The sequence below is a fragment of the Mycobacterium sp. 852002-50816_SCH5313054-b genome (assembly GCF_001667185.1).
Taxonomy (GTDB): domain Bacteria; phylum Actinomycetota; class Actinomycetes; order Mycobacteriales; family Mycobacteriaceae; genus Mycobacterium.
In genome coordinates, this window is sequence record NZ_LZIC01000015.1 from 1 (window position 1) to 45,593 (window position 45,593).

The following is a 45,593-nucleotide window of genomic DNA, read 5'->3' on the forward strand; positions in this document are numbered from 1 at the left end:
ATGAGGACACCTCGCGATCACTGGGCTGTCCTCTATGTCGGGAGACATCCGTCCTCTATGTCAATGAATCACAGACCTCCGCCCGCACGGTCCTTGACGGGCGCCTCCCAGCCGATGTTTTGTCGCGCATTCCGTGGGTAGTCGCGTTGCACCGCATTCGAAGGAAGACGCCTTGGCCACCGCACACGAGCCACCCGAACCACCCGTCACCGCACAAGCTGTGGAATTCGCCGAACGCAGGGCCGCACAGGCGCGCGAACGTGCCGCGCACGCCGGGCTCTCGGCCGCCCAGAGCATGGCGGCATCCGCGCAGTCCCACCAACGATTCGCAGAGGTGCAAGACGTTTCCGTCGCCCAAGGGGTTTCGGACACAGACGCCCACCGCGAGTCCGCGATCCGGCATCGCGAAGCTGCCGCCGAGGACCGCAGGCTGGCCGAGCAGAAGCGGAAAGAGTCCGAAGCCGACCTGTCTCTGGGCAAAGAGCGGTAAACACCGTTGGCTGCGCCATGAAAGCCCTTGCGTCAACGGATTTGGGGACGACACTAGCCGCTCGAGCTGGCCGGTGCGGTTCGGTATACACAACTTGTCTCGTGTCGAATGCCGGGCGAACCCGTCGGCAGGGGCGAACGCACTGGCAGTGCCCGCCACGATGCCGCCGACAACGACGACTCAGAGAACACGTGTTTATCGAACGCGGCAGTTGGGAAGCCGAGGGGGAAGCGTGAGCCGACCGGCTCACGGAAATCTCGATCAGACCTCTGGGATGACTTATGGTTTCTCCGCTTCGCAGCCTCACCCGATGGAGCACCGCGCCCGCGAAGGGCGTGCAGACCGCCAAGTCCTGGGTCAACGTGCCGCGTGGGCTGGCCGCCCGCGCGACCACCCCGCTCCTGCCCGACGACTATCTCAAATTGCTCAACCCGTTGTGGTCGGCGCGGGAGTTGCGCGGCCTCATCGTCGATGTCCGCCCCGAAACCGCCGATTCGGCGACCGTCACGATCAAGCCCGGCTGGGGTTTTTCGGGTAGGTACCAGCCGGGCCAGTACGTCGGGATCGGATTGCGGATCGACGGCCGATGGCACTGGCGCTCCTATTCGTTGACGTCGATCCCGCGCCGCGACAACAAGAACATCACCATCACCGTCAAGGCCACCCCGGAGGGCTTTCTGTCGACCCACCTGGTCAAGGGCGTCAAACCCGGCACCATCGTGCGGCTTGCGTCCCCCAAGGGCGACTTCGCGCTGCCCGACCCGCCGCCGGCCAAGCTCCTCTTCATCACCGCGGGCAGCGGGATCACCCCGGTCATGGCGATGCTGCGCACACTCAAATCCCGCGGGCAACAAGCGGACATCGTGCACATCCACTCGGCGCCCAGCGACGACGACGTGATCTTCCACGGCGAATTGCGCGAACTCGAGAATGCCCAGCCGGGGTATCGACTTCACCTGCAGCTCACCAAAACCCAGGGTCACCTCGAATTCGATCAGCTCGCCGACATCGTGCCCGACTGGCAGGAGCGCCCGGCGTGGGTCTGCGGCCCGAACTCCCTGCTGGACGCCGCCGAAGAAGCATGGAAAGCCGCGGACTGCGACGATCAGCTGCACATGGAGCGCTTCACGATCGCGGCCACTGACAAGGGCGGCGAGGGCGGAACCGTCACCTTCGCCATCTCCGACAAGACGATCGAAATCGACGGCGCGACATCGATTATGGAAGCCGGCGAAAGCGTGGGAATCCAGATGCCGTTCGGGTGCCGGATGGGCATCTGCCAGACCTGCGTGCTCCCGCTGGAGGAAGGGCACGTGCGTGACGTCAGGTCGGGGACCGAACACGGCGCGGGCGACCGCATTCAAACCTGCATCTCCACTGCATCCGGAAACTGCACCATCAAGATCTGAGGGAAACTTATGGCAATCACTGATATCAAGGAATACGCACACCTGACGACTGAGGACATCGAGCAGCTCGCCCAGGAGCTGGACGCGATCCGCGCCGACATCGAGGAGTCCCGCGGCGAGCGGGACGCCCGCTACATCCGGCGAGCCATCCAGCTGCAGCGCGGCCTGGCCGCCGGTGGTCGAATCGCGTTGTTCGCCAGCCACAAGAAGCTGGCGTGGCTCACCGGCACCGCGATGCTCGCCAGCGCGAAAATCATCGAGAACATGGAGATCGGCCACAACATCATCCACGGCCAGTGGGACTGGATGAACGACCCCGAGATCCACTCGACGGAGTGGGAGTGGGACACCACCTGCCCGAGCGTGCAGTGGAAGCATTCCCACAACTTCGTGCACCACAAGTACACGAACATCGTGGGCCTCGACGCCGACGTGGGCTACGGCATCATGCGCGTCACTCGCGACGAGCCGTGGGAGCCGTGGATGCTCGGCAACCCGATCTACAACATGCTGCTGGGCACCTTCTTCCAGTACGGCGTCGCGCTGCACCACATCGAGTCGGCCAAGCTGCGCAAGAAGGAGAAGAGCTATGCCGAGGCGGCCAAGGACCTGAAGGTGATCGGCAAGAAGGTCGTCAAGCAGGAGGGCAAGGACTACCTGATCTTCCCGGCGCTGACGGGGCGCAACTGGAAGCGCACCATCAAGGCCAACATGACCGCCAACCTGATCCGCAACATCTGGGCCTACATGGTGATCTTCTGCGGCCACTTCCCCGACGGCGCGGAGAAGTTCACCGTCGAGGAGTTCGAGAACGAGACGCAGGGGGAGTGGTACCTGCGCCAGATGCTCGGATCGGCGAACTTCAACGCCGGCCCGCTGATGGCGTTCATGAGCGGCAACCTCTGCTACCAGATCGAGCACCACCTCTTCCCGGACCTGCCCAGCAATCGCTACGCGGAGATCGCGGTGCGGGTGCGCGAGCTGTGCGACAAGTACGACCTGCCCTACACCACGGGATCCCTTGGCCGCCAATACCTGCAGACGTTCTGGACGATTCTCAAACTCGCCCTGCCCGACAAGCTTCTGCAGGCGACGCCCGACGACGCCCGCGAGACGCGCTCGGAGCTGAAGTTCCGCGTCCGCGAGGGGCTGCGGGAAAGCTTCGTCGATCCCGCCACGGGCAAGCGGCGCGGCCTGCGCACCGCCCTGCGGGAGTTGCGGGGGTCCGGGCAGGCGGCGTAGCCGGCACCGTCGCGGTACGAGTACTCGCCCACATCGACACCGGCGCGAAAACGTTCGAGTAGAGCTCACGGTGGTGTCGATTTCGGCGTGGTCGGCGGCCAGGAGCGCCCGGGTTTGACCTTTGGTAAGGCAACCCTTAGTTTGTGGGTAACTTACCTACTCGGAGGGTGCTGAATGCAGTCGGTTGCGTCTCGTCGGGGCGGCCGCGCCGAACCCTGCACCGGGCAGGACCGCTGATGGCGCGCGGCCTTCAGGGGGTGATGCTGCGCAGTTTCGGCGCGCGCGACCACATCGCGACCGTGATCGAAACGGTCCGCATCGCACCGCATTTCGTGCGGATTCGGATGGAGTCGGCCACCCTGTTCGAGGACGCGGAGGCCGAACCCGCGGCGTGGCTGCGGTTCTGGTTTCCCGACCCCGACGGGTCGGCCACCGAGTTCCAGCGCGCGTACACGATCTCGGAGGCGGACGTCGCCGCGGGCCGCTTTGCGGTCGACGTCGTGCTGCACGAGCCGGCGGGACCCGCGTCGTTATGGGCGCGCACCGTGGGGCCGGGCGAGGCGATCGCGGTGATGTCCCTGATGGGCTCGTCGCGTTTCGACGCGCCCGGCGAGCAGCCGGCCGGCTATCTGCTGATCGGCGACTCGGCGTCGATTCCCGGGATCAACGGCATCGTGGGCACCGTCCCCGACGACGTCCCGATCGAGATGTACCTCGAGCAGCACGACGGCAACGACACGCTGATCCCGCTCGCGGAACACCCCCGGCTGCGGGTGCACTGGGTGGCGCGCCGCGACGAGAGGTCGCTGGCCGCGGCGATCGAGAGCCGGGACTGGTCGAACTGGTATGCGTGGGCCACGCCGGAGGCCACGACGCTCAAGCATGTCCGGACCCGGCTGCGCGACGAGTTCGGGTTCCCCAAGTCCGAGATCCACGCCCAGGCCTACTGGAGCGCGGGACGGGCGATGGGCACCAGCCGCGGTGACGAGCCGGAAAGCGTTGCGCCACAAGACGAACCATCGCCACCGGTGCCCGCGGCGCCGGCGAAGGGCAACTGGCGCGCCCAGGCCGCGGGCCGGCTGCTGGCGCCGCTGCGGTCGGCGTTGATTCTCTCGGGCGTGCTGCAGGCCGTGATCACGCTGCTGCAGCTCGCGCCGTTCGTGCTCCTGGTCGAGCTGGCCCGGCTCTTGGCGTCGGGCGCCGGGGCGCCCCGGCTGTGGACGGTGGGCATCGCGGCCGTCACGCTGCTGGGCGCCGGTACGGTTCTCGGCGCCGCCCTGACGCTGTGGCTGCACGTCGTCGATGCGCGTTTCGCAAACGACTTGCGCACAAGGCTTTTGACCAAGCTCTCCCGGTTGCCGCTGGGCTGGTTCACCGCCCGCGGATCGGGGTCGATCAAGCAGCTGCTGGCCGACGACACGCTGTCCCTGCACTATCTGGTCACCCACGCGATACCGGACGCGGTCGCCGCGGTCGTCGCCCCGGTGGCGGTGCTGCTCTATCTGTTCGCCGTCGACTGGCGGGTGGCGCTGGTCCTGTTCGTGCCCGTCCTGGTCTATCTGGTGCTGACGTCGTCGATCACCATCCAGTCGGGCCCGCGCATCCCGCAATCGCAGCGCTGGGCGGAGCGGATGAGCGGGGAGGCCGGCGCGTATCTCGAGGGACAGCCGGTGATCCGGGTCTTCGGCGGCGCCGCGGCGTCCAGCTTCCGCCGCCGCCTCGACGAGTACGTCGGTTTCCTGGTGGCCTGGCAGCGTCCCCTCGCCGGGAAGAAAACGCTGATGGATCTGGTCACCCGCCCCGCGACGTTCCTGTGGCTCATCGCGTTGACGGGCACCCTGCTGGTGGTTGCCGGGCGGATGGATCCGGTCGACCTCCTGTCGTTCCTGTTGCTGGGCACCACCTTCGGCGCGCGCCTGCTGGGCATCGCCTATGGGCTCGGTGGCATCCGCGCCGGGACGCTGGCGGCCCGACGGCTGCAGAACACCCTCGACGAGCCCGAGCTCGAAGTGCGACGGCCCGATGCGCCGAAAGCCGACCCCGGGGCGACGGTGGTGTTCGATCGGGTCAGCTTCGGTTATCGCCCGGGTGTCCCGGTGATCGAGGACGTGTCGCTGACGCTGCGGCCCGGCACCGTCACCGCGCTCGTCGGCCCGTCGGGCTCCGGGAAGTCGACCCTGGCCGCGCTGCTCGCCCGGTTCCACGACGTCGAACAGGGCGCGATACGCGTTGGCGGGCAAGATATTCGATCGCTGACCGCCGACGAACTCTACACGCGCGTCGGTTTCGTCCTGCAGGAGACGCAACTCGTGCACGGCACCGTCGCGCAGAACATCGCGCTGGCGGTGCCGGACGCCACCGCCGAACGAATCGAGGCCGCGGCGCGCGAGGCCCAGATCCACGACCGCATCATGCGGCTGCCGCAGGGCTACGACACCGTGCTGGGCGCCGGCGCCGGGCTGTCGGGCGGCGAACGCCAGCGGCTCACCATCGCCCGCGCCATCCTCGCCGATACCCCGGTGCTCATCCTCGACGAGGCGACGGCGTTCGCCGATCCGGAATCGGAATACCTTGTGCAGCAAGCGCTCAACCGGCTCACCCGGGAGCGCACCGTGCTGGTCATCGCCCATCGGCTGCATACCGTCACCCGAGCCGACCAGATCGTCGTGCTCGATCACGGCGGGATCGCCGAACGCGGCACCCACGACGAGTTGCTCGCCGCGGACGGACGCTACCGGCGGCTGTGGGACACCGGCCTGCTTCCGGCGGCCGCGGCCCGGGAGGGGGCGCGATGATCAGGACCTGGATCGGGCTCGTCCCCCCAGACCGCCGCGGCAAGCTGATCGCCTACACCGCGCTCGCCCTGATCTCGGTGGCGGTGCGGGCGGTCGCCACGGTGCTGCTGGTTCCGCTGGTGGGCGCGCTGTTCGACGCACCCCACCGCGCGCCGGTGTGGCTGGGCTGGCTCACCGTCGCGACCGTGGCGGGGTGGGTGATCGACACCGCGACCGCGCGCATCGGCTTCGACCTGGGCTTCGCCGTGCTCGATCACAGCCAGCACGACGTGGCGGACCGGCTTCCGGACGTCCGGCTCGACTGGTTCACCGCCGACAACACCGCGACCGCACGGCAAGCGATCGCCGCAACGGGACCCGAACTCGTCGGCCTGGCGGTCAACCTGCTGACGCCGCTGGCCACCGCGATCCTGCTGCCGGCGGCCATCGCGCTGGCCCTACTGCCGGTGTCCTGGCAGCTCGGTGCGGCCGCCCTGGGCGGCGTGCCGCTGCTGCTGGGCGCGCTGTGGGCCTCCGCGCGGCTCGCGCGCCGCGCCGACGGCGCCGCCGCCGAGGCCAACACCGCGCTCACCGAGCGCATCATCGAGTTCGCCCGGACCCAGCAGGCGTTGCGCGCCGCGCGCCGCGCCGAGCCGGCCCGCAGCCTGGTCGGCGACGCGCTCGCCGCCCAGCGCGGTGCGACGATGCGGTTGCTGTCCATGCAGGTGCCCGGCCAGCTGCTGTTCAGCCTCGCCAGCCAGCTGGCCCTCATCCTGCTGGCGGGGGCGACGACGGCGCTGACGATCGGCGGCACGCTCACCGTGCCGGAGGCCATCGCGTTGATCGTCGTGATCGCCCGCTACCTCGAGCCGTTCACCACCATCAGCGAGCTTGCCCCGGCGCTGGAGAGCACCCGCGCGACGCTGGACCGCATCCGTTGCGTGCTCACCGCGCCGGTCCTGAAGGCCGGCGCCGCAGCGCTGCCCGACGGCGCGGCGGCCCCGCGCATCGATTTCGACAACGTCACCTTCGGCTACGGGGATTCCACGCGGCCGGTGCTGGACGGCGTGAGCTTCTCGTTGCGGCCCGGGAGCGCCACGGCGATCGTCGGCCCCTCCGGCTCCGGCAAGAGCACCGTCCTGGCGCTCATCGCCGGCCTGCACGAGCCCTCCCGGGGCCGCGTGCTGATCGACGGCGTGGACGCGGCGACGCTCGATGCCGAGGCGCGGCGCGCGGCCGCCAGTGTCGTGTTCCAGCACCCGTACCTGTTTCACGGCACTATCCGCGAAAACGTCTTCGCGGGAAACCCGTCCGCCGGCGATGCGCAGTTCGAGCGGGCGGTGGCGCTGGCGCGGGTCGACGAACTCACCGGCCGGTTGCCCGACGGCGCCCACACGATCGTCGGCGAGGCGGGGTCGACGCTGTCCGGCGGTGAACGGCAACGGGTCAGCATCGCGCGCGCTTTGCTCAAGGCCGCGCCGATCCTGCTGGTCGACGAGGCGACCAGCGCCCTGGACACCGAGAACGAGGCGGCGGTGGTCGACGCGCTCACTGCCGACCCGCAGGCGCGCACCCGGGTGATCGTCGCTCACCGCCTGGCCAGCATCCGGCACGCCGACAGAGTTTTGTTCCTGGACAACGGCCGAGTGGTCGAGGACGGCACGGTCGACGAACTGCTCGCCGCGGGCGGGCGTTTCGACGAATTCTGGCGACAGCAGCACGATGCCGCGGATTGGCGGATCGTCGCCGAGTAAGTCGGCATAGCCGGCTGCGGCGCTTGCCGTATGCCTTACAGTTAGGCGGTCGGTCGAGGGTCGGGAGTGCTGGAGGCGTGCATATGAGTGCTGTGGTGTCCATTCCGCGGTATCCCGGCGACGTGACCCCCGAATGGCTTTCGGCAGCTCTTACCGGCCGCGGCACACCCGTCGAGGTCTCCGACGTCGAGGTGGCTGCCATCGGCACCGGCCAGACCGGCGCGACCTACCGCGTGACGGCCAGGTATGCGACGGATCCGGGCGACCTGCCCCAGACCTTCGTGATCAAGCTGCCGGCCCAGGACGACGCCGTGCGCGACCGCGTCGTCATCGGATATCGCAGCGAATGCGCGTTCTATTCGTCGGTGGCCGATCGGGTGCGGGTGCCGACGCCGGAATGCTTCTACTGCGAGATCAGCGAGGACGCAATGGATTTCGCCCTGCTGCTCGCCGATCAAGCGCCGGCGGTGCAGGGCGATCAGCTCGCCGGCTGCGGCGAAGCCGAAGCGCACCTCGCGGTGACGGCGCTGGCCGGCCTGCACGCGCCCAGCTGGTGCGATCCGGTCTGGCTGGATTTCGAAGGTATCGGCTTTGGCCGGCCCGACGAAGCCGGGGCCAGCGGCATGGGCGAGGTGGCGAAGATGAGCGCCGACATCACGCTCGAGAAGCTGGGCGATCGAATGACCCCGGAGGACCATGAGACCTTCAGTGCGGCAATGGGTTTGGTGGCGCCGTGGCTGCTGGCCGAGTACGACCGCTTTGCCTTGCTGCACGGCGACTATCGGCTGGACAACATGCTGTTCGATCCGGACCGAACGCGGGTCAGCGTGGTCGACTGGCAGACCCTCGGCGTGGGCCTGCCGGCCAGGGATCTCGCCTACTTCACCGCGACCAGCCTGAATCCGCAGCTGCGGGCGCGCATCGAAGAAGACCTCGTCGCCGCCTACCACCGAGCGCTATTGCGTTCCGGGGTCAGCGGCTACGACCGAGAAAGCTGCTGGCGTGATTACCGGCTCGGGGTGTTGCAGGCGCCCCTGATCTCGGCGCTGGGATTCGCGTTCGCCGCAGCCACCGAGCGCGGCGACGACATGGTGCTGGCCATGCTCAGCCGCGGCTGCCGGGCGATCCGCGAACTGGGCACGCTGGAGTTGATCGGTTAGAGGTCGCCGGTGAAATCGGCGGACAACCACTTGTCGGGCCGGATGGTGAAGAGCACCTCCTCGACGCCCTCCATGCTGCTCACGAACGCCCGGCCGCCTTCCTCGCCGAGGTAACGGATGGCGATGGCTTCCTGCACGTCCGACGGGGCCGAAGTGGTGGTGTCGACGACGCTGCCTTCGACCACCACGTACTGATACGGCGGCTCCTCGCGCTGGACCACCAGCGTCACCGCGCCGGCCCGCTCGATGAGCCCGGCCTTGCGACTGGAGGACCCGGTCATGATCCGGATGTTCCCGCCGGGCGTGTAGTCGTACCAGATCGGGACGCTGGCCGGCGGCCGCCCGTCGGCGGCGACGGACAGCACCGCGACGTGCTTGTCGGCGAGAAACTCCTGACGTTCGGCTTCGCTGAAACTCCTCATGGGCACTACGAACGCCGGACCGCGAGAGCTATTCCCTTCTGGTCCCGGCGCGCCTCGATCAGTACTGCGTCGAACCCTGGTCCACCGGGATCTGGGCCGCGGTGATGTTGCGCGATTCGTCACTGGCCAGCCAGCACACGGCGTCGGCCACCTCTTCCGGCTCGGCGGCCCACTTGGGCAGGAACGGCGTGAGCATGTTGGACAGCTGCGGGTTGGTCTCCATCGCTCTGCCCATCGCCGCGACCATGTCACCGGATCCCATCGGGGTGTTCACCGGCCCCGGATGCACGCTGTTGACCCGGATCGAGTGTTTGCCCAACTCGGCGGCGAACGCGCGCGCCATCCCGGCGACGGCATGCTTGCTGGTGGTGTAGTGCACCATGAACGGCTGCAGCTTCATGCCCGCCGCGGAACTGATCAGGATGATGGAACCGCCGCGGCCGCCCTCGATGATCCTGTCGGCGCCGGCCATCACCGTGTTCCAGGTGCCGGTCACGTTGATCTCCATGACGTCGCCGAACGTTTCGGGCGTGATCTCGTCCCAGGGCTGCGGAGCCGAGATGCCGGCGTTGGCGACGATGATGTCGAGGCGGCCGAAGGCGGCGACACCGTCGTCAACGACCCGGCGAAGTTCGTCGAAGTCACGAACATCGGTCGCCGTGGCCAAGATTCGACGACCGGTCGCCTCGACCAGGCGGACGGTTTCGGCGAGGTCGTCGGGCGTGGCCGAGTCGTAGGGGACGCACGACGGGAGCTTGCCGGCGATGTCAACGGCGATGATGTCGGCGCCCTCCCGGGCCATCCGAACGGCGTGCGCCCGGCCCTGGCCGCGCGCCGCGCCCGTGATGAACGCGACTCTTCCCTCGAGCCGGCGGCTCATCGTTGCGCCGCCTTGACCAGGTTCGACCCGATGATCAGGCGCTGGATCTCGCTGGTGCCCTCATACAGCCGCAGCAGGCGCACGTCGCGGTAGATGCGCTCGACGGGGACGCCGTGCATGTAGCCGCTGCCGCCATGGATCTGCACCGCGAGATCGGCGACCGTGCCGGCCATTTCGGTGCAAAACAGCTTGGCCGCCGACGGCGCGACCCGGCGGTCGGAATTGGTGACCCACAGCCGTGCAGCGTCGCGGACCAGCGCGCGACCGGCCAGCACCCCGGTCTGCTGGTCGGCGATCATCGCCTGCACCAACTGAAAGCCGCCGATCGGCGTCCCGCCCTGGGTCGCGGTGGCGGCGTACGCCACGGACTCGTCGAGCGCGCGCTGGGCGGCGCCCACCGCGAGGGCGGCGATGTGGACCCGGCCGCGCGCCAGGGAGGTCATCGCGGCCCGGTAGCCGATGTCCTCGCTGCCGCCGATCAGCGCGTCGTTCCCGACGCGGACGTCGTTGAAGGCGACGTCGGCGGTCCACGCGCCCTCCTGGCCCATCTTCGCGTCCTTGGCGCCCACCTGAACGCCCGCGGCGTCCGCCGGCACCAAAAACACGGCGATCCCCGGGCCCTGGTCGTCGGCCGGCCTGGTGCGCGCGAATACCACGAACAGGTTGGCGACCGGCGCGTTGGTGATGAAACGCTTCTCGCCGGAGATCACCCACTGATCGCCGTCGAGGGCGGCCTTGGTCCGCAGGCCGGCCGGGTTCGATCCGGCGCCGGGTTCGGTCAGCGCGAACGAGGCGACGACCTCGCCGGAAGCCATCGACTCCAGCCAGCGGCGCTTTTGCCCGTCGGTGCCGAAGCCGACGAGGACCTGCCCGGCGATGCCGTTGTTGGTGCCGAACATCGACCGCACCGCCAGCGAGGTGTAGCCCAATTCCATTGCCAGTTCGACGTCTTGGACCAGGTTCAGGCCCAGGCCGCCCCAACGCTGCGGGATCGCGTAGCCGAAGAGGCCCATCTTCTTGGCCTGGTCGCGCAGATCGTCCGGCACCCGGTCGTCGGTCAGGATCTCCTGCTCGCGCGGGACGACGGCGGTGCGGACGAAGTGGCGGGTCTGGGCAAGGATGTCCCGGAAGTCGTCGTCGGGCACTTCCTGGACTTCGGCGGTGGTCATGGCGGACGCTCCTCTGTGGCACTCATCGCTCGGGTTCACCCACCCGGCGCCGGAAGCGATCCTATATGAAATATGATATTCGACCGTCGGGTACCCCGCGACGGAAGCGAACCCAAGGGAGGCGTGATTCAGGTGTCGTTGCTGAACGGTCAGACGGCGGTCGTCACAGGAGGTGCACAAGGGCTGGGCTTCGCCATCGCGCAGCGATTCGTCGCCGAGGGCGCGCGGGTGGTGCTCGGTGACCTGAACCTGGAGGCAACCGAAGTCGCGGCCAAGGAGCTGGGTGGCAGCGATGTCGCCTTGGCGGTGCGCTGCGACGTGACGCAGGCGGCCGACGTCGAAGCGCTGATCCAGACCGCGGTCGAACGCTTCGGCGGCCTCGACATCATGGTCAACAACGCCGGAATCACCCGCGACGCGACGATGCGCAAGATGACCGAGGAGCAGTTCGATCAGGTCATCAACGTGCACCTGAAGGGAACGTGGAACGGCACCCGGCTGGCGGCCGCGGTCATGCGCGAAAACAAGCGCGGCGCCATCGTGAACATGTCGTCGGTATCGGGCAAGGTCGGCATGATCGGCCAGACCAACTATTCGGCGGCCAAGGCAGGCATCGTCGGGATGACCAAGGCCGCGGCCAAAGAGCTTGCTTACCTGGGCGTCCGGGTCAACGCGATCGCCCCCGGCCTGATTCGCTCAGCGATGACGGAGGCCATGCCGCAACGCATTTGGGACGAAAAGGTGGCCGAGATCCCGATGGGTCGCGCCGGCGAGCCCAGCGAAGTCGCCGGCGTCGCCCTGTTCCTGGCCTCCGATCTGTCCTCCTACATGACCGGCACCGTGATGGAAGTCACCGGCGGCCGGCACATCTGAGCGGCTGCGAACGGAGGAGGGGCAATGCGCGAAACCGTCATCTGCGAGCCCGTACGCACGCCGATCGGCCGCTACGGCGGAATGTTCAAGTCGCTGACCGCCGTCGACCTCGGGGTGGCCGCCCTCAAGGGGCTGCTCGAGCGGACGGGACTTTCACCCGAGGCGGTCGAGGACGTCATCCTCGGGCACTGCTACCCCAGCAGCGAGGCGCCCGCGATCGGTCGCGTCGTCGCGCTGGATTCCGGCCTGCCGGTGACGGTTCCGGGGATGCAGATCGACCGGCGCTGCGGGTCGGGCCTGCAGGCGGTGATCCAGGCGTGCCTGCAAGTCGGCAACGGCGACAACGACCTCGTCATCGCCGGTGGCTGCGAAAGCATGAGCAACGTCGCGTTCTACTCCACCGACATGCGGTGGGGTGGCGCCCGCGGCGGAATCCGGGTGCACGACGGGCTCGCGCGGGGGCGCACCACGGCCGGCGGCCGGCACTACCCGGTGCCGGGCGGCATGCTGGAGACCGCCGAGAATCTGCGCCGCCAGTATGGCATTTCGCGTTTGGAGCAGGACGAGCTGGCGGTGCGCTCGCACCAGCGCGCGGTGGCCGCGCAGAAGGACGGCCTGATGGCCGAGGAGATCATCCCGGTTGCGGTGCGCACGCGCCAGGGCGAGGAGCTGATCGACACCGACGAGCATCCGCGCGCCGACACCTCGGTGGAGTCGTTGGGAAAGCTCAAACCCGTTCTGCTGGGCGAGGATCCGGCGGCGACGGTCACGGCCGGCAACGCCAGCGGGCAGAACGACGCCGCGTCGATGTGCGTGGTGACCACGCTCGAGAAGGCGGCCCAATGCGGGCTGACGCCGTTGGTCCGCCTGGTGTCCTGGGGGTCGGCGGGCGTGGCGCCCAACATCATGGGCATCGGTCCGGTGCCCGCCACCGAGGTCGCGCTCGCCAAGGCGGGCCTGCGGCTTTCCGAGATCGACCTCATCGAGCTCAACGAAGCCTTTGCCGCACAGGCGCTTGCGGTGATGCGGGAGTGGAAGTTCGGCGCCGCCGACCACGACCGCACCAACGTGCACGGGTCCGGCATCTCGCTGGGTCATCCGGTCGGGGCGACCGGCGGCAGGATGCTGGCCACCCTGGCGCGCGAACTTGGCCGCCGCCAGGCGCGCTACGGGCTGGAGACCATGTGCATCGGCGGCGGCCAGGGGCTCGCCGCGGTCTTCGAGCGGGTCGCCTCGGCATGACCGGCCCGTTGAGCGGCCTCACCGTCGTCGAGGTGTCCAGCTTCGTCGCCGCACCGCTGTGCGGCATGACGCTGGGTCAGCTTGGCGCGCAGGTGATCCGCATCGACCCGATCGGCGGGGCCTCCGACGTCCAGCGATGGCCGCTGGCCGCGGGCGGCGCGTCGATCTACTGGACCGGACTGAACAAAGGCAAGCGTTCGGCCACCATCGATCTGCGTTCGGCCGAGGGCCAGGAACTGGTCCAGCGCCTCATCGTCGAGGGCGACGGCATCGTCGTCACCAACGCCGCCGGACTGTCCTGGCTGAGCCATGATGTGCTGGCCGCCAAGCGTTCCGACGTCATCCACGTCCAGTTGCTGGGGCGCGGCGACGGATCCACCGCGGTGGATTACACCGTCAACGCCGGGGTCGGGTACCCGCTCGTCACCGGTCCGGCCGGGCATGCCGGTCCGATCAACCATGTGCTGCCGGCCTGGGATGTGTGCTGCGGCCTGTACGCGGCGCTCGCCGTCGTCACGGCGGTCCGCCAGCGCGACCGGGCCGGTGTCGGCGCGCGCGTCAGCCTGGCGCTGGAGGACGTGGCGCTGGCGACGGCGGGAAACCTCGGGGTGCTGACCGAGCCCCAGGTCAACGGGACGCAACGGCAACGGCTGGGCAACGCCATCTACGGTCAGTATGGCCAGGACTTCGCCAGCCGCGACGGCGTCGCGTTCATGGTTGTCACCTTGACGCGCAGGCACTTTCGCGACCTCGTCGACGTGACCGGCACGGCCGCCGCGGTGTCGGCGCTCGAGGGGGCGCTGGGCGTGGACTTCGGGTCGGAGGGCGATCGCTATCGCTACCGCGACGCGCTGTCGGGGCTGTTCGCCACCTGGTTCGCCGACCACACGGCCGACGAGATCACCGCCGCGCTGGCCGGCACGACCGTGTTGTTCGAGCGCTACAGCACCTTCGCCGACGTCGCGGCGGGCCCGAAGGTGACCGCCAACCCGCTCTTTTCCCGGCTGCACCAGCCTGGCGTCGGGGAGTACTTCGCCCCGGGCATGCCGGTCGCGTTCGACGGCGCCCATCCCGCCGGTGCGCCGGCGCCCGCGTTGGGACAGGACACCGCCGGCGTGCTCGCCGAATGCCTGGGGTTGACGAGCGCTGACATCGAGCGTTTGTCGAGCGAAAAGACGATAGGAGAGCACACCGCATGACTAAACTCGCCCAGACCCTCGGCCTCACCGAGTTGCAGACCGAGATCATCGCCGCCGTGCGGCAATTCGTCGACAAGGAAGTCATCCCCAACGCGCCGGAACTCGAACGCGGCGACACCTACCCCCAGCACATGGTCGACCAGATGCGCGAAATGGGCTTGTTCGGGCTGATGATCCCTCAGGAGTACGGCGGGCTCGGGGAGTCGCTGCTGACCTATGCGCTGTGCGTCGAGGAGCTGGCGCGCGGGTGGATGAGCGTATCCGGGGTGCTCAACACGCATTTCATCGTGGCGTATATGTTGCGCCAGCACGGCACCGACGCGCAGAAGCAGCGGTTCCTACCGCGGATGGCGACGGGTGAGTCCCGCGGCGCGTTTTCCATGTCCGAGCCGGAGCTGGGCTCCGACGTCGCCGCGATCCGAACCCGGGCGGCGCGCAATCCGGACGGCAACTACACCATCAACGGCCAGAAGATGTGGCTGACCAACGGCGGCAGTTCGACGCTGATCGCCGTATTGGTGCGCACCGACGAGGGCGCCGACAAGCCACACCGCAACCTCACCGCGTTCCTCGTCGAAAAGCCAACCGGCTTCGGCGAAGTCGTACCCGGTCTGGTGATACCCGGCAAGATCGACAAGCTGGGGTACAAGGGCATCGACACCACCGAGCTCATCTTCGACGGCTACCAGGCCAGCGCCGACGATGTCCTCGGCGGCGCACCGGGGCAGGGCTTCTTCCAGATGATGGACGGCATCGAAGTCGGCCGGGTCAATGTCTCGGCCCGGGCGTGCGGTATCGGCGTCCGCGCCTTCGAGCTTGCCGTGCGGTACGCCCAGCAGCGGCACACCTTCGGCAAGCCGATCGCCGAGCACCAGGCCATCGCGTTCCAGTTGGCCGAGATGGCAACAAAAGTGGAAGCGGCGCATCTCATGATGGTGAATGCGGCGCGATTGAAGGATTCCGGTGAGCGCAACGATGTCGCCGCCGGCATGGCCAAATACCTTGCCAGCGAATATTGTTCGGAGGTTACGCAGCAGAGCTTCCGGATCCACGGCGGTTACGGCTACTCCAAGGAATACGAGATCGAACGGCTGATGCGCGACGCCCCCTTCCTGCTCATCGGCGAGGGGACCAGCGAAATCCAGAAGTCGATCATCAGTAAGCGACTGCTCGCCGAGTATCAGGTGTGACGCCATGACCGTTCCGGATTTCGCCGCGCGGCCGCAACTTTCCGACGACGTCGCGCGCCTGATCCGCATGAGGATCTTCGATGGCATCTACGCCGCGGGATCCTACGTCCGGCTGGATCAACTGGCCGCGGAGCTGGGGATCAGCGTCACGCCGGTGCGCGAGGCGCTGTTCGCGCTGCGCGCCGAAGGGTTGATCGCCCAGCAGCCGCACCGCGGCTTTGTGGTGTTGCCGGTGACCGGGCGCGACGTCGCCGACGTCGCGAACGTGCAGGGCTACGTCGGCGGGGAGCTCGCCGCGCGGGCCGCGGTCAACATCACCGACGACCAGCTCCGCGAACTCAAACAGATCCAAGCGGAACTCGAAGAAGCGTATGCCGGTGCCGACAACGAGCGGACCGTTCGCCTCAATCACGAGTTTCACAGGGCGATCAATGTGGCCGCGGATTCGCCCAAGCTCGCCCAACTCATGTCGCAGATCACCCGTTACGCACCCGAATCGGTTTTTCCCGCCATCGAAGGCTGGCCGGAGCAGTCGATGAAGGATCATCGGCGAATCCTGTCCGCGCTCAAAAAGCACGACGACGAGCTCGCGCGAGCCGCGATGTCGCAGCACCTCGCCGCCGGCGCGGTTCCGCTGATCGAGCACCTCACCGCGCAAGGCGTGGTGGTCGAGGACCCGCGCGGTGCCCAAGCTGCTCCGCGAGATGGACGTTAGTCGTCACGAAACGTGTGCCGGTAGCTCTGCGGCGACACTCCGGCGACTCTGCGAAAGTGCTCACGGAAATTCGCCGGTGAGGCAAAACCCACATGGCGCGAGATGCTTTCGACGCTTTCGGCGGTTCTCTCCAACAGCTGTTGCGCGTGCTTGATACGAACGCTGTTGACCCATTGCATCGGCGTATGACCCGTCTCGCGCTTGAAGCGGCGATTGATCGTCCGCTCGCTGCTGGACGCTTTGCGCGCGATGTCACGGAGGGTCAGCGGCAGGTGCGCGTTGTTCTCGATCCAAACCAATAGGCCATCGAGTTCGGTGTTGGACATGCGGCGGTTGCGGATGATGAATTGTGCTTGGCCGCCGCCGCGGTGCAGCGGGGTGACCGCGAGGCGGGCGGCGTCGGCGGCTGCGGCGGCGCCGTAGTCGCGGGCGACCATGTGGAGGCAGAGGTCCAGGCCTGCGGACGCTCCGGCCGAGGTCAGAACCTGGCCTTCGTCGATGTAGAGCGCGTCGGCATCGAGTGTGACGTCAGGGTAGGCCGCCGAAAACATCTCGGCCGCCAGCCAGTGCGTGGTCGCCCGCTTGCCGTCGAGAATTCCCGCCGCTGCCACGGTGAACGCGCCGCTGCAGATGGAAGCGATCCGGATTCCGTTGTGGTAAGCGGACTTCAACGCCGAGATGACATCGTCCCGAACCGCCGCCGCGGCGTCATTGCGGCCCGGTACGACGACGGTGTCGGCGTTGGCGAGTTCATCCAGGCCGTATTCCGTTGCGATCCCGATGGGTCCCGCCGCGACGAGAGGCTCACAGCCACACACTCGAACCCGGTAGCCCGGTGCCCCGCTCTCGAGCCAAACGCGGCCGAACACCTCGATCGCAATGGCGAGGTCGAACGCAATGGCATCGGGCTCGGCCAGGATCGCGACGGAATGCATGGCTTGGCAATATACCGGCGCAACGTGGCAATCCTGCCACTGGTCTCATGGGGCGCAACCGGCGAGCATAGCCGGGTGCATGCGCAAATCGTGTTGTACGACGGGTTCGACCCGCTCGACGTCATTGCCCCGTTCGAAGTTCTTGCCGCGGGCAGCGAGCTGGTCGAAGGCGATCTCGCGGTGACATTGGTAGCGGCGGAAGGCCCGCGCAGCGTGACCGGCGGGACTCGCGGTCTCGCGCTGACCGCCGCCGCCGCGCTCGATCCGTCCGAGCCGGGGTGCGTTATCGTGCCCGGAGCCAGCGGGCCGATCGTGGGTGACCCTGACGAGGGTGTCGAGACCATCCCGGTGTTGTTGGCGCGCGCGGCCCAGACCGAACTAAATCCACTGCTGCACAAAGCGTTTGCCAATCCCGATGTGACCGTGGCGGCCGTGTGCGGCGGCTCGGTGGTCATGGCGATGTCGGGGCTGATCGAGGGGCGCCACGCGGTGACGCATCATTTGGGTCTGGAATTGCTCGAGGCGGGGGGTGCGCATCCGGTGGCGGCCCGGGTTGTTGACGACGGCGACCTGGTCACCGCCGGCGGGGTGACCTCGGGGCTCGATCTGGGCCTGCACCTTCTCGAGCGCTTCTACGGCCCTCGAATCGCCCACGCCGTCGAAGAGCTCTTCGAATACGAGCGGAGGGGCACCGTGTGGCGGCCCGTAGGACGAGAACCTGCGGAGGTATAGATGGACATCGAAGGCGACTGGGACGTGAGCATCAAAACCCCGATCGGCACACTGGCGGTCCGCTCCGCATTCAAGCAACTGGGCGACGGGCCCGGTGGGCTTTCCGGCACGGCGACTTACCAGGATGAAACGGTTGCGTTGCAGGACTTTACGCGCGAGACGGTCGGGAGCGGAACTCGGCTCACCTGGCGGCAATCGGTGAGAAAGCCAATACGGCTGAAGCTGGATTTCGACGTGGTGGTGAGTGGTGACGTCATGAGCGGACACTCCCGCGCGGGCCGCTTGCCGCGCTCGCCGGTATCCGGCACTCGCCGGTAGCCGTCGCAGCGTGGGTTGCCATCTCTTGTTGCTGGAAGCCATCTGGGCATAGGCTGCCATCTCAGGGGGCGACAACATGGAGCGAGGAAAAGTGCCCCGAACGATTTGCGCATCGGCGGTGTTCGTTGCATCCGTGGTGGCGATCGCCCTCGCGCCGCCGGCGCTCGCCGACCTACTCGATCCGATCCCCGGCAATGGTGTCTTCGTCGTCGGGCCCGACATCGCGCCCGGCCTCTATCACACCGGCGGTTCGGGTTCGGCCTTCGGGGTTTGGATCAACAACGTGCCGACCCAGGATTCGATGTGCTCGTGGTTCACCTACAGCACACCCGATGCGAACAAGGACCACGTACTGCAGACGAACACCTCTATCGGGCCGATGTTCGCGAACATCAACTCTTCGGTCAAGGCCTTCGAGTCGCAGAACTGTCAACCCTGGACGCGGGTGCCCTAAGGCACGTCCGCCCCGATCAGCATCTCGCGCAACCGCTGGGTGTCGACCTTGCCGGTGGCGCCGCGCGGAACGTCGTCGTCGGACTCCAGGAACTGCCAGACCGTCGGCACCTTGAAGGCGCTCAGTAGCTTTCGCGCCGACTCGCGTAGCTGATCGGCGGCCAGCGCGCTGTTGCACACCACCGCGGCGCCCACCCGATCGCCTTGATCGCCGGGCACGTTGGTGACGTAGGCGCTTTGGACGCCATCGATTTCGCGCAGCGCACGCGCCACCTCGCTGGGATAGACGGTGGCCCCGCTGACCTTGAACATGTCGTCGGACCGGCCGTGGTAGAACAGAAACCCGTCGTCGTCGAGGTGGGCGAGGTCGCCGGTGGGGTAGAAGCCGTCGGGGGTGAAGAGCTCCTCGCGGCTGCGACGGCAGATGCCGCGCAGCGTGTGTGGACCGCGGATCTGGATCTCCCCAACGGATCCGGGCGGCACCGCTTGGTGGTCGGTGTCGACGATGCGGACTTCCATGCCGGGGAACGGTTTTCCGCAGCTGCCCCACGCCGACGGCGGCATGTCGGTGTCGGCGGCGTACCCGCAATACGGCCCGAAGGCCTCCGTCATGCCGAACAGCGAGGCCCGGGCGCCGGGTCGGGCCCGCCGGTCAGGGGGCAGCAGGCCCTCCAGGCTGCCCGGCCGCAGCGCCGACAGGTCGGCGCCGACGGTGTCGGCGTGCCGCGCGAGCGTCTCGGCCTGATCGGGCCAGCCGCGAAACAGCGTGACACGCTCGGCTTGCAGCAGCCGCAGGGTCGTCTCGGGTTGCGGTATCTCCTCGGTCACCAGGGTGGCGCCGGCCAGCAGCGCGGACAGGATCCCGCTGCCGTAGCCGCCCACCCAGAAGAACGGCATCGGGAGGTACAGGCGGGTGTCGGACGTGATGCAGCGCGCCGCAAGCCCCGACTGCACCGCGCCCAACGCGTTGGCGTGGGAGTGGATGACCCCCTTGGGAGTTCCGCTGCTGCCCGAGGTGAACATGACGACCAACGGGTCGGCGGGGGTGACCGTTTCGGCCATGGCGTCGACGATCCGGCGGGCCGGGTCGCCGGCGGTGGCTCGTGCCAGCCGGTCGGCCGGCCAAACGTGGCGCAGGGCGGGAAGGTCGAGTGGTGGCACGGATTGCAGCTCATCCAGGTAGCGATGACCGCGGAACTCCTCGACGCTCACCAGGAACTGGACCGAGGCGGTGCGCAGCTGCGCCACGAGTTCGCCGGCTCGTAGCAGGGTGCTCAACGGAACCAGCACCGCGCCAATGCGGGCCAGGGCGATTGCCACCTGCACCCAGCGGGCGCTGTTGGGCATGACCAGCCCGACGCGGGTGCCCTTGCCGACGCCCGCCTCGACAAATACGGCCGCCAGATCTCTTGTGGTGGTGTCGAGTTCGCGATAGCTGATTCGGGCCGCCGGGTCGATCACCATCGGCTTGGCGTCATGCTGTGCGGCCCGGGAACGAACCAGTTGGTCGATGGTGCGCTCAGGCATCGAAGAGCTTCCTCAGTCGCTGCAGGTCGACTTTTCCGCTGGACAGCAGCGGTATTTCGGCGGGAGGCACGGCGAGGAACCGCTTGGGGATCTTGTAGGAAGACAGCTCGCCCTTGAGCCGCTCGCGCAGCGCGGCTTCGTCGAAATCCGACTGGACGACGACGACCGCCGCGACCAGGTCCCCGCGCCGGGCGTCCGGAATGCCGACGACGTGGGCGACCGCGCCGCTCGCCCTGGCGATGGCCTGCTCGACCTCGGCCGCCGAGACGTTGGCGCCGGCCGTCTTGATCATCCCGCTGAGCCTGCCGGTGAAATAGAAGAACCCGTCGGGGTCGGTGTGCACCAAATCGCCGGTGTGAAACCATCCGTCGGCATCGAAGCATTCCTCGCGGCTGCGCTTGTAATACCCCTGCATCACATACGGCCCACGGATGCACAGCTCGCCGACTCCCGAGGCATCCGGGTCCAGAATCATGGTGTCGAATCCCGGCGCCGGCTTGCCGAAGGATCCGCGGCGGCTCTCGGGTTGGTCGGATTCGTCGCCGCTGATCAACACGACGCTGCCGGCCTCGGTCAGCCCCAGCATGTTGTGCCGCAGCTCCGGGTCGGCCGGCCGCGCGCCCGGCGCCATGACCGGGTACAGGTTGCCCCGGCCCGCCGACGACAGGTCGCGCCCGGGAAAGCTGGGGTGATCCGCCAGGTGAGCGATCCCGGCGGCGAAACCGTTGGTGATGGTTGGCCTTTCGCTTTCCAGCAGGTCGAGCGTCTGACCCGCTCCGCTGGTGTCAGAGGTGGCGTTGGAGCACACCAGTGTCGATCCGGCGACCAACGTGGCGAGCAGGCCGAACGCGAAACCGCCGATCCAGAAGAACGGTGAATTGCAGAACAGCCTGTCGGCCGCCGTCAGGCCGCGGATCTCGTTGAGGTTGCGCTGATGGGCCAGCAGGCCGGCGTGCGTGTGCACCACCCCCTTCGGGCTGCTGGTGGAGCCCGACGTGTACACGATGGCCAGCGGATCGCAGCCGTCGACGTCGTCCTCCATCGCCGCCAGCAGGGCGGGGGCGACGTCCGGCGCGGGCCGGCACGCCCGTTGAGAATCGGCGATGACGTGGCGCAATTGCGGGGCGGCGGTGACGAACAGCCGGTCCTCGCTGTCCAGCTCGGCATGCGACAGCACCTCGGTCAGTCGCTGCACGTAGTCGTGGGAGCGGAACGACGGCGTGGCCAACAGGATTTCGGTGTCGCTGTCGACCAGCTGCTCGAGCATTTCGCGGGCGGTGGCGAACGTGGAGAACGGGATCACCACGGCGCCGATCCGCGCGGCCGCGAGCATCCCGACGACGAATTCGGTGCCGTTGGGGTAGAGGAGCCCCACATGGGTGCCCTTGCCGGCACCGCGCGCGATCAGTCCGCGGGCCAGCTCCCCCGAGCGGCGGTCCGCCTCGACGTAGCCGATGCGGTCGTCGTCGCAGACCAGCAGCGGGTGGTCGCCGCGCGAGTGGGCTTGGTGCCGCAGGGTTTCCGCGACCGTGCGCGGGTCACCGGGCATGGTCGCGCTGGGCGGTGGAGCCGCCGAAAAAGAGCCCGACCGCCGCGAGATCGGGCTTGCCGGACGGAGTCCGCGGGATGGCGTCGACGATCGCGATCTCGGTGGGGATTTCGTACCGGGCCAGTCGGGTCCGCAGGTAATCCGCCAGGGCGTCGGCATCGGCGGACGCGGCCTCGCGCAGCTGCACCATCGCGACCGGCGTCTCGCCGAGGCGTTCATCGGGCCGCCCGACCACGGCCGCGCCCGCCACTGCTGGGTGACCCTCCAGCGCGATGCGCACCTCGTCCGGCATCACCTTGAAGCCGCCGCGGATGATCGCCTGGTCGGCCCGCCCGACGATCCAGACGAAGCCGTCGGCGTCGATGCGCGCCAGATCCGTCGTCCGCATCCAGCCCGCCGCCGGGCCCAGTTGGCCCGGCTTGACCTCCAGCAGGCCGACCCGGTCGGGCCCGAGTACCGCGCCCTCGTCGTCGACCACCCTCAGCTGTGCGCCCGGGTTGGCCCGGCCGACGCTGCCACGTTTGGCTTGCCAGTACTCCTGGTGGTCGGCGAGGGTCCAGCCGGCGACGCCGCCTCCGAATTCCGTTGCGGCATAGGAGGTCAGCACCGGAATACCGTACTTGTCGGTGAACGCGTCGGCGTCGTCGGCAGAAAGCGGAGCCGTGCCGCAGGTGACGGCGCGGATGCTGTCCAGGTCGGTGCGCGTGAGATCGGAGTGCAGCACCGTGCGCAGCGCGGCCGGCACCAGCGACACCGCGCGGGGCCGGTGCCTGCGCACCGCCTCGGCCCACGTCTTGAGCTCGAAGCGTTCCAGCAGCACAAAGGGTCTGGCCTCGGCGACGCACTGCAGGACTCGGAAGACACCGCCGATATGCACCAACGGCGAGTTGACGATCGCGACGCCGCGTCGCAGCTCCGTGGGAGCCGGCGCGGCGCCGGGGTCGGGGCCCATGACGCTGCGCGCCAGCATGTCGTAACTCAGGTCGATCCGTTTGGGCGGGCCGGTGGTTCCGCTGGTCAGCATCCGCACGGCCACGCCGGGCGAAGCGGCGGCTCCCGCGCTGTGCCCGACCGGTTCCCCTCCCAGAGCGGCCGAAATCTCCCGCGTCGCAGTCCCCGGCGGAACCAGCGCGGCCAGGTCCTCGGCCTCACCGACGATCAGCGGCAGCCGCAGCGCGGCGATGTCGGCCCGGGTGCGTTCGTCGCCGCGGGCGGGGTTGATGGTGACGACCGTTCCGCCGCCCAGCAGCACACCGAGGAAGGCCGCCACCTGGCCGGGCCGGTTGCGCAGCAGCATCCCGACGGCCGTGCTTTCACCGGCGAGGGGCGCGATGCTTCGCGCCGTGTCGTCCACCTGCCGCCACGAGAACCATTGGCCCTCATACTCGATTGCGTGCGCGTCCGGCCGCAGTCCGAGCACGTCGGCGATGCGCCGACTGAGCCGGTGCAGGGGCATCAGCGGATCTTCGGCTCGCGCGCACCGACCTCGCCGTGCCGGGCGGCCAGTTCGGCGGTCCCCAACGGGTTGCCCAGTCGCGTGTAGATGAGCCCCTGCTCCATGGCTGCGCGGTACGGCTTGTCCAGCGACTCCCAGATCGCCTTCACGGTGCCCTGGGTCGCCGACGGCGGCTTGGCGGCGATCGTCGCCGCAATCTCGTGGGCGCGGTGCCACAGCCGGTCGGCGGGGAGAACCTCTGTCACCAATCCGATGCGCAGCGCGGTATCGGCGCTCACCCGTTCGTCGTTGCCCATCAGCGCCATCCGCAATGTCTCGCCCAGCCCGATGCGCCGCATCAGGCCGATGGGTTCCAGCGCGCACACCAGGCCGGCCGAGACGTGGGAGTCGAAAAACGTCGCGTCCTCGGAGCAGATGACCACGTCCGATTCGTTGATGAAGTAGAAGGCCCCCGCGGTGCACATGCCCTGAACGGCACACACCACCGGCTTCCACATCTTCTGCCACTTAGGGCTGAGCGCTTCGCCCGGATCGTCGTGATTCCACACGTTTTCGGGTTGGCCGTACGGCGTCTTGATGTCGAGTCCGGCGCTGAAAGCGCGGTCGCCGGCCGCCCGCAGCACCACCGCGTGCACCGACTCGTCGAGTTTGACCGCGTGCCAGGCCCGGGCCATCTCCTCGCACATGGTGCGGTTGAAAGCGTTGAGTTGCTCGGGCCGATTGAGCGTGATGGTGGCGACGTGGGTGCCCGCGTCGACGTCGAGGAGGATCGTTTCGAAACCCGCTGCGTTCACCGGCATTTCCAATTGGGTTGACGCTTTTCGACAAAGGCCCGGGGCCCCTCCTGAGCGTCCTCGGTCCGCAGCACGCGCTCCCGGAAGGTTTCGGCGAGTATCTCCGCCTCGTGCAGCGGCACATTCAGGCCCTTGAGGATGGCCAGCCGGGTTCCCCGGACCGCCAGCGGTGCGTTCGAATTGACGATGTCGGCGATCTCGCGGGCCCGGTCCAGCAGGCCGTCGTGCTCCACGATTTCGCTGATCAATCCGAGATCGTAGGCGCGTTGCGCGCTCATCCGTTCGTGCTTGCCCATCAAGGCCATCCGCAGGGCGATCGAGCGCGGCAACACCCTGGATATCCGCACCAGTTCGCGTCCGGCCACCAGCCCGATGCTGACGTGCGGATCGAAGAAGGTCGCCTGCTCGGACGCGATGACGATGTCCGTCGTGGTGACCCAATCCATGCCGGCGCCGCAGCACAGCCCGTTGACGGCGGTCAGCACCGGCTTGGCCATGGTCCGAAACGGGGGAGTGCCCTCCTGCGGGGCTTCCCACTGGTCGTACGTCGACAGGTACGGGCGCTCGTAGATCACCTTGCCGTCTTCGGGGATCTCTTTGACGTCGGCGCCGGTGCAGAATGCGCGGCCGGTGCCGGTGACGATCAGCAGCCATACGTTGTCGTCGTTTTCGGCCTCGTCGTAGGCGGCGCGGAGTTCGGTGATCATGTGCGGGCTGAGCGCGTTGAGGGCCTCTGGACGGTTCAGCGTGATCGTGGCGGTATGCCCGTCGACTTCATATTTGATGGTGTCGAACGAGCTGGTCGGCATTGTCATCGGCCCTCAAATCTCGGTGCGCGTCGTTGCCGAAACGCTTCCAGTCCCTCTTTGAAATCACCTGTCCGGCAAGAGAGTTCCAGGTTGAACAGTTCCTGGGTCATGGATTGACCCAGCGTCGCGTGCTGACCGAAGCTCAGCGCCTGCTTGGCCAGCCCGATCGCCGCCGTGGGCCCGTTGGCCAGCCGCTCCACCAGCTTCCCGGCGGCCTCGTCGAGTTCGGGCTCCGCGACCGCCTGGTGGATCAGGCCCCAGTCGGCCGCATCCGTCGCGCCCACCTTCTCGCCGAGCAACAGCATCCGCCGGGCCCGCGCCACACCGACCAGCCGCGGCAGCAACCAGGTGGATCCCGAATCGGGGCTGAAGCCGCGGTCGACGAACGGTTCCCAGAACACCGCATCGTCCGCGGCCAGGGTGAAGTCGGCGGCCAGCGCGAGATTGCAGCCGAAGCCCACCGCCCATCCCCGCACACTGCAGACCACCGGCAGCTGGACGCTCGTCACGAGTTCGATCACGCGGTGGGCGGCATGGGGGATCCGTCGCACCAGATCGCCGGCGCGCGGGCGCGGCCCGCCGGTATCGTTGGCGGCCACCCAGTCGGCGCCGGCGCAGAAGTCGTCGCCGGCCCCACCAATGTGAATCAGGCGCAACGAATCGTCGGCGGCGGCATCGGTAAGCGCGTCGACCAAAGCGTCGATCATCAAGTGGGTCAACGCGTTACGCCGGGCTGGGCGCTCGAGTGTGATCCGCAAGACCGCGCCATCTCGCCACGCCGTCACCGAACCGTCGGCGCCGGCCGTATCGGCCTCATGACTCACCGCGTACCCGGCCTTTCCCCGCCGATACGGTTACCCATACAGTAGGCAATACGATTGATACGAGGTATAAGTTAGCAAGGAAACGCCAACGACGGAACAACCGGGTGAGCCCGGTGAAAGCGGGCAGCATGGTCGGTGACGCGAAATTCGGCGAAGCGCCGCTTGCCCAAACGGTGGCGGCCGCCGGCGCCATGCGTCGCCTCAGCTCGCTGCTGCTATCCCTCGAACACCCGCACCCGACCGTGGATGCCATGCTCGCGAAGTTCGCGGAGTGGGAGGGCGAGTTGGCCCCCGCGGTCGCGGCGGACTCGGCTCCGCGGATCGGCGAGATCCCCGACGATCCGCGGCGCGTCTACCTGAATCACGCCACCGACATCGGCGCCTACAACCCCTGCTTTCCCGAATACCGGTTCGATCAAATCGACGCCGAGAAAGCCGGCGGAGTGGTGTGCTTCCCGCTCGTCTACGAGGGGCCGCCCGGACTGGTACACGGCGGTTTCCTCGGCGTCTTCTTCGACTGCGTGATCCAGCACCACAATTGCGTCACCGGTCTTTCCGGCAAGACGCGGTCGCTGCTGGTCAACTTCCGCCGGCCGACGCCGGTGCTCACCGAGCTGCGTTTCGACATCGATCGGTCGCACGTCGAGCGGGGCATCGCGTCGACGGCGCGGCTGTTGCTGGGCGACGAGGTGCTCTGTGCGGGCGAGGTCACCACGTTGGCGTCGTCGCCGGAGAACCTGACCGGATTCAAATTCGGCAGGCGGCGAGAGGAATCCGACAGATGAGCTCCTCCAATGCCGGGGATGAGCGGGTGCTCTTCGAGGTCGAACCCGATCGGCGAATCGCAACCATCACGCTGAACAATCCCAAGCAGCGCAATTCCTATGACGCCACAATGCGCGAGGCCATCGCCCGCTGCCTGGATCTCGTGGCCGACGACGACGACCTGACGGTGGTGCTGCTGCGCGGCGCCGAGGGCGTCTTTTCCACCGGTGCCGACATGAACAACGCGTACGGCTGGTACGGCTCGGGCAGCGACGACCAAGCCAAACGCCGCCCCAGCCAGCGGCGCCGGCTCACCGTGGACCGCAAGTCTTTTGGCTTCTACCACAACCTGATGGGCTTCCCGAAGGTGACCGTCGGCGAGATCGCCGGCTATGCGCTGGGCGGTGGCTTCGAGATGGCGCTGATGACGGACATCTCCGTCATCGCGCGCGACACGAAGATCGGCATGCCGGCGACCCGCTTCCTCGGCCCGGCGCTCGGCAGCCTGCACATGTTCTTCCATCGGCTGGGTCCGGTGCTGGCCCGGCGCCTGCTGTTGACCGGCGACATCATCGAGGCCGGCGAGATCGACCATCTCGGAATCTTCACCGACACATGCGATCCCGGCTCGGTGACCGCGCGGGCGCGGTACTGGGCCGAGAAGGCGGCGAAGATGCCCGCCGACGGGGTCGTCATCGCCAAGGAAGCGTTCCGCCTCGTCGAGCAGACGCAGGCGTACAACGGCGAGGAAGTCGCGAGCTATCTGTTCCACGCCTACGGGACCAACCTGCAGTTCGCCCCGGGCGAGTTCAACTTCGTCAAGACCCGCGCGCAACACGGCGCCAAGGAGGCGTTCCGGCTACGTGACGAGCACTTCGACGTGCCGGAGCCCGAGGCGTAACGCGTCGAGCGTGCAACCAGGGTGAAAAATCGGCCAAAAAGCCGCCGTGAGTTCACACTCGGCGCTGCACAGCGCCCCTTAACGCGACTTGGCCGCCTTGCGTTGACGCGAGGGGCCCGCCCCTTTGGCGTCTTTCTCGATCAGACTGCTGGCGTGGTCGAGGATGCAGTCCAGGCCGAACTCGAAATTCGCTTCGTCGGGAGCGGCGATGCGGTGTCCCTGCCCGGTCACCTGTGCGATCAGCGGAGTGGTGGCCGGATCGATGGCCACCGCATCCTCGATGGCGCGCGGTCCGCTGTCCGGCGTCTGGTTCTTGTCGTAGAGCCGTTGCAGCACCACCGAACCGCGGACATGTAGCGAGACAGCGGAGTAGGTGTCGAAGGCGTCCTCGGGCGACAGGCCGGCCTCCACCAGGTTGGCGATCGCGCGCTCCATCTCCTGAGCGCCCACCCGCGCCGCCTTCGGGCTCAGAGCGGCGCGAATCAGAATCAGGTCGCACAGAATTGGGTTGCCCATGAATGTTTTACGCATCAGGCGGGCATGGTTGCGCAGCGTCTCGCGCCAATCGCTGGCTTCGACATACGGGGTGGCGAAGACGTACTTACCCAGGGCGCGGTCGGTCATGGCGTTGAGCAGGTCGTCCTTCTTGCGGAAGTACCAGTAGATGCTGGTGACGCCCACGCCGAGGTGTTTGCCCAGCAGCGGCATGCTCAGGTTGTCGATCGACACTTGCTCCGCGAGTTCGAATGCGCCGCTGATGATGTCGTCGGGATTGATGGACCCGCGTTCACGTCGTTGACGCTTCTCGGCGGTTGCCTGCTTTGCCACTACGGGCACCTCCATCAGGATCTAGCCGTGCCACCGGTAGAGTGGAATCTACCGCGGGTTCTTCTCTGACCTGCGTATATGCGTGCGTGTCGTCGCGTTTCTGTCTGCTACTGTAATACCTATCGTAGGCTTTTTGGTAAAACGGCTGGACACATGGATCTAGGCTGGCGAATGCCACGGCGGTGGTGGTCGGTGGTAGTCGGGGGATGGGGCTGGCGACGGCACGCTGCCTCGCCGACGACGGGGCCCGGGTGGCGGTGGTCGGCCGCAGCCGCGACGCGCTCGATTCCGCCGCGTCCGACTTGACCGGGCGCGGGAGCCCGGATGCCCTCGGTCTGCTGGCCGACATCGGTGACACCGCCGCGGTCGACAAGGTGTTCGCCGACCTCGCCGCGCGATGGGACGGCAAACTCAACGTGCTCATCAATACGGTCGGGCCGGGCGCGGCGGGCAGCTTCGAGGATCTGACCGACGAACAGTGGCATCGGGCCGTTGAGGACGGGGTCATGGGGATGGTGCGCTGCGTCCGTTCGGCACTTCCCCTGCTGCGCAAGGCGCAATGGGCGCGGATCGTCAACTTCTCGGCGCATTCCACCCAGCGGCAAAGCGTCATGCTGCCCGCCTACACCGCCGCCAAGTCGATGCTGACGAGCGTCTCGAAAAACCTGTCCCTGCTGCTGGCCAAGGACGAGATCCTCGTGAACGTGGTATCGCCGGGCAGCATCGCGTCCGAGTCCCTGGTCGGCTGGGCGAAGTCCGTCGGCGTCGACGGCAACGACCCGTACGCGCTGATGGATGCGATCGCCGAGCATTTCGGGCATCCCGCGCAGATACCGCGGGCCGGCCTGCCGGACGAAATAGGGCCGGTGGCCGCCTTCCTCGCGTCGCGGCGCAATTCCTACATGACCGGTGCCAACATCAACGTCGACGGTGGTTCGGACTTCACCTGACCCGAAATCGTTTGGCCGACAGAAGGAGTCGATTGTGGCGACGGCGACCGAAGCGCGCACCTGGGCGCGCGGAGCATTGCGGGGAATCGGCGACTCCCTCTACACGCCGTTCTGCGGCACCGACGGCGATGACATCGACTGGGACGCCTACCGGACGCTGGTGCGCTACTGCGTCGGCGATCTCGGGCACCCGATGTTGTGGTGTACCAGCGGAATCGCCGAGTTTTGGTCCCTGACCCTCGGCGAGCGCAAGCGCCTGCTCGAGGTGGCAATCGAGGAGGCGCGCGGCCTGAATCCCGATGTCGTCGTGCAGGCCTGCACGGCCGCGATGTCGGCGAAGGACTGTGTGGAACTGACACGCCACGCGCAGGAGGTGGGTGCCGACATCGCCTACATCCAAACGCCGATGATGGAGGCCCACGGCGGCGAGGGCGTATTGAGGTTCTTCAAGCACGTCGCCGCTCGCACCGATATCGCCCTGGGCATGTTCAACTCTCCGTCTTCCGGTTACGTGCTGACCCCGGCGGAAAGCGCGCGAATCTACGACGAGGTGCCCGCGGTATGCGCCACCAAGGAGGGCGCCTTCCGGCCGGAAGCGAGCCGGCGGCTGCACGAATTGGCGCCCGACCTAGCGGTCTGGGAATGCGACCGGACCGTCTACCGCGCCGGGTGGCTGCGCGCCGGTATCGTCTGCCCGGCGCAACTGGGCACCGCCGGCTACCTGTTCGAAACCCCGCAACGGCGGCTGTTTTCCGAATACTGGGAGCTGGTGCTCAACGACAAGCTCCTCGAGGCGATGGACTACGGGCGGGAGTCCGGGATGGACCAGTTCGACCTCGACATCGGCTCGTGGTGGACGTGCTACCCGGGGCGGCCGGACTACTTCACCCATTGGGGTGGTGCCTTCAAGTACGCGGCCTCGCTGCTGGGATTGCCGATCGGCGACTATCCACATTCGCGGCCTCCGCAGGCCACGCTGCCGCCCGAGGCAAAGGCGCAGATCGAAAACGCCTACCGGCGGGTCGGTCTCCTCGAAACCGTGTTGCACTAGAACGAATTCGAAGCGAAGCGGGCCCGGCACATAACCGGGCCCGCTCCCTACGAGACGATTATTTCTTCTGTTCGGCCCGCTCACGCGCCTCGGCGGCCTTCGCCTTGCCGCGCGCCTTCTCTGCCGCGGCCTCCTTGCGTGCGACGCTGCGCTCCGCGTCGGCCTTGTCCTGCTGGGCTTCGCCTTCATTGACCAGGTCGTTGCTGCCGATGACCGTGCCGATGAATTCCTTGGCCTTACCGAACACGCCTTCGACGATGCCCCGAATGGCCTGGACCGGACCGCTCTTGATGTCCACCATTGCATCTCCCTCCCGTTGATGGATGGCTTGACTTAAGGGGTTCCCAGGGACGGGATCAGCGCAAACCTCTCCCTCACGTGGCGCACGCCACAGCCCCTAGTCCGCGGCCACGGCAGGCGCGGCTTGGGCCGGACTCGGCTGTAGCGGTGGGGTTCGGCGGCGCCGTCGCAGCCGCAATGCCAGGCCGGCGAGAACGCCGATCAGCGCCGCCCAGAACAGGATCTGCGCGCCCGTCACCGCGAGCTCGGCCCGCAGCGCTACCGCGCGCACCTGGCGCAGGCGGTGAGCCAACGCTTTCAAGGTCGTCTTCACGAGTCATCGATAACCCCCGCATCGCCATCCCAAACCCGCGCCCGCGGCTACGATCGGGCGGTGCTCACGCTGGGTGTCATCGGCTGGATCGTCATCGGCGGCGTCGCCGGCTGGCTGGGCAGCAAAATCACGGGCACCGACGCGCAGCTGGGCCTGCTCCTCAACATCGCGGTCGGAGTCGTCGGCGGGTTGATCGGTGGTTTCCTGCTGCGCGCCATGGGCGTGAGCGTCGACGGCCGAGGGTTGTGGTTCTCGTTTCTGACGTGCCTGCTGGGGGCGGTGATCCTGCTGGCGATCGTCAAGCTGATCACTCGCGGACGCGCGTCCCGCTAGGCGTTGCCTTGGGCAGCTCAGCGCGCCGAAAATCGCTGTTCGGTTGCGGTTCACGCGCGCGCTGCGGCGGTTGTGGAATGCGCTACCGATAGGTATACAGTATGCGTACAAAGTCGGGGTGATTTTTCCGGTGGATCGAGGGTGAGGGAGGTGCCGCGGCAGATGTCCGGCAGCGACGGTGCTTTCGAAGACGCCGTGCTCTACGAGGCCACCGCGAGCGGCGTCGCAATCCTCACCTTCAATCGTCCGGATCGCCTGAACGCCTGGGGTCCCGACATCGCCGCCGCGTTCTATGCCGGGATCGACCGGGCCGAAACAGACCCCGACATCCGGGTGATCGTGGTGACCGGTCGGGGCAAGGGATTTTGCGCCGGCGCATATCTGGGCGCGCCGAGTTCGGCGCCCACCTACGGCAAGACCCTGGAGAAGGCGGCCCAGACCGACCTGGCCGCGTTGGTCGGCGAGCGCCCACCGCATTTCGTGACCACGCTGCGCAAGCCCGTCGTCGCGGCGATCAACGGCGCCTGCGTCGGCATCGGCCTCACCCAGGCCCTGATGTGCGACGTCCGCTTCGCGGCCGCCGGGGCCAAGTTCGCCGCCGTGTTCGCTCGCCGGGGACTGATTGCCGAATTCGGCATCTCCTGGATACTTCCGCGGCTGACCACCTGGGGAGTCGCCCTCGACCTGTTGCTCAGCGGCCGCACCTTTCTCGCCGAGGAGGCAGCCGAGCTGGGCCTCGTCAAAGAAGTGGTCACCCCCGAAAACCTGATGACGCGGGCCCTCGAGTACGCGGAGGACGTCGCGCGAAACTGCTCGCCCGCTGCGATGGCGGTGATCAAACAGCAGGTCTACGGTGACGCCACCCGCGGCGTCGTCGACGCCACGGCGCGGGCCGAGGTCCTGCTGCACGAGGCGATGCCGCGACCGGATGTCATCGAAGGGATCACCAGCTTCCTCGAGAAGCGGCCGCCCCAATTCCCTTCGCTCACTTCAACCGAAGCTTAATTTGCCGGTGGCACCGGAAAGGATGATCATGGCTGACTTGGATTACCGGCCGATCGACGTCGACAACCATTATTACGAGCCGCTGGATTCCTTTACCCGCCACTTGGACAAGAAGTTCAAGCGCCGCGGCGTGCAGATGGTCAGCGACGGCAAGCGCACCTGGGCCGTGATCGGGGACCGGGTCAACCACTTCATCCCCAACGTCACCTTCGACCCGATCATCGTGCCGGGCTGCCTCGACCTGCTGTTCCGCGGCGAGATCCCCGAGGGTGTCGACCCGGCGTCGCTGATGAAAGTCGAGCGGCTGGGCGACCACCCCGAGTACCAGAACCGCGATGCGCGGGTCGCGGTGATGGACACCCAGGACATCGAGACGGTTTTCATGCTGCCGACTTTCGGATGCGGCGTCGAGGAGGCGCTCAAGCACGACATCGACGCGACGATGGCATCCGTGCACGCATTCAACCTCTGGCTCGACGAGGACTGGGGCTTCGACCGGCCCGATCACCGAATCATTGCCGCGCCGATCATCTCGCTGGCCGACCCTGCCAAGGCGCTTGCCGAGGTCGACTTCGTGTTGGCCCGCGGCGCCAAGCTGGTGCTGGTACGGCCGGCGCCGGTGCCCGGAGTGGTCAAGCCGCGGTCGCTGGGCGATCCCACCCACGACCCGGTGTGGGCCCGGCTGGCCGAGGCGGGCGTACCGGTGGGCTTCCACCTCAGCGACAGCGGCTATTTGCATATCGCCGCGCAGTGGGGCGGCAAGGCGACATTCGAGGGATTCGGCGAAAAGGACCCGCTGGATCAGGTGCTCCTCGACGACCGTGCCATCCACGACACGATGGCCTCGATGATCGTGCACGGCGTGTTCACCCGCCACCCGAAACTCAAGGCGGTCAGCATCGAAAACGGCTCGTACTTCGTGCACCGGCTGATCAAGCGCCTGAAGAAGGTGGCCAACAATTACCCGCGGCATTTTCCCGAGGACCCGGTCGAGCAGTTGCGCAACAACGTATGGGTTGCGCCCTACTACGAGGACGACCTACCGCAGCTGGCCCAAGCGATTGGCATCGACAAGATCCTGTTCGGATCCGACTGGCCGCACGGCGAAGGCCTCGAGTCACCGGTGTCCTTTACCGAAGAGCTCGTCGGTTTCAGTGATTCCGACGTCCGAAAAATCATGCGCGACAACGCCCTCGACCTCCTCGGTGTCCAGGTCGGATCGTCCGCCTAGCCGTTGACACCATGAGCGAATGGACCGTAGGCGCCGTTCTCGACGCCATCGCCGACGTCATCGGAGACCGTCTGATGACCGTCTGCGGTAACCGCCGCAGCACGTTTGCCGAATCGGCGAGCCGCACCACTCGGCTGGCAAACTTCCTCAGCGGCAAGGGTTTCGGCGCCCACGCCGAGCGCGCGGAGCTCGAACCATGGGAATGTGGTCAGGATCGCGTGGCGCTGCTGATGTACAACGACCTGTACCCCGACATGGTGATCGGTTGCCTCAAGGCGCGCACGGTTCCGGTCAACGTCAACCACCACTACTCGCCGCGGGAAATCGCCGACCTGCTCGCCTACGTCCGGCCCAGGGCAATCATCTACCACCGCGCCCTTGGCGCCCGGTTCGGCGACGTGCTGCCCCCCGACGGGACCGAGCTGCTGGTCTCCATCGACGACGGCAGCGGCGCTCCCGAACTGCCGGGTGCCGTGTCGCTGGACGACGCCCTGGCCGGCGGCGACCCGGCCGTGCGCCCGGTGGGGTCGCCGGACGACCTGATCATGATGTGCACCGGAGGAACGACGGGGCGCCCCAAGGGGGTCCTGTGGCGCCAGAGCGATATGTACGTGTCGTCCATGGTCGGCGCCGACCACGACAGCGTCACCGAAATTCACGACAAGGTGCGCGGCGGCGGGCCGCCCTGGTTCGCGGTCTCTCCGCTGATGCACGCGGCGGGCATGTGGACCGCGTTCGCGGCGCTGTGCGCCGGGCTGCCGGTCGTGCTCTATGACGACCGCAACAAGCTCGACGTGCGGTCGGTGTGGGAAACCGCCGAGCGGGAGAAGGTGGGCATGATGACCATGGTCGGCGACGCGTACGCCGGGCCGCTGATCGCCGAGTTGCGCGCACGCCGATACGACCTGTCCTCGCTGAACGCCATCGGCACCGGCGGGGCCGCCACCAACGCGAAATACAAACGGGCACTGATGGAATGCCTGCCGCACATCACCATCATCGAGGGCTACGGCTCGTCCGAGAGCGGCAACATGGCGTTCGGGCACAGCCGCGAGGGGATCGCCAGCGAAACCTTCCAACCCAGGGACGGGGCCACCGTGGTCTCCGCCGACCGCGCGCGATTCCTGCGTCCCGGCGAACAAGAAGTCGGCTGGGCCGCCAGGACGGGCCGGATTCCGCTCGGGTACTTCGGCGACGCCGAGGCCACCCGGCTTACCTTCCCGCAGATCGACGGCCGGCGCGTGGTGATACCCGGTGACCGGGCGGCCCTTGAAAAGGACGGCACCATCCGGCTTTTCGGCCGCGATTCGCTGGTGGTCAACACCGGCGGCGAGAAGGTGTTCGTCGAAGAGGTCGAAGAGGTACTGCGGGCGCATCCGGGCGTGGCCGACGCGCTGGTGGTGGGACGGCCGAGCGAGCGGTGGGGACAGGAGGTCGTCGCGCTCGTCGCGGCCCACCCGGGCACCGATCTGAGCACCGACAAGGGTGCCCTCTATACGTTCTGCACCTCGCGGCTGGCACATTTCAAGGCGCCCAAGGCGTTCATCTTCGTCGAGCAGATCCAGCGCCTCGGCAACGGCAAGCCCAACTACCGATGGGCCCGAGAACAAGCCGAAGAGATGGTGTCATGAACACCCACGCGATCGACTGCCTGATCAACGTGCACTTCGGGGAGGCCGACTCCCAGCCGACCTGGATGCTCAAGGTCAGGGACGACTACTTCAAGGGCCCGGAGTCCATGTTCGCGCCGGTCGATCTGTCCGAGCTGCTCGACGAGATGGATGAGCAGGGGGTGCGGAAGGCGATTCTGATGGACTCGATCGCCAGCCCGTCCACCACCGCGCGCAAGTTCATCGAGGCCAGGCCGGACCGGTTCGCCCTGGCGATGGGTGGGGTCAACCTGCTCCGCCCGGTGCGGTCATTGCGCGAATTGACCGCCGTCGCCGGGGACCTGCCAGTCGCGTATGCCGTAGTGGGACCCAGCTTTTGGGGTGATGGGCAATACCCGCCCAGCGACGCCGTGTACTACCCGCTTTACGCCAAATGCGCGGAGCTGGACCTGCCGCTGTGCATCAACACCGGGATCCCCGGCCCGCCGATTCCCGGCGAGGTGCAGCACCCGATGCACCTGGACCGGGTCTGCGTGCGATTCCCGGAACTGAAGCTGTGCATGATCCACGGGGCCGACCCCTGGTGGGACGTCGCCATCCGGCTGCTGCTCAAGTACGCCAACCTGCGGCTGATGACGTCGGCGTGGTCGCCCAAGCGGCTGCCGGAAAGCCTGCTGCACTACATGCGAACGCGTGGCCCCAACAAGGTGATCTACGCGTCGGACTGGCCGGTGCTGCGCATGCGCCGGGTGATCCCCGAAGCCCGGGCGCTGGACCTGCCGCCCGAGGTTCTGGACAACTACCTGTACAACAACGCGCAGGAATTCTTCTTCGGGAAGGAACATTGACGATGGACCGCTTCGAACTGCGCAGACTCGACTACAGCTTGTCCGACGACCACGTGGCGCTGCAAGACGCGTACAAGCAATTCTTCAAGACCCACTGCTCGATCGAAACGGTGCGCGCGGCAGAGCAATCCGGATTTGACAAGAGCCTGTGGGAACGGCTGTGCGCGATGGGCGCCACCACGATGGCGCTGCCGGAGTCCTGCGGCGGCGACGGTGCGACGCTCGTCGACCTCACCCTGGTGGCCGAGGAGATCGGCCGGTCGCTCGCGCCGATCCCGTGGATCGACCACGTGTGCGCCGCCCGGCTGCTGGGACGCCTGGGGGCCCTGGGCGCCGACACCGCGGGCGTGGGGAGTGGTGAACAGCTCGCCGCGCTCGACGCGCGCATCGACGCCGCTCCGGGTGCCCGCCTGATACCGACGGGCTCGATCGCCGACCACATCATCGTCCGCGACGGCGATCAGGTCGTGCGGCTGACCTTCGGCACCCGGCCGGCAAAGGTGGACAACATCGGCCGGTTGCCGATGGCCTGGGTGGATCCGGCCGCCGCGGACACCCGCACGGTCGTGGCCGAGGGGCCCGTCGCGGTGGCGAGTTACCAACGGGCCCTGGACGAATGGCGGCTCCTGACCGCGGCCGCGCTAGTGGGTCTGGTCGAGGAGACGATGACGATCGCCGCGGAGTTCGCCAAGACCCGCTACACGCTGGGCGTGCCGATCTCGAGCCTGCAGGCCATCTCGCACCCCCTGGCGAACATGGCCATCGTCGTTCAGGGCGGGCGTAACCTCGTCCGCCGGGCCGCCTGGTTCCTGGACAACGAACCCGACGAACGCCTCGATTTGGCGCCGTCGGCTTTCGTCTTCATGGCCGAGGAGGCCGCCAAGGCGGCGACGATGGCGGTGCATATCCAGGGCGGCCTCGGGGTGTCCTCCGAAGCCGCGGCCACGGCGTACCTGGTGCGCGCCCGGGGCTGGCCGCTGGCCGCCGGCGATCCGGGCGCCACCGCCCTGCGGGTCGCGGAGATCGTCGCGGCCCGCGAGAGCAACCGCCAGCCGGCTTAGGACAGGAGCGAGAAACGATGGACTTCTCCCGAGTCGAGCTGTCCGAGGAAGACGAGGCCTTCCGCGAAGAGGCGCGTAATTTCCTGAGCACCCACATGACCGACGAGGTCCGGCGTCGGGACCGCGAGACGGGCGACAACTTTGACGAGGGGCTGCACCTGAAGTTCGGCGCCGCAGGCTATTTGGAGGCCGAGTGGAAGCCGGAATCCGAGGGTGGGTTCAGCCGGCTCCGGCGCCGCATCTGGGAGCTGGAAAAACGGCGGGTACACGTGCCCTGGGTGACCTGGGGGACCACCGCCATGGTGGCGCGCTCGGTCGCCAAGTTCGGGTCGCCGGAGCTGAGCGACGAGGTTTTGCCCAAGGTCTTCAGCGGAGAGGTGCGGCTGTGTCTCGGCTACACCGAGCCCGAAGGCGGTTCCGACATCGCCACCTGCAAGACCCGCGCGGTGCGCGACGGCGACGCGTGGATTGTTAACGGCTCCAAGATGTTCACCACCGGCGCCCACAACTGTCAATACGTCTTCCTGATCACCAACACCGCTCCGGATGCGCCGAAACACAAGAGCCTGACCATGTTCCTGGTTCCACTGGATTCGCCCGGCATCGAAATCCAGGGCATCCGAACGGTGGACGGCGACCGGACCAACATCGTCTACTACAGCGACGTTCGCGTCGACGACAAGTATCGGCTGGGCGAGGTGAACGCCGGCTGGACCGTGCTGCGCGAGCCGCTGAACGTCGAGCACGGCGCGGTCGCGGCGGCGCCCGACGGGCTGCAGGACACCTCGATCATGATGCACCAGGCCGGATTCATGTCCGAGGCCGTCGACAAGGCCGCGGCCCGCGTGACCCGGTCCGGCCCCGACGGGCGCCGGCTGATCGACGACAAATCCGTCGCGTATCGACTGGGCCGCAGCGCCGCCCGGCTGGAGATTGCGCTGTCGTCGCCGAGCATCTTCGGCCGGGTCGCCATCGCGCAAACGATGCGGGACATCTCCCCGGACCTGATGGACATCCTCGGCGCGGCGTCGACGCTGCCGTATGGAACCGACGGCGCCGCCGACGACGGCGCCGCCGAATACGCCTACCGATTCGCCCCGCTGGTGGGCATCTACGGCGGCACGCTGGAGGTGTTCCGCAACATGATCGGCCAGTACATGCTCGGGCTGGGCAAACCGAATTACTCAGCGCCGCTGAAGAAAACGTCGTAACCCCTCGCCCAACATGCAACCACTGCGACCGCCTTCGGCGTGTCGTCGCAGCAGCTACACGTTCGGTGAAGAGGTGGGCCCCGGCATGAGCGGCGCGTCGCCCTTGAACGCCTCGCGGCGGATCATTTCCCACACGGTCGGCGTGTGCTCGGTTGTCGAGACGACAACGGTCTTCCGGTGTGCCGCACCGTCCTGGACGAGCTTGACGAGGTAGTCCGCCAGATCGATGCGCGCCGTGAACGCGCCCACCGGATCGACCTCTCCAGCAACATAATTCGTGAGCCGCGGCAGGTCGAACAAGCCCGACGGGCGCACGATCGTCCAGTCCAGGCCGCTCTCGCGGACCAACGCCTCCATCCGCCGGATGTCGTGATAGACGGTCTTGCCGATGGTGTGCGCGACGATCGGCTCGAACAGCCGCAACGCCAGCGGCGCATGCCGCCGGCCGGGGGCGGGGGAGGCGCCGGTGGAACTCACCACGACAAGCCGGTCGACACCCGCCTCCCGCATCGCGTTCACGACGTTGCGGGTGCCGACGGAATACGTGTCGACGGGCCCGCGGGTGAACGGCACACCGAGCGTCGACAGCACGGCGTCGGCGCCGGCGACAACAGCGGCGAGGCCGTCGCGTCGCACGTCGGCGCCCGCGACCGTCAGCCGCGGATCGGCGACGGGGAACTCGTCGGGCCGCCGGGTCACCGCCACGGCCGAGTGGCCGGCGTCGAGGACGCGACGGGTCAGCAGCCGCCCGGTCAATCCATTGGCGCCGAAGATGACGATGTGCATGAGAACTCCTCCCGTTCGCCACTACGACGAGACGGGCCGGGCGAAAGTTACAGCTGCTCGACGCTCAGGTCGTCAAGATTGTCGCGGCGGCGGTGCCCGGCGCCCCGTACAGCTGGGTGAAGCCGACCTTCGGATCGCCGGGGACCTGCCGATCGCCCGCCTCGCCGCGCAGCTGGCGGACGATCTCGTGAATCTGGCGCAGCCCCGAGGCGCCGATCGGCTCACCGTTGGCGATCAGCCCGCCATCGGTGTTGACCGGCATGGCGCCGCCGATCTCGGTGGCGCCGTCGGCCAGCAGCTTCTGCTGATCACCGTGCGCGCAGAACCCGCACTCGGCCATGTGGATGATCTCGGCGCCCGCGTCGGTGTCCTGCAGCTGGATCACGTCGACGTCGTCGGGCGCCACGCCGGCCTTCTCGAACGCGGCCCGCGCGGCGTAGACGGTCGGTGCGACGTCCTCGTCGACCGGCGCGAAGGTGGTGTTCACCTCGTAGGCACCGTAGCGGCGGGTGCGGACCTCCACCGCCCGCAGATACACGGGCTTGGAGGTGTAGCGGTGCGCGATGTCGGCCTTGCACAGCACCGCGGCAGCGGCGCCCTCGTCGGGTGCGCAGAACATGTACTGGGTCAGCGGGTAGTTGAGCACCGGCGAACTCAGGATCTGGTCCTCGGGGATTGCCTTGCGGCGGAACGCGTTCGGATTCAGCGAACCGTTGCGCAAATTCTTCGCCGCGACCTTAGCGAGCGTCTCCGTGGAGATGTTGTGCTCATGCAAATAGCGATTCGCCTTCATGCCGAAGAACTTCGTGGTCAGGTACTGCCCGTTCTCGGCATACCAGCTCGGCATGCCGACCAGCGCCGGATCCTCGGTGAACGCCCCGCGCGGGTGCTTGTCGAGGCCGATGGCGATGCCGATGTCGTAGTCGCCCAACCGGATCCCGTCGGCACAGGCCTTGACCGCGCTGGCCGCGGTCGCGCACGCATTGAACACGTTGGTGAACGGGATGCCGGTCAGGCCCACCATGCCGACGATGGCGTCGGGGTTGGCCACCGTCCAGCTGCCACCGGTGGCGAATTGGATGTCCTGCCACACGACACCGGCGTCGGCGACCGCGGCCAAGATCGCGTCGACGCCCATCTGCATCGCAGACTTGCCCTCGAAGCGGCCGAACGGGTGCAGACCCACCCCGATGATGGCGACGTCGTTGGTCATCCGTATCTCCTTGTCTCGGGCGGCGCTAACGGCGGCGCACCAGCTGCGCCTGCTGAAGCGCCGCCACCGCCCCGTGCTGGTCGAAAAGCGTCGCGATCGAGACGCCGACTCCGTCGCGGCCGTAATGGTTTTCGGCTCTTACGCCGATCCATTCGCCGTCGGGGACGCGGTGGATGTGGACCGTGAGGTCGGTGTTGAGGAACAGCCATTCGGCGACGCTGAGGCGGCTGCCCATGCCGTTGGCGATGTCGGCGACCGCGAACAGGCGCTGCATCGGTGTCATCGATTCGCCCTGGACGAGGTCGACGATCGGTCTGGCCCAGCACTCGCCGGGCACGTCGTTGAGGATGTCGTTCAGCCAGCGCCAATCCAGGCTCTGGATGTACGTCTGGTTCGCGTCGTTGTCGGGGTGGCGGAGCCGCCCCTCGCCGACCGGGCGCAGCGGGGGAGTGGGGGTGAAAAACAGCTCCGCCGCATCGCCCGCCTGGAATCGCCACGCTATGGCGTTGGCGACTGGTCGCGGCTGCCCGTCGGGACCCGGCGCCAGCAGTTGGGCGTTCAGCAGCTCGATCTTGGTTCCGGGGCGCTCGACGTGGGCGCGCACCCACAGCGGCCCGGCCACCGGGACGGGTCCGAGGAGGTCGACGACGACGCGGCTCAACCGGGCGTCGTCCCGTGGCGAGCAGCGCTCCATGGCGCGCACCAGCAGCGCCGACACGGGCGCGGCATTCTGCATCGTCGGCGACCACGTACTGATGACATGATCCGAAGCGCTGAACCTCTCACCGAGTGGATCGTGTGGATCGGCCAGCTCGTAGTAGGCGTCGGTCAAGCGATGGCCCCTGCGTCCTTGAGTTCGGCGATGCGGTCCCAGTCCATGCCGAGTTCCATCAACACGATTTCGGTGTGTTCGGAGGCTTGCGGCGCACGGGTTGTCACCAGCGGCTCATGGTTGAACTGAACCGGCCCGCGCACGACGCGGAACGGCTTCCCGCCGCTGGCGACCTCGACCTCGGCGATCATGTCGTTGGCGATGGCCTGTTCGTCGTCGACCAGATCGAGGAGGCTCTGGAAGGGCGCCCACTGGCCCTTCATCGTCTTGAGGTGCCGGCGCCAGTACTCAAAGGGCTTGCCGGCGAAGGCCTTCGCGATCAGTTCGGCGGCCGCGTCGGCGTTCTGGATCAGCGGGAGCACCTCGGAGAAGCGCGGATCGTCGGCGGCCTCGGGGATGCCGAGGTGCTCGAAGGTGTCGCGGATCAAGCCGGTCGGACTGATGATGCACAGGTTGATCGTGCCGCCGTCGGAGGTTTCGTAGTTGCCCATGAACGGATTCACCGACGGCGCAAGGGAACCCGGCATGGACGTGCGCATCACCTCGCCGGTCTCCATGCCCTGCGTCACGCTGGCGCCCGCCGCCCACCACGCGGTGCTCAGCAGCGACACATCCATCTCGACGGCCTCGCCCGTGCGCTCGCGGTGCAGCAACGCGGCCGAGATGCCGCCGGCGATGAACATGCCCCCGATGGAATCGCCGAACGCCGGAATGCCCTGGCCCAGAGCGCCGCCCAACTCCTCCGGCGTCAGCGCGTAGCCGATGCCGCTGCGGGTCCAGAATGCGGTGCCGTCGTAGCCACCGACGTTGCGTTCGGGCCCCTTGTCGCCGTACGCCGATCCGCGGGCGTACACGATGTTCGGGTTCGCCGCGCGGATGTGTTCGACGTCGAACTTGTGCTTCTGCCGCACCGCGGGCATGTAGTTGGTCAGGAACACGTCGGAGGCCTTGGCCAGTTCGTAGATCACTTCCTGGCCGCCCGGCGTGGACACGTCGATCCCGACGCTGCGCTTGCCGCGGTTGGGATGTTCCATCAGCGGGTGCCGCTCGGGATCGACCTGAATGCCGCCCATGTTGAGGAAGCCGCGTTGGGTGTCGCCGCGCACCGGGTGCTCGACCTTGATGACGTCCGCGCCCCAGTCGGCGAGGATCGCGCCCGCGGCCGGGACGAAGGTGAACTGCGCAAGCTCGAGGACCCGAAAGCCCGCCATTACCTTAACCATTCCCGGACCCTACTGTGCGTCGAACGTAACCGGAAGCGCGGTCGGCGACCGGAACGGCTGGCCGTGGATATGTGGGTCGCCGTCGGCGAGCAGGTTGATATTGGTCAGCCGATTCAGCAGGCATTCGAGCGCGACCCGGGTTTCCAACCGCGCCAGGTGAAGTCCCAGACACGTGTGCTCACCGGCGGCGAACGAGATGTGCGGTACGTGCTTGCGGAAGATGTCGAATTCCTCCGCCCGCTCCCAGCGCCGCTCGTCGCGATTCGCCGAGCCGATGCACACCCCGATGACGCCGCGCGCCGGAATCTCGACCCCCTCCAGCTCGGTGTCCTCCGTGGCGAACCGCTGCACGGTGGTCAGCGGTGTCTCGTAGCGCAGCCCCTCCTCGATCGCCTGGCCGATCAGCTCGCGGTTCGCTTGCACCGCCGCGAACTGCTCCGGATGGGCGAGCAGCAGATACAGCAGGTTGCCCGACGACCGGTAGGTGGTCTCCAAACCGGCGGGCAGCAGCAGGCGCAGGAAGGAGTAAATCGCCTCGTCGCTGAGCTTTTCGCCGTCGATCTCGGCGCTGACGAGGTCGCCGATGATGTCCTCGGTGGGCTTGGACTTGCGTCGCTCGATCTGCTCGACGAAGTAATCCTTCAGCGCCGTCGACGCCTCGAAGGCCCGCTCATAGTTGACGTGGTAGCTGATCAGCTCCACGGCGCGCTTGCGGAACATCGGCAGGTCCTCGGCCGGCAGCCCCAGCAGTTCGGCGATCACCCGGGTGGGAAATTCGAAGGTGAACTGCCGGACCAGGTCGGCCTCGCCGGCGTCGATGAACTCGTCGATCAACGCGTTGCAGATCGGCCGCACGATGGCGGGCTCCCACCGGGCCAGCGCCTTGGACTTGAAAGCCGCCGACACCAGGTTGCGATGGTCGCGGTGCTTCTTTCCCTCCATCGCCAGAATGGTCGGCCCCATGAACAAGCCGATCGTTTTGTCGTACGGTGCCGAGCTGAACACCCGGCCATCGCGGAACACCGTGTTCACCGCGTCGAACGACACCGCGGAGTACTCCCGCTTGGGCAGCAGCGACTCCGGCGTCTTTGAGTAGTCCATGACGGTGCCGCGGAACACGCCGGCCTGCCGGCGCTTGTGAGCGAAAAAAGGGTAGGGGTCGCGAAGGCTGACGGTCTCTTGCCCGGTTTGGGAGCCGGTCCGGACGTTTGTCGTCACCTAGGTCTCCAGCATCTTCAGCAGGAACGTGCGGTTCTTGCGTAAGATCGTACTGTAATTCTTACAGTAGACAATATGGGCGCGACTCGGAACCGCGAGCGCGTCAGCCTTGCGGCACGCGCCAGCAGGGCGGCGTATCTCACACGTACGCCCGCACCTCGGTCGAGGCCGTCAGCGTCTCGTCCTTCTGCAGCACCGGCATCCTCAGCCGTTCACCGCCTGCTCGTGCGCCCACCGGTAGTCCGCCTTGCCCGCCGGGCTGCGCTCGATCACCGGACGGAAGACGACCGCCTTGGGAAGCTTGTAGCGCGCCAACGACTTTGCGGCGTGGGTGACGAGCTCGTCGGCCTCGGCACTCGCGCCCTCGGCGATCGCGACGATTGCCACCACCTCCTGGCCCCAACGTTCGCTCGGCCGCCCGGCGACCACCACGTCGGCCACCGCGGGGTGCGACGCGATCGCTGTTTCGACCTCCTCGACGAAGATCTTCTCGCCCCCGGAATTGATGGTCACCGAGTCGCGGCCCAGCAGTTCGATGGCGCCGTCGGCGCGGTGGCGCGCGCGGTCGCCGGGAACGGCGTACCGCACGCCCTCGATCACCGGGAAGGTGTTGGCCGTCTTGGCTGCATCGCCCTTGTAGCCCAACGGAACATAGCCGCGCTGGGCGAGCCACCCCATGCCTTCGTGTCCGGGCGCCAGGATCGCGGCCATGTCCTCGGCCGCCACGAAGGTGTCGGGTCCGGCGTTGAAGGTGCCGGTCGATACCGCGCCCGGGGCGGACATGTGGTGCATCTGCGCCCCGGTCTCCGACGATCCGACGCCGTCGACGACGACGGCGTTCGGCAGCACCTCGATCAGGCGTTGCTTGACGAACGGGGTCAGCAGGGCACCGCCGTTGGCGACGACGGCCAACGACGACACGTCGGCGATGCCCTTCTCGATGGCGGCGACCAGCGGTCGCGCCATCGCGTCACCGACCACCGTCACCACCGGCACCCGTTCGCGCTCGATGGTGCGCACGACGTCGTCGGCGTCCAAATGATCGACGACCGAAGGGAAGACGACGGTCTGCCCCGTCGTGATCGCGGTCATCACGCTCCACTGCGCTGCCCCGTGGATCAGTGGCGGCAGGATGAGCAACTTGGCGCCGGGCCCGGCGCCCACCCTGGCCACGATCTCGTCGACCGACGCGGATGGCTCACCGGTCATGAGGTTTCGCCCGCCGAAGGACGTCATGAAGATGTCGTGCTGGCGCCACAGCACGCCCTTCGGCATCCCCGTCGTGCCGCCCGTGTAGAGGACGTAGAGGTCGTCGGGCGAGTGCTGCACGGGCGGCGGTTGAGGCGAGCTGGATGCCAGGGCGGCCTCGTAATCCACCGCGCCGTAGATCAAGTCGTTGCCCGAGTCGTCGGCGATCTGGATCAGGACGCGCAGTTGCGGCAGGTCCGGCAGGATCTCGGCGACGCGCGGCGCGAACGCCGCGTGGTAGATCAGGGCGGTGGCCCCGGAATCCGCCAGCAGGTACTGCAGCTCGCTCTTGACATAGCGGAAGTTGACGTTGAACGGCGCGACCCGCGCCTGGAAGCTGCCCAGCAACCCCTCGACGAACTCGTTGCCGTTGTAGGCGTACAGGCCGAGCAGGTCCTGGCCGACCTCGTGGCCGGCGAGGCCCGAACGGTCGGTGTGGCAACCCAGTCCGCGCTTGTGCAGGTAGGCGGCGAGCCGGTTCGCCCGCTCGAGGATCTGCGCGTAGCTGTAGCGGCGGTCGCCCTGGATCACCAGGTCGCGGTCGGGGATCGCCGCGGCGACGGCCTTGGCGACCTCGGGCACGGTGAATTGTGTTGTGCTGTCAGGCATCGTGCCTCTCACGGCTGGTGGGGTAGCAGGCGGACCATCAGGCCATTGGCTTCGCTGAGCAATGTGCCGTCGGCAGCGGTCATGCTAGCGGCTACGAAGAATTTCCTGCCATCGACGCCTGCGATCCGGCCCCGGGCGGTC

The 45,593-nt window shown here is 67.7% G+C and carries 44 protein-coding genes and 1 pseudogene; 25 read left to right on the plus strand and 20 right to left on the minus strand.

All coding sequences use genetic code 11. The features are described from left to right. Positions 1 to 172: 172 nt before the first annotated feature. The 6 genes from A5787_RS01860 (at position 173) to A5787_RS01885 (ending at position 8,829) form a co-directional block, all read left to right on the plus strand. Positions 173 to 490, plus strand: coding sequence for a hypothetical protein (locus A5787_RS01860; RefSeq protein WP_066960778.1), 318 nt, complete (start codon positions 173 to 175; stop codon positions 488 to 490). 281 nt (positions 491 to 771) lie between these two features. Continuing rightward, positions 772 to 1,899, plus strand: a complete 1,128-nt coding sequence (locus A5787_RS01865; RefSeq protein WP_066960780.1) for a ferredoxin reductase — start codon at positions 772 to 774, stop codon at positions 1,897 to 1,899. Positions 1,900 to 1,908: 9 nt separating this feature from the next. Next, positions 1,909 to 3,141, plus strand: coding sequence for a fatty acid desaturase (locus A5787_RS01870; RefSeq protein WP_066960783.1), 1,233 nt, complete (start codon positions 1,909 to 1,911; stop codon positions 3,139 to 3,141). A gap of 236 nt (positions 3,142 to 3,377) precedes the next feature. Beyond that, positions 3,378 to 5,936, plus strand: coding sequence for an ABC transporter ATP-binding protein/permease (locus A5787_RS01875; protein WP_066960785.1), 2,559 nt, complete (start codon positions 3,378 to 3,380; stop codon positions 5,934 to 5,936). After that, positions 5,933 to 7,669 carry an ABC transporter ATP-binding protein gene (locus tag A5787_RS01880; protein WP_066960888.1) on the plus strand — a complete coding sequence of 579 codons (1,737 nt, stop codon included), beginning with the start codon at positions 5,933 to 5,935 and terminating at the stop codon, positions 7,667 to 7,669. Before A5787_RS01875 ends, A5787_RS01880 begins: the two co-directional genes overlap by 4 nt. A gap of 83 nt (positions 7,670 to 7,752) precedes the next feature. Then, on the plus strand, positions 7,753 to 8,829 hold the full coding sequence (locus tag A5787_RS01885; protein ID WP_066960786.1) for a phosphotransferase family protein: 1,077 nt from the start codon (positions 7,753 to 7,755) through the stop codon (positions 8,827 to 8,829). On the opposite strand, the gene A5787_RS01890 is transcribed toward A5787_RS01885, so the two are convergent. From A5787_RS01890 to A5787_RS01900, 3 genes are read right to left on the minus strand one after another with little or no spacing between them, the layout of a single operon-like run. After that, positions 8,826 to 9,251, minus strand: coding sequence for a pyridoxamine 5'-phosphate oxidase family protein (locus A5787_RS01890; RefSeq protein WP_066960788.1), 426 nt, complete (start codon positions 9,249 to 9,251; stop codon positions 8,826 to 8,828). The genes A5787_RS01885 and A5787_RS01890 overlap by 4 nt on opposite strands. A gap of 58 nt (positions 9,252 to 9,309) precedes the next feature. Beyond that, positions 9,310 to 10,131, minus strand: a complete 822-nt coding sequence (locus A5787_RS01895; protein WP_066960791.1) for a mycofactocin-coupled SDR family oxidoreductase — start codon at positions 10,129 to 10,131, stop codon at positions 9,310 to 9,312. Continuing rightward, positions 10,128 to 11,300 (minus strand): acyl-CoA dehydrogenase family protein, encoded by a 1,173-nt coding sequence (locus A5787_RS01900; RefSeq protein WP_066960793.1) that lies wholly within the window; start codon positions 11,298 to 11,300, stop codon positions 10,128 to 10,130. The genes A5787_RS01895 and A5787_RS01900 overlap by 4 nt, the downstream gene beginning before the upstream one ends. A 123-nt stretch (positions 11,301 to 11,423) precedes the next feature. On the opposite strand from A5787_RS01900, the gene fabG reads away from it, so the two are divergent. The 5 genes from fabG to A5787_RS01925 are packed head-to-tail and all read left to right on the plus strand — an operon-like array spanning position 11,424 to position 16,519. Further along, the gene (gene fabG / locus A5787_RS01905) at positions 11,424 to 12,173 is read left to right on the plus strand and encodes a 3-oxoacyl-ACP reductase FabG (RefSeq protein WP_066960891.1); all 750 of its coding nucleotides are present in this window, start codon (positions 11,424 to 11,426) and stop codon (positions 12,171 to 12,173) included. Positions 12,174 to 12,197: 24 nt separating this feature from the next. Beyond that, complete coding sequence (locus A5787_RS01910; RefSeq protein WP_066960795.1) at positions 12,198 to 13,415, plus strand: acetyl-CoA C-acetyltransferase; 1,218 nt, start codon at positions 12,198 to 12,200, stop codon at positions 13,413 to 13,415. After that, on the plus strand, positions 13,412 to 14,614 hold the full coding sequence (locus tag A5787_RS01915; RefSeq protein WP_066960798.1) for a CoA transferase: 1,203 nt from the start codon (positions 13,412 to 13,414) through the stop codon (positions 14,612 to 14,614). Before A5787_RS01910 ends, A5787_RS01915 begins: the two co-directional genes overlap by 4 nt. Further along, positions 14,611 to 15,804 carry an acyl-CoA dehydrogenase family protein gene (locus A5787_RS01920; protein WP_066960800.1) on the plus strand — a complete coding sequence of 398 codons (1,194 nt, stop codon included), beginning with the start codon at positions 14,611 to 14,613 and terminating at the stop codon, positions 15,802 to 15,804. Before A5787_RS01915 ends, A5787_RS01920 begins: the two co-directional genes overlap by 4 nt. Before the next feature lie 4 nt (positions 15,805 to 15,808). Next, positions 15,809 to 16,519, plus strand: coding sequence for a GntR family transcriptional regulator (locus A5787_RS01925; RefSeq protein WP_066960802.1), 711 nt, complete (start codon positions 15,809 to 15,811; stop codon positions 16,517 to 16,519). On the opposite strand, the gene A5787_RS01930 is transcribed toward A5787_RS01925, so the two are convergent. Continuing rightward, positions 16,516 to 17,454 (minus strand): GlxA family transcriptional regulator, encoded by a 939-nt coding sequence (locus A5787_RS01930; protein WP_066960805.1) that lies wholly within the window; start codon positions 17,452 to 17,454, stop codon positions 16,516 to 16,518. The genes A5787_RS01925 and A5787_RS01930 overlap by 4 nt on opposite strands. A gap of 75 nt (positions 17,455 to 17,529) precedes the next feature. Between A5787_RS01930 and A5787_RS01935 the strand changes: the two genes are divergently transcribed. From A5787_RS01935 to A5787_RS01945, 3 genes are all read left to right on the plus strand, one after another. Continuing rightward, a complete protein-coding gene (locus tag A5787_RS01935) occupies positions 17,530 to 18,186 on the plus strand; it encodes a DJ-1/PfpI family protein (RefSeq protein ID WP_066960808.1) in 657 nt (218 codons plus the stop codon). After that, the gene (locus A5787_RS01940) at positions 18,187 to 18,504 is read left to right on the plus strand and encodes a hypothetical protein (protein ID WP_066960810.1); all 318 of its coding nucleotides are present in this window, start codon (positions 18,187 to 18,189) and stop codon (positions 18,502 to 18,504) included. 76 nt (positions 18,505 to 18,580) lie between these two features. Next, positions 18,581 to 18,958: a hypothetical protein gene (locus A5787_RS01945; protein WP_066960813.1), complete on the plus strand. Its 378-nt coding sequence runs from the start codon at positions 18,581 to 18,583 to the stop codon at positions 18,956 to 18,958. On the opposite strand, the gene A5787_RS01950 is transcribed toward A5787_RS01945, so the two are convergent. Genes A5787_RS01950 through A5787_RS01975 form a run of 6 tightly spaced genes read right to left on the minus strand, consistent with a single transcriptional unit; the run spans position 18,955 to position 25,916 of the window. Then, the gene (locus A5787_RS01950; RefSeq protein WP_066960814.1) at positions 18,955 to 20,484 is read right to left on the minus strand and encodes a class I adenylate-forming enzyme family protein; all 1,530 of its coding nucleotides are present in this window, start codon (positions 20,482 to 20,484) and stop codon (positions 18,955 to 18,957) included. The two genes, A5787_RS01945 and A5787_RS01950, sit on opposite strands and share 4 nt — an antisense overlap. Continuing rightward, positions 20,477 to 22,033, minus strand: coding sequence for a class I adenylate-forming enzyme family protein (locus A5787_RS01955; protein ID WP_066960817.1), 1,557 nt, complete (start codon positions 22,031 to 22,033; stop codon positions 20,477 to 20,479). The genes A5787_RS01950 and A5787_RS01955 overlap by 8 nt, the downstream gene beginning before the upstream one ends. Next, the gene (locus tag A5787_RS01960; protein WP_066960819.1) at positions 22,023 to 23,489 is read right to left on the minus strand and encodes a class I adenylate-forming enzyme family protein; all 1,467 of its coding nucleotides are present in this window, start codon (positions 23,487 to 23,489) and stop codon (positions 22,023 to 22,025) included. Before A5787_RS01960 ends, A5787_RS01955 begins: the two co-directional genes overlap by 11 nt. Further along, positions 23,489 to 24,289 (minus strand): enoyl-CoA hydratase/isomerase family protein, encoded by an 801-nt coding sequence (locus A5787_RS01965; protein ID WP_066960822.1) that lies wholly within the window; start codon positions 24,287 to 24,289, stop codon positions 23,489 to 23,491. The genes A5787_RS01960 and A5787_RS01965 overlap by 1 nt, the downstream gene beginning before the upstream one ends. Next, complete coding sequence (locus A5787_RS01970; RefSeq protein WP_066960825.1) at positions 24,280 to 25,092, minus strand: enoyl-CoA hydratase/isomerase family protein; 813 nt, start codon at positions 25,090 to 25,092, stop codon at positions 24,280 to 24,282. Before A5787_RS01970 ends, A5787_RS01965 begins: the two co-directional genes overlap by 10 nt. Before the next feature lie 2 nt (positions 25,093 to 25,094). Beyond that, positions 25,095 to 25,916, minus strand: coding sequence for an enoyl-CoA hydratase/isomerase family protein (locus A5787_RS01975; RefSeq protein WP_066960828.1), 822 nt, complete (start codon positions 25,914 to 25,916; stop codon positions 25,095 to 25,097). A 128-nt stretch (positions 25,917 to 26,044) separates the two neighbouring features. On the opposite strand from A5787_RS01975, the gene A5787_RS01980 reads away from it, so the two are divergent. Then, on the plus strand, positions 26,045 to 26,701 hold the full coding sequence (locus A5787_RS01980) for a hypothetical protein (protein ID WP_066960894.1): 657 nt from the start codon (positions 26,045 to 26,047) through the stop codon (positions 26,699 to 26,701). Continuing rightward, the gene (locus tag A5787_RS01985) at positions 26,698 to 27,582 is read left to right on the plus strand and encodes an enoyl-CoA hydratase/isomerase family protein (protein WP_066960831.1); all 885 of its coding nucleotides are present in this window, start codon (positions 26,698 to 26,700) and stop codon (positions 27,580 to 27,582) included. The genes A5787_RS01980 and A5787_RS01985 overlap by 4 nt, the downstream gene beginning before the upstream one ends. 78 nt (positions 27,583 to 27,660) lie before the next feature. Here the strand turns inward: A5787_RS01985 and A5787_RS01990 are convergent, their stop codons facing one another. Beyond that, positions 27,661 to 28,425 (minus strand): TetR/AcrR family transcriptional regulator, encoded by a 765-nt coding sequence (locus A5787_RS01990; protein WP_066960835.1) that lies wholly within the window; start codon positions 28,423 to 28,425, stop codon positions 27,661 to 27,663. A gap of 191 nt (positions 28,426 to 28,616) precedes the next feature. Here A5787_RS01990 and A5787_RS01995 point away from each other — a divergent pair, with 191 nt between their 5' ends. Next, on the plus strand, positions 28,617 to 29,360 hold the full coding sequence (locus tag A5787_RS01995) for an SDR family NAD(P)-dependent oxidoreductase (protein WP_066960838.1): 744 nt from the start codon (positions 28,617 to 28,619) through the stop codon (positions 29,358 to 29,360). Between the two features lie 34 nt (positions 29,361 to 29,394). Next, positions 29,395 to 30,411, plus strand: a complete 1,017-nt coding sequence (locus A5787_RS02000; protein WP_066960841.1) for a dihydrodipicolinate synthase family protein — start codon at positions 29,395 to 29,397, stop codon at positions 30,409 to 30,411. 58 nt (positions 30,412 to 30,469) lie between these two features. Here the strand turns inward: A5787_RS02000 and A5787_RS02005 are convergent, their stop codons facing one another. Continuing rightward, positions 30,470 to 30,712, minus strand: coding sequence for a general stress protein CsbD (locus A5787_RS02005; RefSeq protein WP_066960844.1), 243 nt, complete (start codon positions 30,710 to 30,712; stop codon positions 30,470 to 30,472). Between the two features lie 96 nt (positions 30,713 to 30,808). Then, complete coding sequence (locus tag A5787_RS02010) at positions 30,809 to 31,024, minus strand: LPXTG cell wall anchor domain-containing protein (RefSeq protein WP_066960847.1); 216 nt, start codon at positions 31,022 to 31,024, stop codon at positions 30,809 to 30,811. A 60-nt stretch (positions 31,025 to 31,084) separates the two neighbouring features. On the opposite strand from A5787_RS02010, the gene A5787_RS02015 reads away from it, so the two are divergent. The 7 genes from A5787_RS02015 to A5787_RS02045 all read left to right on the plus strand — a co-directional run bounded on the left by A5787_RS02015 (position 31,085) and on the right by A5787_RS02045 (position 38,323). Beyond that, positions 31,085 to 31,357, plus strand: a complete 273-nt coding sequence (locus tag A5787_RS02015) for a GlsB/YeaQ/YmgE family stress response membrane protein (RefSeq protein ID WP_066960850.1) — start codon at positions 31,085 to 31,087, stop codon at positions 31,355 to 31,357. A gap of 162 nt (positions 31,358 to 31,519) precedes the next feature. Beyond that, positions 31,520 to 32,362 (plus strand): enoyl-CoA hydratase, encoded by an 843-nt coding sequence (locus A5787_RS02020; protein ID WP_066960853.1) that lies wholly within the window; start codon positions 31,520 to 31,522, stop codon positions 32,360 to 32,362. A gap of 28 nt (positions 32,363 to 32,390) precedes the next feature. Next, positions 32,391 to 33,593 (plus strand): amidohydrolase family protein, encoded by a 1,203-nt coding sequence (locus A5787_RS02025; protein ID WP_066960897.1) that lies wholly within the window; start codon positions 32,391 to 32,393, stop codon positions 33,591 to 33,593. An 11-nt stretch (positions 33,594 to 33,604) separates the two neighbouring features. Then, positions 33,605 to 35,224, plus strand: a complete 1,620-nt coding sequence (locus A5787_RS02030) for an acyl-CoA synthetase (RefSeq protein WP_066960857.1) — start codon at positions 33,605 to 33,607, stop codon at positions 35,222 to 35,224. Then, positions 35,221 to 36,051 (plus strand): amidohydrolase family protein, encoded by an 831-nt coding sequence (locus A5787_RS02035; protein ID WP_066960860.1) that lies wholly within the window; start codon positions 35,221 to 35,223, stop codon positions 36,049 to 36,051. Before A5787_RS02030 ends, A5787_RS02035 begins: the two co-directional genes overlap by 4 nt. A 2-nt stretch (positions 36,052 to 36,053) precedes the next feature. Then, positions 36,054 to 37,112, plus strand: coding sequence for an acyl-CoA dehydrogenase family protein (locus tag A5787_RS02040; RefSeq protein WP_066960863.1), 1,059 nt, complete (start codon positions 36,054 to 36,056; stop codon positions 37,110 to 37,112). Between the two features lie 17 nt (positions 37,113 to 37,129). Further along, the gene (locus A5787_RS02045) at positions 37,130 to 38,323 is read left to right on the plus strand and encodes an acyl-CoA dehydrogenase family protein (protein WP_066960866.1); all 1,194 of its coding nucleotides are present in this window, start codon (positions 37,130 to 37,132) and stop codon (positions 38,321 to 38,323) included. Positions 38,324 to 38,377: 54 nt separating this feature from the next. On the opposite strand, the gene A5787_RS02050 is transcribed toward A5787_RS02045, so the two are convergent. From A5787_RS02050 to A5787_RS27590, 7 genes and pseudogenes are all read right to left on the minus strand, one after another. Continuing rightward, positions 38,378 to 39,109, minus strand: a complete 732-nt coding sequence (locus A5787_RS02050) for an NAD(P)-dependent oxidoreductase (RefSeq protein ID WP_066960869.1) — start codon at positions 39,107 to 39,109, stop codon at positions 38,378 to 38,380. A gap of 64 nt (positions 39,110 to 39,173) precedes the next feature. Continuing rightward, on the minus strand, positions 39,174 to 40,322 hold the full coding sequence (locus tag A5787_RS02055) for a thiolase family protein (RefSeq protein ID WP_066960872.1): 1,149 nt from the start codon (positions 40,320 to 40,322) through the stop codon (positions 39,174 to 39,176). 25 nt (positions 40,323 to 40,347) lie between these two features. Beyond that, positions 40,348 to 41,154: a thioesterase family protein gene (locus A5787_RS02060; RefSeq protein ID WP_066960875.1), complete on the minus strand. Its 807-nt coding sequence runs from the start codon at positions 41,152 to 41,154 to the stop codon at positions 40,348 to 40,350. Beyond that, positions 41,151 to 42,365 carry a CaiB/BaiF CoA-transferase family protein gene (locus tag A5787_RS02065; RefSeq protein WP_066960878.1) on the minus strand — a complete coding sequence of 405 codons (1,215 nt, stop codon included), beginning with the start codon at positions 42,363 to 42,365 and terminating at the stop codon, positions 41,151 to 41,153. Before A5787_RS02065 ends, A5787_RS02060 begins: the two co-directional genes overlap by 4 nt. A 21-nt stretch (positions 42,366 to 42,386) precedes the next feature. Beyond that, positions 42,387 to 43,595, minus strand: coding sequence for a cytochrome P450 (locus tag A5787_RS02070; protein ID WP_066960881.1), 1,209 nt, complete (start codon positions 43,593 to 43,595; stop codon positions 42,387 to 42,389). Between the two features lie 204 nt (positions 43,596 to 43,799). Then, positions 43,800 to 45,452, minus strand: a complete 1,653-nt coding sequence (locus A5787_RS02075) for an acyl-CoA synthetase (RefSeq protein ID WP_066960885.1) — start codon at positions 45,450 to 45,452, stop codon at positions 43,800 to 43,802. A gap of 8 nt (positions 45,453 to 45,460) precedes the next feature. Further along, positions 45,461 to 45,593: pseudogene (locus A5787_RS27590) on the minus strand (PaaI family thioesterase); the annotation flags it as partial.

Coding starts and splice junctions, on each gene's coding strand:
- A5787_RS02025 (WP_066960897.1), top strand. CDS start 32,391: ATGGCTGACTTGGATTACCGGCCGATCGACGTCGACAACCATTATTAC.
- A5787_RS01960 (WP_066960819.1), bottom strand. CDS start 23,489: ATGCCCCTGCACCGGCTCAGTCGGCGCATCGCCGACGTGCTCGGACTG.
- A5787_RS01930 (WP_066960805.1), bottom strand. CDS start 17,454: ATGCATTCCGTCGCGATCCTGGCCGAGCCCGATGCCATTGCGTTCGAC.
- A5787_RS02040 (WP_066960863.1), top strand. CDS start 36,054: ATGGACCGCTTCGAACTGCGCAGACTCGACTACAGCTTGTCCGACGAC.
- A5787_RS01890 (WP_066960788.1), bottom strand. CDS start 9,251: ATGAGGAGTTTCAGCGAAGCCGAACGTCAGGAGTTTCTCGCCGACAAG.
- A5787_RS01940 (WP_066960810.1), top strand. CDS start 18,187: ATGGACATCGAAGGCGACTGGGACGTGAGCATCAAAACCCCGATCGGC.
- A5787_RS01925 (WP_066960802.1), top strand. CDS start 15,809: ATGACCGTTCCGGATTTCGCCGCGCGGCCGCAACTTTCCGACGACGTC.
- A5787_RS02075 (WP_066960885.1), bottom strand. CDS start 45,452: ATGCCTGACAGCACAACACAATTCACCGTGCCCGAGGTCGCCAAGGCC.
- A5787_RS02035 (WP_066960860.1), top strand. CDS start 35,221: ATGAACACCCACGCGATCGACTGCCTGATCAACGTGCACTTCGGGGAG.
- A5787_RS01880 (WP_066960888.1), top strand. CDS start 5,933: ATGATCAGGACCTGGATCGGGCTCGTCCCCCCAGACCGCCGCGGCAAG.
- A5787_RS01870 (WP_066960783.1), top strand. CDS start 1,909: ATGGCAATCACTGATATCAAGGAATACGCACACCTGACGACTGAGGAC.
- A5787_RS01915 (WP_066960798.1), top strand. CDS start 13,412: ATGACCGGCCCGTTGAGCGGCCTCACCGTCGTCGAGGTGTCCAGCTTC.
- A5787_RS01920 (WP_066960800.1), top strand. CDS start 14,611: ATGACTAAACTCGCCCAGACCCTCGGCCTCACCGAGTTGCAGACCGAG.
- A5787_RS02030 (WP_066960857.1), top strand. CDS start 33,605: ATGAGCGAATGGACCGTAGGCGCCGTTCTCGACGCCATCGCCGACGTC.
- A5787_RS02005 (WP_066960844.1), bottom strand. CDS start 30,712: ATGGTGGACATCAAGAGCGGTCCGGTCCAGGCCATTCGGGGCATCGTC.
- A5787_RS01950 (WP_066960814.1), bottom strand. CDS start 20,484: ATGCCTGAGCGCACCATCGACCAACTGGTTCGTTCCCGGGCCGCACAG.
- A5787_RS01990 (WP_066960835.1), bottom strand. CDS start 28,425: ATGGAGGTGCCCGTAGTGGCAAAGCAGGCAACCGCCGAGAAGCGTCAA.
- A5787_RS01995 (WP_066960838.1), top strand. CDS start 28,617: ATGGGGCTGGCGACGGCACGCTGCCTCGCCGACGACGGGGCCCGGGTG.
- A5787_RS01945 (WP_066960813.1), top strand. CDS start 18,581: ATGGAGCGAGGAAAAGTGCCCCGAACGATTTGCGCATCGGCGGTGTTC.
- A5787_RS01900 (WP_066960793.1), bottom strand. CDS start 11,300: ATGACCACCGCCGAAGTCCAGGAAGTGCCCGACGACGACTTCCGGGAC.
- A5787_RS01910 (WP_066960795.1), top strand. CDS start 12,198: ATGCGCGAAACCGTCATCTGCGAGCCCGTACGCACGCCGATCGGCCGC.
- A5787_RS01955 (WP_066960817.1), bottom strand. CDS start 22,033: ATGCCCGGTGACCCGCGCACGGTCGCGGAAACCCTGCGGCACCAAGCC.
- A5787_RS02055 (WP_066960872.1), bottom strand. CDS start 40,322: ATGACCAACGACGTCGCCATCATCGGGGTGGGTCTGCACCCGTTCGGC.
- A5787_RS01895 (WP_066960791.1), bottom strand. CDS start 10,131: ATGAGCCGCCGGCTCGAGGGAAGAGTCGCGTTCATCACGGGCGCGGCG.
- A5787_RS02020 (WP_066960853.1), top strand. CDS start 31,520: ATGTCCGGCAGCGACGGTGCTTTCGAAGACGCCGTGCTCTACGAGGCC.
- A5787_RS01885 (WP_066960786.1), top strand. CDS start 7,753: ATGAGTGCTGTGGTGTCCATTCCGCGGTATCCCGGCGACGTGACCCCC.
- A5787_RS01980 (WP_066960894.1), top strand. CDS start 26,045: ATGGTCGGTGACGCGAAATTCGGCGAAGCGCCGCTTGCCCAAACGGTG.
- A5787_RS01865 (WP_066960780.1), top strand. CDS start 772: ATGGTTTCTCCGCTTCGCAGCCTCACCCGATGGAGCACCGCGCCCGCG.
- A5787_RS02045 (WP_066960866.1), top strand. CDS start 37,130: ATGGACTTCTCCCGAGTCGAGCTGTCCGAGGAAGACGAGGCCTTCCGC.
- A5787_RS02065 (WP_066960878.1), bottom strand. CDS start 42,365: ATGGCGGGCTTTCGGGTCCTCGAGCTTGCGCAGTTCACCTTCGTCCCG.
- A5787_RS02050 (WP_066960869.1), bottom strand. CDS start 39,109: ATGCACATCGTCATCTTCGGCGCCAATGGATTGACCGGGCGGCTGCTG.
- A5787_RS01970 (WP_066960825.1), bottom strand. CDS start 25,092: ATGCCGACCAGCTCGTTCGACACCATCAAATATGAAGTCGACGGGCAT.
- A5787_RS01985 (WP_066960831.1), top strand. CDS start 26,698: ATGAGCTCCTCCAATGCCGGGGATGAGCGGGTGCTCTTCGAGGTCGAA.
- A5787_RS01875 (WP_066960785.1), top strand. CDS start 3,378: ATGGCGCGCGGCCTTCAGGGGGTGATGCTGCGCAGTTTCGGCGCGCGC.
- A5787_RS01965 (WP_066960822.1), bottom strand. CDS start 24,289: ATGCCGGTGAACGCAGCGGGTTTCGAAACGATCCTCCTCGACGTCGAC.